The organism is Nonomuraea pusilla (assembly GCF_900109355.1).
Taxonomy (GTDB): domain Bacteria; phylum Actinomycetota; class Actinomycetes; order Streptosporangiales; family Streptosporangiaceae; genus Nonomuraea; species Nonomuraea pusilla.
The window spans coordinates 1-57,512 of sequence record NZ_FOBF01000035.1 but is presented as its reverse complement, the minus strand read 5'-3'; the positions used below and the strand labels follow the sequence as shown (position 1 = coordinate 57,512).

Annotated in this window: 44 protein-coding genes and 1 pseudogene (1 of these 45 running past the window's edge); 23 read left to right on the top strand and 22 right to left on the bottom strand. The window is 74.7% G+C overall.

The genetic code is table 11. The annotated features are described in order from the left end of the window. The 5 genes from BMX74_RS41080 to BMX74_RS41060 form a co-directional block, all read left to right on the top strand. On the top strand, positions 1-1,034 hold the 3' portion of the coding sequence (locus BMX74_RS41080; RefSeq protein ID WP_091105838.1) for a DUF6297 family protein. It extends 478 nt beyond the left edge of the window; 1,034 of the gene's 1,512 nt are visible here — the last part of the coding sequence; its start codon lies beyond the left edge, outside the window; its stop codon occupies positions 1,032-1,034. 309 nt (positions 1,035-1,343) lie between these two features. After that, a complete protein-coding gene (locus BMX74_RS41075; RefSeq protein ID WP_143078950.1) occupies positions 1,344-2,312 on the top strand; it encodes a hypothetical protein in 969 nt (322 codons plus the stop codon). A 479-nt stretch (positions 2,313-2,791) separates the two neighbouring features. Beyond that, positions 2,792-3,793: a nitroreductase family protein gene (locus BMX74_RS41070; protein ID WP_091105834.1), complete on the top strand. Its 1,002-nt coding sequence runs from the start codon at positions 2,792-2,794 to the stop codon at positions 3,791-3,793. A gap of 24 nt (positions 3,794-3,817) precedes the next feature. Then, positions 3,818-4,255 (top strand): RrF2 family transcriptional regulator, encoded by a 438-nt coding sequence (locus tag BMX74_RS41065; RefSeq protein WP_055501465.1) that lies wholly within the window; start codon positions 3,818-3,820, stop codon positions 4,253-4,255. Between the two features lie 83 nt (positions 4,256-4,338). After that, positions 4,339-5,529 (top strand): globin domain-containing protein, encoded by a 1,191-nt coding sequence (locus BMX74_RS41060; RefSeq protein WP_055501466.1) that lies wholly within the window; start codon positions 4,339-4,341, stop codon positions 5,527-5,529. A 76-nt stretch (positions 5,530-5,605) separates the two neighbouring features. Here BMX74_RS41060 and narI read toward each other — a convergent pair whose 3' ends face one another. From narI to BMX74_RS41040, 4 genes are read right to left on the bottom strand one after another with little or no spacing between them, the layout of a single operon-like run. Continuing rightward, a complete protein-coding gene (gene narI / locus BMX74_RS41055; protein WP_055501467.1) occupies positions 5,606-6,325 on the bottom strand; it encodes a respiratory nitrate reductase subunit gamma in 720 nt (239 codons plus the stop codon). Further along, positions 6,322-6,939 carry a nitrate reductase molybdenum cofactor assembly chaperone gene (gene narJ, locus BMX74_RS41050; RefSeq protein ID WP_055501468.1) on the bottom strand — a complete coding sequence of 206 codons (618 nt, stop codon included), beginning with the start codon at positions 6,937-6,939 and terminating at the stop codon, positions 6,322-6,324. The genes narI and narJ overlap by 4 nt, the downstream gene beginning before the upstream one ends. Next, positions 6,936-8,597 carry a nitrate reductase subunit beta gene (narH, locus tag BMX74_RS41045; RefSeq protein ID WP_055501469.1) on the bottom strand — a complete coding sequence of 554 codons (1,662 nt, stop codon included), beginning with the start codon at positions 8,595-8,597 and terminating at the stop codon, positions 6,936-6,938. The genes narJ and narH overlap by 4 nt, the downstream gene beginning before the upstream one ends. Further along, positions 8,597-12,223, bottom strand: coding sequence for a nitrate reductase subunit alpha (locus tag BMX74_RS41040; RefSeq protein WP_091105833.1), 3,627 nt, complete (start codon positions 12,221-12,223; stop codon positions 8,597-8,599). Before BMX74_RS41040 ends, narH begins: the two co-directional genes overlap by 1 nt. Positions 12,224-12,547: 324 nt before the next feature. On the opposite strand from BMX74_RS41040, the gene BMX74_RS41035 reads away from it, so the two are divergent. Both BMX74_RS41035 and BMX74_RS41030 read left to right on the top strand, forming a co-directional pair. Next, positions 12,548-13,648, top strand: coding sequence for a hypothetical protein (locus tag BMX74_RS41035; protein ID WP_091105831.1), 1,101 nt, complete (start codon positions 12,548-12,550; stop codon positions 13,646-13,648). Between the two features lie 9 nt (positions 13,649-13,657). Beyond that, positions 13,658-14,455, top strand: a complete 798-nt coding sequence (locus BMX74_RS41030) for a DUF2249 domain-containing protein (protein ID WP_091105829.1) — start codon at positions 13,658-13,660, stop codon at positions 14,453-14,455. A gap of 15 nt (positions 14,456-14,470) precedes the next feature. Here the strand turns inward: BMX74_RS41030 and BMX74_RS41025 are convergent, their stop codons facing one another. The 7 genes from BMX74_RS41025 to BMX74_RS40995 form a co-directional block, all read right to left on the bottom strand. After that, entirely contained in the window at positions 14,471-15,691 is a 1,221-nt protein-coding gene (locus BMX74_RS41025; protein ID WP_055501473.1) for a TIGR04053 family radical SAM/SPASM domain-containing protein, read from the bottom strand. Continuing rightward, positions 15,688-16,176, bottom strand: coding sequence for a hypothetical protein (locus BMX74_RS41020; RefSeq protein WP_055501474.1), 489 nt, complete (start codon positions 16,174-16,176; stop codon positions 15,688-15,690). Before BMX74_RS41020 ends, BMX74_RS41025 begins: the two co-directional genes overlap by 4 nt. A gap of 167 nt (positions 16,177-16,343) precedes the next feature. Next, the gene (locus BMX74_RS41015; RefSeq protein ID WP_201784415.1) at positions 16,344-17,624 is read right to left on the bottom strand and encodes a phenylacetate--CoA ligase family protein; all 1,281 of its coding nucleotides are present in this window, start codon (positions 17,622-17,624) and stop codon (positions 16,344-16,346) included. Next, on the bottom strand, positions 17,621-18,871 hold the full coding sequence (locus tag BMX74_RS41010) for a hypothetical protein (protein ID WP_091105827.1): 1,251 nt from the start codon (positions 18,869-18,871) through the stop codon (positions 17,621-17,623). The genes BMX74_RS41015 and BMX74_RS41010 overlap by 4 nt, the downstream gene beginning before the upstream one ends. After that, the gene (locus BMX74_RS41005) at positions 18,868-20,154 is read right to left on the bottom strand and encodes a phenylacetate--CoA ligase family protein (RefSeq protein WP_055501476.1); all 1,287 of its coding nucleotides are present in this window, start codon (positions 20,152-20,154) and stop codon (positions 18,868-18,870) included. Before BMX74_RS41005 ends, BMX74_RS41010 begins: the two co-directional genes overlap by 4 nt. Further along, positions 20,151-21,356, bottom strand: a complete 1,206-nt coding sequence (locus BMX74_RS41000) for an ATP-grasp domain-containing protein (RefSeq protein WP_055501477.1) — start codon at positions 21,354-21,356, stop codon at positions 20,151-20,153. The genes BMX74_RS41005 and BMX74_RS41000 overlap by 4 nt, the downstream gene beginning before the upstream one ends. Further along, positions 21,353-22,333 (bottom strand): glycosyltransferase family 2 protein, encoded by a 981-nt coding sequence (locus tag BMX74_RS40995; RefSeq protein ID WP_055503785.1) that lies wholly within the window; start codon positions 22,331-22,333, stop codon positions 21,353-21,355. Before BMX74_RS40995 ends, BMX74_RS41000 begins: the two co-directional genes overlap by 4 nt. Before the next feature lie 167 nt (positions 22,334-22,500). Here BMX74_RS40995 and BMX74_RS40990 point away from each other — a divergent pair, with 167 nt between their 5' ends. From BMX74_RS40990 to glf, 3 genes are read left to right on the top strand one after another with little or no spacing between them, the layout of a single operon-like run. Further along, a complete protein-coding gene (locus BMX74_RS40990) occupies positions 22,501-24,297 on the top strand; it encodes a carbamoyltransferase family protein (protein WP_055501478.1) in 1,797 nt (598 codons plus the stop codon). Next, complete coding sequence (locus BMX74_RS40985) at positions 24,294-24,992, top strand: hypothetical protein (protein ID WP_176573268.1); 699 nt, start codon at positions 24,294-24,296, stop codon at positions 24,990-24,992. Before BMX74_RS40990 ends, BMX74_RS40985 begins: the two co-directional genes overlap by 4 nt. Next, positions 24,989-26,131: a UDP-galactopyranose mutase gene (gene glf, locus BMX74_RS40980; protein ID WP_055501479.1), complete on the top strand. Its 1,143-nt coding sequence runs from the start codon at positions 24,989-24,991 to the stop codon at positions 26,129-26,131. Before BMX74_RS40985 ends, glf begins: the two co-directional genes overlap by 4 nt. Before the next feature lie 194 nt (positions 26,132-26,325). On the opposite strand, the gene BMX74_RS46205 is transcribed toward glf, so the two are convergent. Further along, positions 26,326-26,457, bottom strand: a complete 132-nt coding sequence (locus BMX74_RS46205) for a hypothetical protein (protein WP_256257602.1) — start codon at positions 26,455-26,457, stop codon at positions 26,326-26,328. Between the two features lie 535 nt (positions 26,458-26,992). On the opposite strand from BMX74_RS46205, the gene BMX74_RS40975 reads away from it, so the two are divergent. Continuing rightward, positions 26,993-27,988: a hypothetical protein gene (locus BMX74_RS40975; protein WP_055501480.1), complete on the top strand. Its 996-nt coding sequence runs from the start codon at positions 26,993-26,995 to the stop codon at positions 27,986-27,988. A 42-nt stretch (positions 27,989-28,030) separates the two neighbouring features. On the opposite strand, the gene BMX74_RS46445 is transcribed toward BMX74_RS40975, so the two are convergent. Both BMX74_RS46445 and BMX74_RS40965 read right to left on the bottom strand, forming a co-directional pair. Continuing rightward, positions 28,031-28,996 (bottom strand): GerMN domain-containing protein, encoded by a 966-nt coding sequence (locus BMX74_RS46445; protein ID WP_055501481.1) that lies wholly within the window; start codon positions 28,994-28,996, stop codon positions 28,031-28,033. Between the two features lie 106 nt (positions 28,997-29,102). Next, positions 29,103-30,062, bottom strand: coding sequence for an acyl-CoA thioester hydrolase/BAAT C-terminal domain-containing protein (locus tag BMX74_RS40965; protein ID WP_091105826.1), 960 nt, complete (start codon positions 30,060-30,062; stop codon positions 29,103-29,105). 323 nt (positions 30,063-30,385) lie between these two features. On the opposite strand from BMX74_RS40965, the gene BMX74_RS40960 reads away from it, so the two are divergent. Further along, a complete protein-coding gene (locus tag BMX74_RS40960) occupies positions 30,386-31,117 on the top strand; it encodes a dienelactone hydrolase family protein (RefSeq protein ID WP_091105824.1) in 732 nt (243 codons plus the stop codon). Positions 31,118-31,247: 130 nt separating this feature from the next. On the opposite strand, the gene BMX74_RS40955 is transcribed toward BMX74_RS40960, so the two are convergent. After that, on the bottom strand, positions 31,248-31,946 hold the full coding sequence (locus BMX74_RS40955) for a CBS domain-containing protein (RefSeq protein ID WP_055501484.1): 699 nt from the start codon (positions 31,944-31,946) through the stop codon (positions 31,248-31,250). 119 nt (positions 31,947-32,065) lie between these two features. On the opposite strand from BMX74_RS40955, the gene BMX74_RS40950 reads away from it, so the two are divergent. Beyond that, on the top strand, positions 32,066-32,530 hold the full coding sequence (locus tag BMX74_RS40950) for a hypothetical protein (protein WP_143078949.1): 465 nt from the start codon (positions 32,066-32,068) through the stop codon (positions 32,528-32,530). A gap of 74 nt (positions 32,531-32,604) precedes the next feature. Here BMX74_RS40950 and BMX74_RS40945 read toward each other — a convergent pair whose 3' ends face one another. Together BMX74_RS40945 and BMX74_RS40940 are read right to left on the bottom strand one after the other, a co-directional pair. Next, positions 32,605-35,631, bottom strand: a complete 3,027-nt coding sequence (locus tag BMX74_RS40945) for an FAD-binding and (Fe-S)-binding domain-containing protein (protein ID WP_091105843.1) — start codon at positions 35,629-35,631, stop codon at positions 32,605-32,607. A gap of 5 nt (positions 35,632-35,636) precedes the next feature. Then, the gene (locus BMX74_RS40940) at positions 35,637-37,403 is read right to left on the bottom strand and encodes a thiamine pyrophosphate-dependent enzyme (RefSeq protein WP_091105822.1); all 1,767 of its coding nucleotides are present in this window, start codon (positions 37,401-37,403) and stop codon (positions 35,637-35,639) included. 94 nt (positions 37,404-37,497) lie between these two features. Here BMX74_RS40940 and BMX74_RS40935 point away from each other — a divergent pair, with 94 nt between their 5' ends. Next, positions 37,498-38,595: an enolase C-terminal domain-like protein gene (locus BMX74_RS40935; protein WP_055501487.1), complete on the top strand. Its 1,098-nt coding sequence runs from the start codon at positions 37,498-37,500 to the stop codon at positions 38,593-38,595. Positions 38,596-38,632: 37 nt separating this feature from the next. Continuing rightward, positions 38,633-40,417, top strand: coding sequence for a glycoside hydrolase family 15 protein (locus BMX74_RS40930; protein ID WP_091105820.1), 1,785 nt, complete (start codon positions 38,633-38,635; stop codon positions 40,415-40,417). 20 nt (positions 40,418-40,437) lie between these two features. Here BMX74_RS40930 and BMX74_RS40925 read toward each other — a convergent pair whose 3' ends face one another. Then, positions 40,438-41,052: a TetR/AcrR family transcriptional regulator gene (locus BMX74_RS40925; RefSeq protein ID WP_055501489.1), complete on the bottom strand. Its 615-nt coding sequence runs from the start codon at positions 41,050-41,052 to the stop codon at positions 40,438-40,440. 135 nt (positions 41,053-41,187) lie between these two features. Here BMX74_RS40925 and BMX74_RS40920 point away from each other — a divergent pair, with 135 nt between their 5' ends. Beyond that, positions 41,188-41,985, top strand: a complete 798-nt coding sequence (locus BMX74_RS40920) for an SDR family NAD(P)-dependent oxidoreductase (RefSeq protein WP_091105819.1) — start codon at positions 41,188-41,190, stop codon at positions 41,983-41,985. Here the strand turns inward: BMX74_RS40920 and BMX74_RS40915 are convergent. Next, complete coding sequence (locus BMX74_RS40915; protein ID WP_055501491.1) at positions 41,945-42,709, bottom strand: HAD family hydrolase; 765 nt, start codon at positions 42,707-42,709, stop codon at positions 41,945-41,947. The genes BMX74_RS40920 and BMX74_RS40915 overlap by 41 nt on opposite strands. Before the next feature lie 178 nt (positions 42,710-42,887). On the opposite strand from BMX74_RS40915, the gene BMX74_RS40910 reads away from it, so the two are divergent. Then, complete coding sequence (locus tag BMX74_RS40910; RefSeq protein ID WP_218154240.1) at positions 42,888-44,441, top strand: bifunctional aminoglycoside phosphotransferase/ATP-binding protein; 1,554 nt, start codon at positions 42,888-42,890, stop codon at positions 44,439-44,441. Positions 44,442-44,545: 104 nt separating this feature from the next. Here the strand turns inward: BMX74_RS40910 and BMX74_RS40905 are convergent, their stop codons facing one another. Next, positions 44,546-45,934 (bottom strand): serine hydrolase, encoded by a 1,389-nt coding sequence (locus BMX74_RS40905; RefSeq protein ID WP_177227709.1) that lies wholly within the window; start codon positions 45,932-45,934, stop codon positions 44,546-44,548. A 187-nt stretch (positions 45,935-46,121) separates the two neighbouring features. Here BMX74_RS40905 and BMX74_RS40900 point away from each other — a divergent pair, with 187 nt between their 5' ends. From BMX74_RS40900 to BMX74_RS44665, 4 genes are all read left to right on the top strand, one after another. Further along, a complete protein-coding gene (locus BMX74_RS40900) occupies positions 46,122-47,918 on the top strand; it encodes a sensor histidine kinase (protein WP_091105816.1) in 1,797 nt (598 codons plus the stop codon). After that, positions 47,911-48,612: a response regulator transcription factor gene (locus BMX74_RS40895; protein ID WP_091105814.1), complete on the top strand. Its 702-nt coding sequence runs from the start codon at positions 47,911-47,913 to the stop codon at positions 48,610-48,612. The genes BMX74_RS40900 and BMX74_RS40895 overlap by 8 nt, the downstream gene beginning before the upstream one ends. A 130-nt stretch (positions 48,613-48,742) precedes the next feature. After that, the gene (locus BMX74_RS40890) at positions 48,743-49,183 is read left to right on the top strand and encodes a hypothetical protein (RefSeq protein ID WP_143078948.1); all 441 of its coding nucleotides are present in this window, start codon (positions 48,743-48,745) and stop codon (positions 49,181-49,183) included. 300 nt (positions 49,184-49,483) lie between these two features. After that, a complete protein-coding gene (locus BMX74_RS44665; RefSeq protein WP_055501496.1) occupies positions 49,484-50,095 on the top strand; it encodes a hypothetical protein in 612 nt (203 codons plus the stop codon). Between the two features lie 76 nt (positions 50,096-50,171). On the opposite strand, the gene BMX74_RS40880 is transcribed toward BMX74_RS44665, so the two are convergent. Both BMX74_RS40880 and BMX74_RS46195 read right to left on the bottom strand, forming a co-directional pair. Further along, positions 50,172-50,765, bottom strand: a complete 594-nt coding sequence (locus BMX74_RS40880) for an Rv1733c family protein (protein WP_055501497.1) — start codon at positions 50,763-50,765, stop codon at positions 50,172-50,174. A gap of 122 nt (positions 50,766-50,887) precedes the next feature. Then, positions 50,888-53,821: a glycoside hydrolase family 3 protein gene (locus BMX74_RS46195; protein ID WP_256257600.1), complete on the bottom strand. Its 2,934-nt coding sequence runs from the start codon at positions 53,819-53,821 to the stop codon at positions 50,888-50,890. A gap of 575 nt (positions 53,822-54,396) precedes the next feature. Here BMX74_RS46195 and BMX74_RS43590 point away from each other — a divergent pair. Then, positions 54,397-55,938, top strand: coding sequence for a DEAD/DEAH box helicase family protein (locus BMX74_RS43590; RefSeq protein WP_143078946.1), 1,542 nt, complete (start codon positions 54,397-54,399; stop codon positions 55,936-55,938). A 504-nt stretch (positions 55,939-56,442) separates the two neighbouring features. Beyond that, positions 56,443-57,512: pseudogene (locus tag BMX74_RS40860) on the top strand (DNA-directed RNA polymerase subunit beta); the annotation flags it as partial.

Genomic DNA, 57,512 nt, shown 5'->3' with positions numbered 1-57,512 from the left:
TGGGAGGGATGGCGCTGGCCGTGCTGGCGCAGGCGTCGGCGTCGTGGCAGTCCTGGGTGACGGCCGGGGTGGCCGTCCTGGTGGTGCTGGCGCTGGTCGCCGCGAGCGGGCAGGCGCGGCCGGCGCTCTCGGCCGCCGCGCACGCCCCGCCCGCCGTCCTGGGCGCCGCCGCCGGGGCCGCCGCGCTGGCCTGCGGTCTCCTCGTCCGCCGGGCCCTGGCGGCCCTCGGGCGGATACCGGCACGGGCGCTGCTCGCGGCGTCCACCCGGGCGGGCCACGTCGCGACGGCGGCGGTGCGGCTCGATCCCGGGGCGCTGACCTGGATCGCCGAGGACAACCATTGGCGGGCCAGGAGGCTGCGCTCCAGGCGCTGGCCGTCGCTCCCCGGGCCGCTCGCGCTGGCCTGGCAGGACTGGCTGCGCCTGGCCCGGCGTCCCGGCCGCCTCGCCCTCGTCGCGGGCGCCGCGGCGCTGCCCGCCGTGCTGGCCCAGGCGGGCGCCGTGTCCGCCACGGCCGCGCTGGGCATGGTGGGCGTGCTGGCGGGCGCGCTGGCCGCGGCCTCCTCCGGCACGGCGGGAGCGCGCAGGGACGGCGACAACCCGAGCCTGGCGCGCCTGACCGGAGTCGGGCGCGGCCCCGCGCTCGCCGCCCGCGCGCTGCTCCCCGCGCTGCTCGCGGCGGCGTGGGCGGCGGCCGCGTTCGCCGGGCTCGCCCTGACCGGGACGCTTCCCGCGACCTCCTGGCTGTGGGGGCCCGCGGTCGCCCCCGCGCTCGCCGCCGGGGCCCTGCGCATGGCGAGGAGGGGTCCCGTCGACCACTCGATGCCGATCATCGACACGCCGGGCGGCGCCATCCCGACCGGGCCGCTGTTCTGGGCGCTCACCGGGCTCGACGTCGCGCTGATCGGCTGCCTGCCCGCCGTCGCCGCCCTGCTGGGAGGCCGGATGGGCGACGGTTCGCTGATGGCGGCCCAGGCGCTCGCGGGCGTGGCCGTGCTCGCCGCGTACGTCCTGCGCGCCCGCCGCGCCCGATAGGCGCGCCCGCCGCGCCCGCCGCGCCCGCCGGGCCCGCCGGGCCCGCCCGGCGGGCCGGGGCTGCGCGTGCCGCCCGCGCCGCCGGGCGCGTCCGGGCGTGCCTGCGACGGCCTGGAGCGCCGACCTCTTCCCGCGCGTCCACTTCGTGACCCGGCGGGGGAGGTCGACGACCCGCGCGGGTCACGAGCGATCCAGGTCTCACAGGGAAGGAACCACGGCCAAGCCGACCTGCGGGGTCCCCGGGGACTTTTGCGGGCGATTCGGCAAGCCGGTGGTGACGCCGGGCGGGGCCGCCTACGGTCAGCGGACATGAGCACTCCATCCGAACCCGCCCCCCGGCCCCGCGACGTCGTGCTTCCACGTGCCGCCGCCGAGGCGTCCGTCCGCAGGTCCGCGGAGACGGCCGGGCGGGCCGTGGGAGGCGGCGTCGACCGGCTGGTCGCCGAGGTACGACGGGAGCTGGCGGGCGAGCTCAGGGCCCGGGTGCGCGTCCGCCTGCTCGGCCAGCCCGTCGAATGGCTCGTCGAGCAGCTCCTCGACCTGGCCCTGCCGTACGCGGAGGCCGCGAACCCCGCCCCGCACCCCGCACCGCTCGGCGACGCCGACACGACGGCGCCGATCCCCGCCCCCGTCCGGGAGGAGCACGGGGAGAGCGGCGCCGAGGAGAGCCGCATGCGGGGGAGCGGCGTCGAGGAGAGCGGCGTCGAGCAGGCCGGGGAGGAAGGTGACGGTGAGTGCGGCGTGCGTGCGGCCAGGACGCGCGAGCTGTGCCTCGACGAGCAGACCCTCGCCGCACTCGCCGAGCGCTACTCGGCGCTCGACCGAGCCGCGCTCCGCGAATGCGGCCTGCTCGTCGACCCGCCCGCCAAGGGCGGCCTGCTGCTCGGCCCCGCCCACCGCTCGCCCCAGGGCGAGGAACTGCTCGGCGAGGTCAAGGACGTCCTGCGCGCCCTGCTGTTCTGCGGCCCCGACGACGGCGTCATGCTGGATCGCGTGCAGCGCGAGCTGCTGACCCTCACCGTGCCGCGCGCCAAGGCGCACGCGGTGGCGTTCCTCACGCCCCCCGGCGCCGAGGGCACCTGGGGCGACCCCGGGCCGCGCGTCCACGACGACCGCGCGCCCGACGCGCTCCTCCAGGTCGAGTACGGGGAGACGGCGAACGGGCTGGTGGGCCACGGCCTGGTGGCGGCGCTCCGGCTGATCAACGAGCTGGAGATCAACGAGCAGGTGCTCCACGCCCGCATGGAGGACGCCGAACAGAGCACCCCCACCGACTGACCACGACGAAACAGAACACCGTCACGGGGCGACGGCGACGACGCGGAACACCGTCAAGGGGTGACGGCGACGGCCCGGAACACCGTCACGGGGTGACGGCGACGGCCCGGAACGCCCTCACGGGCTGACGGTGATGAAGTGGACGCCGCAGCCCGGTGCGAGCCGCTTGTGCGCGGGCTGATGGGCCCTGCCTGCGTGGCGGCGCGTGGCGGCGCGCTGCCGTCTGAGCCATCAGGCGCTGGGACGAGGCGGTCGCGCAGGCTTGAGAGTGCCGGCCGGCCACCGGGCCGCTCTCGGGCCCAGGTCGGCGCCGCTCCCGTCGATCACCCCGTACAGCAGCGGCCCGCGACCAGGCGGGAGCCTGACTGACGAACGGTCCGGCGATTCGGGACCAAAGACCTTTCTTCCTGCCCTGGTCGAGCGAGAGGCTCGATGACGCATGCCCGGACGGGGCACGACGGGGAAGACGAGGGACACCGATGCCGAAGCCGTTCGCCACGCGCGCCGGCCTCCGCACGCTGATGCGGTCGGTCACGGTGGCGCACGACGCGCTGCCGTGGCGCATCAGGCGGCTCGACGACGCGACGGTGGAACTGCGCGCCGACGCCGACAGGCGGCGCGCCTGCGCCGACCCGCGCGGCAGGCGGCTCGGCATCGCCTTCGGATCGGCCCTGTTCAACCTGCGGCTGGCGGTCAGGATGACGGGCCACGACGCCCGCGTCCTGCCCGCCCCGCACGCCGGGCCGGAGCGGGGGGTGACCGCCCTCGTACGGGCGGAGAAGAGCGCCCCGCCCTCCGAGGAGGAACGCAGGCTGTACGCGGTCCTCGGCCACGAGGCGCAGGCCGGGCGCGGTCGGGACGCCGCACCCGGCGGGATGCCGTCTGGCGGCGGCGCGGCCGGCACGCACGGTCCGGGCGCGAGCGACGGCAGGGCCGTGCTTGTGGAACTGGTCACCGCCGCCCACCTGGAGGGCGCCACGCTGCTCCTGGTGGGTGGGCGGGCGGCGCGCCGCGCGCTCGGCCGGGGCCCCGCGCCGGACGTCGTGGGGTGGAGCTCCGAGGGCGGTGTGCTGTTCACCAGGGGCGACGGGCCCCGGGACTGGCTGCGCGCGGGGCAGGCGCTCCAGCGCGTGCTCCTCACGGCGGCGGCCCACGGCGTGCTGCCGGCGCCCGCCGACCCCGGGGAGGGCCACGGCCCCCTCGGCTCCGGAGGCCGCTTCGGGCACGCCCAACTGCTCCTGCGCTTCGCCGACCCGGCCGAGGGACGGGGGCGGGAGGAGAACGCCACCCCGGCCGGCAGGGCCGATCGGGAGCCGGCAGAGGCCGCCGGCCCGGACGCCGGGTGTGGCGCCGGTCCTGGTCGTGAGGCGGGGCGTGGCGCCGGTTCCCACGTGGGGTGTGGCGCCGGTTCGGACGTGGGGTGTGGCGGCGGTCCTGAGGCGGGGCCGGCGGCGGGGTTCACGGGCGGGAACGGGTCATGACGGCGCAGCGCCTACCTTTGAAGCATGCGCCTGACCGCCTTCACCGACATCTCGCTGCGCATCGTGATGCGCCTGGCCGTGTCCGGCAGGGACGAGTTGCTGACCACCCGGGAGGTGGCGGAGGCGCTCGTCGTGCCGTACACGCACGCGGCCAAGGCGGTGGCCAGGCTGAGCGAGCTGGGCGTGGTGGAGGCCAGGCGGGGACGTGGCGGCGGGCTGCAGCTCACGGAGGCGGGCCGGTCGGCGTCGGTCGGCGTGCTGGCGCGGCAGCTGGAGTCGGCGGGGGACGTGGTGGGGTGCGACGACGCCCCGCCGTGCCCGCTGCGCGCCGCGTGCCGCCTGCGGTCGGCGCTCCGTCAGGCGCAGGAGGCGTTCTTCGCCTCGCTCGACACGGTGACGGTGGCGTCGCTGGTGGACTCTCCCACCGGCCCCGTGCTGCTGAATCTCCCCGTTCACCGCTGACAGGGGCACCCGCGCGTAGGACCACCCGATCCGCCGAATAATATGTATTTCAGATACCAATTTTACCTTGAGGGGGACTTGTCATGCTGTCCGCGGAAACCGCCGAGATCGTCCGCGCCACCCTGCCGGTCGTCGGCGCCTCGCTCGACACCATCACCACGAGGTTCTACGAGTCGATGTTCGCCGACCGGCCCGAGCTGCTGGACGGGCTGTTCAACCGCGGCAACCAGCGCAGCGGCGAGCAGCGCAAGGCCCTCGCGGGCTCCATCGCCGCGTTCGCCACCGCCCTCCTGGAGAACCCGGACGAGCGCCCCGACGCGCTGCTGTCGCGCATCGCCCACAAGCACACGGCGGTTGGCGTCACCGACGACCAGTACGTCATCGTCCACAAGTACCTGTTCGGCGCGATCGCCGAGGTGCTGGGCGAGGCCGTGACCCCCGAGGTGGCCGCCGCCTGGGACGAGGTGTACTGGCTCATGGCCGGCGCGCTGATCGCGATGGAGGCCCGCATCTACGCCGAGGCGGGCGCCCGCGACGGTGAGACCTGGCGGCAGTGGCGCGTCGTCGAGCGCCGCGAGGAGACGCCCGACGTGGTGTCGCTGGTGCTGGCGCCGCTCGGCGACGAGCCGGTGCCCCCGGCCCGCCCCGGCCAGTACGTCAGCGTCAAGGTGCGCATGCCCGACGGCGTCCACCAGCTCCGCCAGTACACGCTGTCCGGCTTCGGCGAGGACGGCCTGCGCCGCATCACGGTCAAGCGGGTACGCGAGGACGAGCTGCCCGAGGGCGAGGTGTCCACGCTGCTGCACGCCACCGTCAAGGAGGGCGACGAGCTGACCCTGTCGGCGCCGTTCGGCGACGTGGCGCTGGAGGACGGCGACGCGCCGCTCCTGCTCGTCTCCGCGGGCATCGGCTGCACCCCGATCACGGCGATGCTCCAGCACCTGGCGCTGTCCGGCTCCGGCAGGAAGGTGCTGCTCCTGCACGCCGACCGCGCCAAGGCGCACCACGCGCTGCGCGAGGACATGGAGCGCCTGGCCGACGCCCTGCCGGAGGCCGACCGGATCTTCTGGTACGAGGCCGGCGACTGCGGCTGCGCCCGTCCCGGCCGGCTGGACCTGACGGGCGTGGAGATCCCGCAGGGCGCGGTGGCGTACCTGTGCGGGCCGCTGCCGTTCATGCGGGACGCCCGCGCCCAGCTCATCGCGGCCGGCGTGGCTCCCCGCGACGTCCACTACGAGGTGTTCGGCCCCGACCTGTGGCTCGGCGCCGCCTGAGGCGGGCGGAGGAGGGGCGCGAGGCCCCTCCGGCACGCCGGGGCCGCCCGCTCGCGAGGGCGGCCCCCGGGCCCGGTCAGCGCGATGGTTCCCAGCCGCGCCGGGGCGCCCGCCGCTCGTCCCTGCTGCGGTAGACGATGTACGGGCGGGTGAGGTAGCCGAGCGGCGCCGTCAGCATGTGCACCAGCCGGGTGAACGGCCAGATCGCGAACAGCGCCATCGCGCTGATCGCGTGCAGCTGGAACAGCGGCGGCGCCCCCGCCATCAGGTCCGGGTCGGGACGCAGGTAGAAGATCGAGCGGAACCAGGGCGAGATCGTGGTGCGGTAGTCGTAGCCGCCGCCCGCGAGGTTCGCGACGACGGTCGCCGCCAGCCCGAGCACGATCGTCAGGGCCAGCAGGACGTACATCAGCTTGTCGTTCCTGGTGGTCGCGGAGAAGACGGGGCCGACGGTGCGACGCCGGTAGATGAGGATGGCCAGGCCGCCGAGCGTGGCCACGCCCGCGACGGTGCCCAGCGCCACGGCGGTGGCGTGGTAGGCGGTCTCGCTCACCCCGGCCGCCTCGGTCCAGCTCTTCGGGATCACCAGCCCGCCGATGTGGCCGAGCAGCACGACGAGGATGCCGAAGTGGAACAGCGGGCTGCCGATCCGCAGCAGCCGCGACTCGTACATCTGGGACGAGCGGGTCGTCCAGCCGAACTTGTCGTACCGGTACCTCCACACGTGGCCCAGCACGAACACGGCGATCGCCACGTACGGGACCGCCACCCACAGCACCACGTCGAGCGCGCTCACCGGTCACCTCCCTGCAACGCGTACGGCTCCAGCCCGACCTCCTCGGCCGGCGGCCCCTCGGCGGCGAGCCGCAGCGCGGCCTGCCTGTCGCGGTCGCCGAGCGGCGGCAGCGTGGCCAGCACGGCGGCGACGACGTGCCGGTACGGCGACCCCTCCGAGTCGAGGGCCCGCGCCAGCAGCTCCAGCCCGGCGCGGTGCTCGCGCAGCAGCCGCGTGGCCTGCCGGGTCGCGCCCCGGCCGGACAGCTCGCAGACGACGGCCAGGTGGTCGGGCAGCTCGCCGCTCTCCGGCTCGAAGCCCTCGGCGGCGAGCGCGTGCTTGAAGCGCAGCAGCGCGCCGCCGCGCCTGCGGGTGTCGCCGTAGGCGTAGTACGTCAGGTACAGGCAGCAGCGCCGCTTGAGGTCGAACGTCTCCACGTAGTGCGCCTGCAGCGCGGCGAGCGGCGTGGCGGCGGCGTGGGCGAGGAACGCGGCGAGCGGCCCTCGCACCTGTCCGGGCAGCCCCGCGACGGTCTCCTCCAGCAGGGGCAGGGCCCCGGTCAGCCGCTCGTCGGGGTAGCCGAGCAGGATCGAGGCCACCATGTGCGTGGTGCGGTCCCGCGTGGCCGTCGTCACTTCTCCTCACCGCCGTTCCGCCTCGGGGGGAACAGGCCCTCGGGCGTCCCCTTGCCGTCCCAGTTGAGCAGGTTGATCCGGCCGCGCAGGTCGGGCGCCTCCTCCAGCTCCTCGCCCGACTGCCGTTCCCTGAGCGCGTGGAAGCTCTCCACGGCGATCGGCGCGGCCCGTCCGGACGCCTCGCCGAACGGCCCGGCCATGCCGGGGCCGCCCTCGTAGTCGAGGCTGCACCCGGTGGCCAGCTCCTCCAGCTGCGCGCCCTGCTCGGCGTGCGCGCGGGGGATGACGTAGCGCTCGTCGTACGGCGCGAGGGCCAGCAGGCGGTGCATGTCCTCGACCTGCCGCCCGGACATGCCGACGGCCGCCGCGATCGACTCGTCGCGGTCCTGGCCGAGATTGATCCTGCGCATGTACGACCGCATCGCGGCCAGCCTGCGCAGCACCAGCCGCACCGGCTCGGGGTCGCCGGCGGTGAACAGCTCCGCCAGGTAGCCGATCGGGATGCGCAGCGAGTCGATCGCGCCGAACAGGTTGCCGGCGTCCTCGCCGTCGTTCCCGGTGCCGGTCAGGACGTCCACGACGGGCGACAGCGGCGGGATGTACCAGACCATCGGCATCGTCCGGTACTCCGGGTGCAGCGGCAGCGCCACCCCGTAGTCGAAGATCAGGCTGTACACGGGGGAGCGGCGGGCCGCCTCCAGCCAGTCCTCCTGGATGCCGGAGGCGCGGGCCGCGGCCTGCACCCGCGGGTCGTGCGGGTCGAGCAGCACGCTCTTCTGCGCCTCGTACAGGTCCTTCTCGTCGGGCGTCGCGGCGGCCTCGGCCACCCGGTCGGCGTCGTACAGCACCAGGCCGATGTAGCGCAGGCGGCCCACGCACGTCTCGGAGCAGACGGTCGGGATGCCGACCTCGACGCGCGGGAAGCAGAAGGTGCACTTCTCCGCCTTGCCGGTGCGGTGGTTGAAGTACACCTTCTTGTACGGGCAGCCGGTCACGCACATGCGCCAGCCGCGGCAGCGGTCCTGGTCCACCAGGACGATGCCGTCCTCGGTGCGCTTGTACAGCGCGCCCGACGGGCAGGAGGCCACGCACGACGGGTTGAGGCAGTGCTCGCAGATGCGCGGCAGGTAGAACATGAACGCCCGCTCGAACTCCAGCCGCACCTGGTCCGACACCTTGCGCAGCACCGGGTCGGACGGCGCCAGCTCGGGGCCGCCCGCCAGGTTGTCGTCCCAGTTCGCGCTCCAGCTGATCTTCGTGGGCTCGCCGCTGATGAGCGAGCGGGGCCGCGCCACCGGCGTGTCCTCGCCGACGGGCGCCGAGAACAGCCGGTCGTAGTCGTACGTCCAGGGCTCGTAGTAGTCCTGGATGGACGGCATGAGCGGGTTGGCGAAGATGGTGAGCAGCTTCTTCAGCCTGCCGCCGGCGCGCAGCCGCAGCCGCCCGCGCCGGTTCAGCTCCCAGCCGCCCTTCCACCGCTCCTGGTCCTGGTAGGTGCGCGGGTAGCCCTGGCCGGGCCGGGTCTCCACGTTGTTGAACCACACGTACTCGGTGCCGGCGCGGTTCGTCCACGCCTGCTTGCAGGTGACCGAGCAGGTGTGGCAGCCGATGCACTTGTCGAGGTTCATCACCATCGCGAGCTGCGCCATGACGCGCATCAGTACTCGACCTCCTGGGCGCGGCGGCGGATCACGGTGACCTCGTCGCGCTGGTTGCCGGTCGGTCCGAGGTAGTTGAACGCGAACGACAGCTGCGCGTATCCGCCGATGAGGTGGGTGGGTTTGACGAGCAGGCGGGTCAGCGAGTTGTGGATGCCGCCGCGCCGCCCGGTGGTCTCGCTCTTGGGCACGTCCACGACCCGCTCCTGCGCGTGGTACATGTACACCGTGCCCTGCGGCATGCGGTGGGAGACCACGGCGCGGGCCACGACCACGCCGTTGCGGTTGACGGCCTCCACCCAGTCGTTGTCGGCGATGCCGGCGCGGGCGGCGTCGCCGGGGCTCATCCAGATGGTCGGCCCGCCGCGCGACAGGGTCAGCATGAGCAGGTTGTCCTGGTACTCCGAGTGGATCGACCACTTGGAGTGCGGCGTGAGGTAGCGCACCACCACGCCCTCGCTCACCGACTCGGGCTCGCCGAACAGCGCCGCCATGTCGAGCGGCGGCCGGTAGACGGGCAGCGCCTCGCCGTACTCGTGCATCCAGTCGTGGTCGAGGTAGAAGTGCTGGCGGCCGGTGAGCGTGTGCCAGGGCTTGCCGTGCTCGACGTTGATGGTGAAGGCCGAGTAGCGCCGTCCTCCGCTCTCGCTGCCCGACCACTCGGGCGAGGTGGTCACCGGCACCGGCCTGGCCTGCGTGTCGGCGAAGGTGATCTGCTTGTGCGCGTCGGCCAGCCCGTCGAAGGTCGTCCCGGTGCGGCGGGCGAGCGTGGCGAAGCCCTGGGCCGCCAGGTGGCCGTTCGTGGTGCCGGACAGTGCGAGGATCGCCTCGCACAGGTGCGTGTCGCGGGCCAGCGACGGCCGCCCGTCGGCGACGCCGCCGCGGACCGTGCCGTTCAGGCGGGCGAGCCGGCCGATCTCGCCGGACACGTCGTACGTCAGCCCCTTGGTGGTGGCGCCGAGGCGGTCGAGCAGCGGCCCGAGCGCGGCCATCTTCTCGGCGACCGCGCCGTAGTCCCGCTCCACCGTGACGATCTTCGGGAACGTCCTGCCCGGCACGGGCTCCTCGCCCGTCTCCCGCCAGTCGCGCACGACGCCGCCCGGCGTGGCGAACTCGTCGGCCGTGTCGTGCAGCAGCGGCATCGCCACCAGGTCGGTACGGGTCCCGAGGTGCTCGCGGGCCAGCGCGCTGAACGCGGCGGCGATCGAGTGGAAGGCGGCGAAGTCGGTGCGGGTCTGCCAGGGCGGGTCGATCGCCGGGTTGAACGCGTGGACGAACGGGTGCATGTCCGTCGAGGACAGGTCGTGCTTCTCGTACCAGGTGGCGGCCGGCAGCACGATGTCGGAGAACAGCGTCGTGGACGTCATGCGGAAGTCGAGCGTGACCAGCAGGTCGAGCTTGCCGCGCGGCGCCTGCTCCGCCCAGCGCACCCCGGACGGGCGCAGGCCGGGTGGCGCCTCCTCGGCCCGTACGGACGACTCGACGCCGAGCAGGTGCCGCAGGAAGTACTCGTTGCCCTTCGCCGACGAGCCGAGCAGGTTGGCCCGCCACACCAGCAGCACGCGCGGCCAGTTCGCCGGGTCGTCGGGGTCCTCGCAGGCGAAGCCGAGCCGGCCCGCGGTCACCTCGCCGGCGACGTACGCGGCGGGGTCGCGGCCGGAGGCGGCCGCCTCGTCGGCCAGGTCGAGCGGGTTGCGGCCGAACGTCGGGTACGACGGCATCCAGCCCAGCCGCGCCGACTGCGCCAGCAGGTCCGCCGTCGCCCGTCCGGCGAACGCGCCCGAGCCGAGCGGCGACGACAGCGCGTCGGCGCCGTAGGTGTCGTAGCGCCACTGGTCGGTGTGGGTGTACCAGTACGCGGTGCCGATCATCTGCCGGGGCGGGCGCGACCAGTCCAGGCCGAAGGCGAGCTGCGACCAGCCGGTGATCGGCCGGCACTTCTCCTGGCCCACGTAGTGCGCCCAGCCGCCGCCGTTCACGCCCTGGCAGCCGGTGAGGGTGGTCAGCGCGAGGAACGCCCGGTAGATCGTGTCGGAGTGGAACCAGTGGTTCGCCCCCGCCCCCATGATGATCATGGATCGGCCGCCCGACTCCTCGGCGTTGCGGGCGAACTCGCGGGCGATCCTGGCCGCCGTCGCCGCCGGCACCCCGGTGATCGGCTCCTGCCACTCCGGGGTGCACGGGGTGTCCGGGCCGGGCGGGGCGGTGACGCCGTACTGGGCGAGCATCAGCTCGAACACGGTCGTGACCAGGCGGCCGCCCAGCCGCCGCGCCGGCACCTCGCGGCGGAGCACGCCGGGCGTGGGGGTGTCGAAGCGCGGCAGCAGCACGGTCACGGTCTCGGCCGCGCCCGGCGCGCCGCCGACGCGCAGCAGCGGGTCGATCTCGCCGAGGTCGAGGTTCCACCGGCCCTCGCCCTCGGCCGGGTAGCGGAAGCCGAGCGACCCGCCAGGCACGGCGGGGCCGCCGGTGCGGGCGTCGAGCAGCACGGTCTTGAACGCCGCCGCCTCGCCCTGCTCGCCCAGGTCGGCGGCCGTCAGGAACTTGCCGGGCACGAAGGCGCCGTCGCGCTCCTCCAGCCCCACGAGGAACGGCAGGTCGGTGAAGCGCTTGACGTAGTCGGTGAAGTACGGGACCTGCCGCTCGACGAAGAAGTCCTTGAGGATGACGTGGCCCATCGCCATCGCGAGCGCGCCGTCGGTGCCAGGACGGGGCGCCAGCCACTCGTCCGCGAACTTCGACGCGTCGCTGTAGTCGGGCGACAGCACGACGACCTTCTGTCCCCGGTAGCGGGCCTCCACCATGTAGTGGGCGTCCGGCGTGCGGGTGACGGGCACGTTCGAGCCCCACAGCATCAGGTACGCCGCGTCCCACCAGTCGGCGGACTCCGGCACGTCGGTCTGGTCGCCGAACACCTGCGGCGAGGCCACCGGCAGGTCGGCGTACCAGTCGTAGAACGACAGCATGGCGCCGCCGATCAGGGACACGAACCTGGCGCCGATCGCGTGCGAAGCCATGGACATCGCGGGGATCGGCGAGAACCCGGCGACGCGGTCGGGCCCGTACGTCTTGATCGTGTGGACGTGCGCGGCGGCGACGATCTCGGTGGCCTCGTCCCAGGTGATGCGCACCAGGCCGCCCCTGCCGCGCACCGACTGGTAGCGGTGGCGGCGCCCGGGGTCGGTGACGATCTCCGCCCAGGCCGCCACCGGGTCGCCCAGCCTGGCCTTGGCCTCGCGGTACATCTCGACGAGCACGCCCCGCGCGTACGGGTAGCGGACCCGCGTGGGGGAGTAGGTGTACCAGGAGAACGCGGCGCCGCGCGGGCAGCCCCTGGGCTCGTACTCGGGGCGGTCGCCGCCCACGCTCGGGTAGTCGGTCTGCTGTGCCTCCCAGGTGATGATGCCGTCCTTGACGTACACCTTCCAGGAGCACGAGCCGGTGCAGTTGACGCCGTGGGTCGAGCGGACCACCTTGTCGTGGCTCCACCTGTCGCGGTAGAAGACGTCACCCCGCCGTCCTCCCGCCTTGTAGAGGGCACGCAGGTCGGGTGAGACGTCGCCGGTCCGCAGGTGCCGGCCCAACTGCACCAGGGCGTCGCTCACCGGCCCGTCGATGTCCGACATGCGAACTCCTCACGATCGCGTCCGGATTTCGGCATGCCGCTTACATAGCCCCCCATAACGCACAGAAACCGGATTTTTGGATAAAAGGGGTGGCACGTGGGTCTGGCGCGGGCAACCGCCGTCTCCACGGAGGACTTTGGTCCCGCCGATCGCGGACTTTGCGCCCGTCCCCGCCGCCTGCCGCCGGGCCTACCGTTCGAAGAGCCGCCAGTCCGCCGTCCAGAGGAGAACGCGGTGCCAGGGAAGCCGGCGCCAGGCAAGCCGGCGCCAGGGAGATCGGTGTCAGGAAACGCGGTGTCAGGAACAGGGGAGCGCCGGCCAGGCGTGCGTGCCACGGCAGTCACACGGCGGCTCCCGTTCCTGGCGGGCGCGGGCCTGGCCGGGCTCGCCGGCCTCTACGGCGGACTGGCGCTCCTGTCCGGCGGCCTGCCCGCCGCCGGGCGCGCCGCCGAACGGCACGGCCCGCTCATGGCGCTCGGCTTCCTCGGCACCCTCATCGCCCTCGAACGCGCCGTCGCCCTGCGCCGCCGCTGGGGGTACCTGGCGCCCGCGCTCGGCGGGCTCGGCACGCTCGCCCTGCTGGCCGCGCCCGCCGGCTCGCCCGCCGAGCCGCTCGGCCCCCTCGCGCTCACCGCCGCCGGCGGCTGGCTCCTCGCCGTCTACGTCGTCCTGCTCCGCCGCCGGCCGGGCCCCGAGCTCGTCCTCCAGGCCGCCGGCGCGGCCGCCTGGTACGCGGCCGGGATGCTCTGGCTCGCCGGGCGGACCGTGCCCGACCTGGCGCCCTGGTTCGCCGCGTTCCTCGTGCCGACCGTCGCGGGCGAACGGCTGGAGCTGTCGCGCGTGGCCGCCCTGCCCGGACAGGCGGCGCGCGGGCTGTCCGCCGCCTGCGCCCTCCTCGGCGCGGGCGCCGTCGCCTCCCTGTGGGCGGCCGGGCCCGGCTGGCGCGCCTGCGGCGCCGGGATGCTCGCGACCGCCGCGTGGCTCGCCCTGCGCGACGTGGCCAGGCACACCGTACGCGGCTCCGGCCTGCCCAGGTACGCCGCCGCCTGCCTGCTCGCCGGGTACGGCTGGCTGGCCGTCGCCGGGGCGTTCTGGCTGGCCGCCGGGCTGCCCGCCTCGGTGCTGACCTACGACGCCGCGCTGCACACGCTGTTCCTCGGCTTCGTCATGTCCATGGTCTTCGGGCACGCGCCCGTCATCCTGCCGGCCGTGCTGCGCGTACGGCTGCCGTACCGGCCGGTGCTGTACGCGCCGCTCGCCGCGCTGCACGCCGGGCTGGCGCTGCGCGTCGCCGGCGACCTGACCGGCGGCGAGGCGGTGCGGGCGGCGGGCGGCTGGATCGGCGCCGCCGCCGTGCTCGCGTTCGCCGGCTGCGCCGCCTACCTGGCCCTCTCGTCCCCCCGCCGTACAACCGCGACACCGTAAGGAGCTCAGATGCCCACCCAGTCCGGCGCCACCCTCGCCGCGATCCGCGACCACCACGACCGCCTCACCCGTACGATGGACGACCACGTGCTGACCCTGCGCACCGCGTTCGACCGGCTGCTGTCACCCGTAGGGCGGCAGTCGACGCTCGTGGACTTCTGCGTGCGAGAGGTGCTGCCGCACGCCGAGGCCGAGGAGCGCACCCTGTACGCCGCCGCCGACGAGCTGCCCGAGACCCGGCTGCTGGCCGGGGCGATGCGCGCCGAGCACGCCACGCTGCGCGGCCTGGTGGAGGAGCTGCGGTCGGCCAGGACGGGCAGCGAGCTGGTCGCCGCGGCCTGCGGGCTGAACGCCCTGTTCCAGGCGCACGTGGTGAAGGAGAACGAGTTCCTGCTGCCCGCCCTGGCGGAGGCAGGAGTGGACCTCGCCGCGCTGCTGTCCGGCATGCACGACCTCCTGGGCGAGGGCGAGGGAGAGGGCGAGGGAGCGGGCGACCCCGGGCAGCGGGACGCGGACGGGCACGCCTGCGCCTGCGGCGGCCACGACGCCCCCTCCGCCTCCGAGCCCGTCCTGGAGGAGGAGGTGGAGGGAGAGCTCGACGTGCGGCGGCTCGCGCACGGGCAGCGGCACGAGCGGATCTTCGCCACGTTCGCGGCGCTGCCGCGCGGCACCGCCTTCGTCCTGGTGAACGACCACGACCCGATGCCGCTGCGCTACCAGTTCGCCGAGCGGCACGCGGGTGAGTTCACCTGGGACTACGTGGAGTCAGGGCCGCGCGTGTGGCGGGTCCGCATCGGGCGGCCCTGACCTCCAGGAGAACCGTCACAAGGAGGCGGCGAGGTCGTCCTGGTACGGGAAGCTCCCCGGCTCGTACCCGCACCAGGGCTCCTCGCCGAACACGTCGCCGTGCCAGGCGTACGCGCGTGACCGCGAGCCCCCGCAGATCGCGCGGAACTCGCACGCGCCGCAGCGCCCGCCCAGCCGGTCCGGGTCGCGCAGCGCCGTGAACAGCGGCGCGGACCGGTAGATCTCGGTGAGGGGCCGCTCCCTGACGTCGCCCGCCGGCAGCGGCAGGAACCCCGACGGGTGCACGGTCCCGGTGTGGGAGACGAACACGAACCCGCGCCCGGCGTTCACGTCCACGGGCGGGCGGCGGGCGCGGCGCGGCCCGGTCAGCCCGGCCCGCGTCGCCTTCCTGAGCAGCGTCCGGTACAGCGGGCCCAGCCCGAGCGCGGCCACGTGGTCGTCGCCCCGCTCGGCGAGGATCCGCCGCTGCACCGCCACCCGGCGGAAGTGGTGCGCCTCCGTCGTCTTGACGGGAACCACGGTGCCGACGTCGTAGACGAAGTTCAGGACGTCCTCCGTCTCCTGCGGCGTGAGCGCGGCCAGGTCGCGTCCACGGCCGGTCGGCACCAGGAAGAACACGCTCCACAGCAGCGCGCCCCGGTCGCGGACCAGCTTGGCGACGTCCGGCAGCTCGGCCAGGTTGTCGCGGGTGACGGTCGTGTTGACCTGCACCCTGAGCCCGGCCGCGCGCGCGTCCTGCCAGGCCGTCAGCGTGCGGGCGAACACGCCGTCGTAGCCGCGGAACTCGTCGTGGCCGGCGGCCGTGGCGCCGTCGAGGCTCAGCGAGATCGCCGCCGCGCCCGCCTCACGCAGGCGGGCCAGGTTGTCCGCGGTCAGCGCCGGCGTGGCCGACGGCGACACCGCAGGGGCGAGGCCCAGCTCGCGGCCCCTGCGCACCAGCTCGAACAGGTCGGGCCTGGCGAACGGGTCGCCGCCGGTGATCACGAACAGCGGGGCGGGGCGGCCGAACGCCGCCACCTGGCGCATCAGCCCGGTCGCCTCGTCCGTGGACAGCTCCAGCGGGTGACGGCCCGGCACCGCCTCGGCCCGGCAGTGCAGGCAGGCCAGCGGGCACGCCCGGGTGGCCTCCCAGATCACGATGAACGGACTGTCGGCGACGTCACGCCGCACCCGCCGCAGCGCCGCCGCCGGCTCCTTCTCCGTTCCCGGCCCGGCAGGCCGGGGCGGGGGCGTCATCGGTCCTGCGCCAGCACGGCGCCGGTCGCGAGCAGGGCGGCGCCCGCGCCCGTCAGCAGCCCGCCGAGGCCGATGACCAGCGACGTCACCTGCCAGGCCTGGTAGGCGTTGAGCAGGCCCGCGCGCAGCATCTGGCCGGTGAACGCGGTCTGCCGCAGCGCCGCCAGCTTCGGGTCGTCCTCGTCCGTGGCGAGCAGTTCGGCGCTCACCTCCGCGTACGTGCGCCCGCCCGTGGCCTGCGCCACGTTCCTGCCGATGACCTCGGCGAACATCCTGGCCTGCGGGCCGGTGAGCACCTGGCGTCCCGCCTGGGCGGCGAGCTCGCCGGGCAGGCCCTTGTCCGGGAAGGTGATCACCTGCCTGCGCAGCTCGGCCCGGATCTGCGCGCGGCCCTTCCCGCCCATGGCGGCCAGCACCGGGCCCGCCACCACCATCGCGGCGCCCGAGGCGCTCAGCAGCGCCGCCGCCGTCCCCCGCATGCTCATCCCACGTTCCCTTCCCAGCGAACACTCCGAGGCGAATACTCCGAGGTCGAGTGTCTGATCGCCGGGCGGGGCGAGGTGAGGGCCACTCGCCCCTGGAACGCCGTCCAAAGGTCCCGAAACCGTCAGCCGCGGGGGCGGGATCGGGCGGGCGCCGTCCCCCGCGTCGCTCACAGGGTCTTGACCAGCCGGACCTTCCCGTTGGGCTCGGCGTCGATGGCGTCCACGGTGCGCGCGGTCACCTCCAGGCCGTGCGCGGCCCCCGCGACCGCCCTGCGCACGGTCTCGGCCAGGTCGCCCGGCGCCGACGGCCCAGGAACCAGCAGGATCTCCACCGCGCCCGGCCGCCGCTGCACGATCTGGAAGCGGCGCACGCCCTCGGTCGGCAGGATGCGCGGGTTGGTGAGGAAGTCGGCGTGCAGGGCGCGGCCGTCGGCGGTGACGACGCGGTCCTCCGCTCTGCCCTGGATCCGCCGCACGATCGGCGTGCGCAGGACGCCGCAGCCGCAGTCGTCCGGCTCGATGAGGACGCGGTCGCCGAGCCGGTAGCGGACCAGCGGCATCGCCTCGGCGTGCAGCCGGGTCACCAGGATCTCGCCCTCGCCGTCCGCGAGCGACGACGTGCCGTCGTCGTGCAGCACCTCCACCACCACGTCCGCCGAACGCAGGTGCAGCGAGCCGCGCGGGCAGGACCGCGCGATCGTGTACGCCTCCACGGAGGCGTACACCTCGTGCCCGCGCGCGCCGAAGTAGCCGAGCACGTGCTCGCGGGCGGCGGGCGTGGTGGCCTCGCCGGCGAAGACGACGGTGTGGACGCCCCGGTAGGCGACGCCGCGGCGGAGGAGCTCGTCCACGAGGGTGGCGATGGCGCCGGGGAAGCCCCACAGGAACGTCGGCCGTCCCGCGAGGAACGCCTCGGCCTGCTCGTCCAGGCCGAGCCCGGTGTTGACGTGGACGTTGCGGGCCAGGCCGAGCCGTTCGAGCCGGTGGCGGCGGAAGCCTCCGACGCGGAAGTAGCCGATGCGGTCCCACGGGCGCAGGCCGGAGGCGAGCAGGTCGTGCAGGTAGGTGGCGCGCAGGTAGCCGAGGTCGCGTTCGGAGTAGCGCAGCCGCACGGGCACGCCTGACGAGCCGCTGGTGGGCGCCTCCCGCGTGTTGCCGGGGGTGAACCCTTCGGCGAGCAGCTCGCCGGCGGGCAGGTCGCGCAGGGTGGCGCGGTCGAGCACGGGCAGGGCGGCCAGGCCGCCGGCGCCCCGCAGCGTGGCGACCGCGGCGGCGGGCAGCGTGCGCCGGTAGTACGGCACGCGGGCGTGGGCGTGGCGTACCAGGCGGGTGAGCAGGCGGTCCTGGACGGCGCGCAGCCGCGCGGGCGGCAGCCGCTCCCTCGCGCGGGCCAGGCCCAGGTTCCACAGCACCGGGACCACGGGGATCGTGGCGGGGAGCCCGCTCACCTGGCGCCCCGGAGCGACAGCAGCATGACGCCTCCTTTGACGACCTCGCCCGCGCAGTACGCGAGCAGCGCGCCGAACGACTCGGCGGCCGGGACCAGGAACCAGCCGGCGGCGGCGGTCACCGCGAGCTGGAGGCACGCGGCGAGCGCGGCCCGCCTGCGCCCGCCGTCGTCGGTGTTCTCCACCAGCAGGAACGCCGGCAGCACGGCGGCGACCAGCGCGGCCTCGGCCAGCAGCGCGCAACCGGTGGCGACGGGCCCGCGCTGCCCGGCCGCGGCGGCGGCGGCCAGCGCGGCCGTGAGCGCCGCGCCGCCGGCGACGGCGGGGACGAGGATCCTGCGGGCGGCGCTGCGGGCGCTGCCGCTGCCCGCGCCCTCGATCCACACCGCCACCCTCGGCTGGACGATCCGCAGCAGGTAGCCGGCCCCCATCGTGACCACCGACAGCGCCACCGACCAGACGTAGAAGACGCTGGTGGCGTGGGCGTCGCCGAGGTGCGCGAAGTAGCCGAACATCACCGAGCTCGCGGCCACGCTCGTCACCTCGCCGGCGCTGAGCAGCGCGGCGGCGCGCAGCGCGGGGCCGGGCGACCCGCCGGGCACGGCCGGGGCAGGGCCCTTGAACGGGCCCTTGAGCAGGCCCTTGATCAGGTCCCCCAGCCGCCCGCCCGCCAGGCGCGCGGCCAGCGTCACGTCGAGCACGACCAGCACGCCCACGTGCACGGCGAGCAGGGCGTGCGCGCCCAGCCCGGTCCAGGCCACCAGCAGCACGCCGCCCGCCTGGGCGCAGGCCAGCGTCAGGTACGCCAGCACGTCCACGCGGGGCCGCCCCGCCACCCGGTTCAGCCCGGCCATGACGGCGCAGCAGCCGAGGCCGCAGGCGAGCGCGGCGGCGGCCGCGTACCGCGCGGGCGCGCCCGACGGGTCGGCGGCGGCCAGCGCCAGCCAGCCGAGCAGTACCAGCGCGAACGGCGCCGCCGCCAGCAGCGCGAACAGCGGGATCAGCCCGCCGCCGCCCCTGCGCGGCACGAGCGCGAGCGCCGCCTTCTCGATGCCGCTGGACGTCAGCGCGAGCAGCCACCCCGACACGCCGGTGGCGGTGGCGTACAGGGCGAACTCGCGCGGCCCCCACAGGCCGAGCAGGACCAGGTTGGACGTCCACAGCGCCGCCCGGTAGGCGCCGCGCCCGGCGAACAGCGCGGCGATCGCCGCCGGTCTGGGCAGGGCCGGGCTCTGGCGGGCCGTCACGGCTCGGGACGGTAGGCCGACTCGACGAAGCGGCCCTTGCCGCCCGGGGTGAGCGTCACCCGGTCGGCCCGTTCGAAGCGCACGTCCGCCGGGGCGCCGAGCTGGGCGGACAGCCGGCGCCGGTACTCGGCGGCGACGGCGTCGAAGTCGTGGCCGGGGTCGGTGACGAGCCGCACGGTGATCGTGCCGCCGGCGTCCTGCCTGACCATGCTCTCGGCGACGCCCGGCGTGTACATCGCGAGCGACAGGAACGTGGCCGTGTAGACGCGGTGGCCGCCGGGGAAGGTGACGTAGTCGTCGGAGCGGCCGGCGGTCAGCCGCATCCTGGCGAACCGGTTGCCGCAGCGGCACGGGCCCGGCACGATCGCCGCCCGGTCGCCGAGCCGGTAGCGGATCAGCGGCATCGCCCGCTCCCTGAAGTGCGTGACGACCACCGACCCCTCGTCGCCGTCGGGCACGGGGACGCCGTCGTCGCCGACGATCTCCAGCCGCACCCGGTCCTCGTCCACGTGCATGGCGCCGGCGCGGCACTGGGTGGAGACCGTCAGCACCTCGTACGCCGAGTACTCGTCGAGGACGGGCGCGCCGAACCCGGTGGCGAGCAGGTCGCGCACCTCGTCGGTCAGCAGCTCCGAGTCGGTCATGACCATGCGCAGGGTGCGCCGCAGCCGGGCCAGGTCGGCGGGCGAGGCGACGCGCAGCAGGCCGCGCAGCACCACCGGGTAGCCCATGACGAGGTGGGGGCGCACCTCCAGGACGTCCCGCAGGATCTTCTCGTCGCCCTGCCCGGCGCCGACGACCACGCGGGGGAACAGCCCGAGCCGCTGGAACCAGCGCAGCGGGCGCGGGAAGGGCTTGATGTGCGCGATGCGCCACCACGGCCGGTACCCGGACAGGAGGAACCGGCGGAACACGGTCGCGCCGTGGTAGCCGTAGGCCGCCACGTCGTGGCGCACCTCCAGAACCTGGCCGGTCGTGCCGCTGGTGCGGTCGACGCGGTAGTCGCTCTCGCGCAGGCCGGGCGCGTGGAAGCGGGTCACCCCGGCCGCCAGCACGGTCCGCTTGTCCAGGATCGGGAACGCGGCCAGGTCGGCGAGCCGGTCCAGCGGCAGGTCGTAGCGGAAGCCGGCGTAGTAGGGGACGTCCGCCCTGGCGAGGGCCAGCATCGCGCGCAGCCCCGCCAGGGTGCGCCGGTCGGTCTCGGCGCGGGGGCGGCGGATCGCCGCGAAGGCGCCGGCGACGTGCCGCAGCTCGCGCAGCGCGACGCCCAGGCCGTGGCTCATGGTGCTTCTCCGATGTCGAACCGCAGGAGGCGGGCGGCCTCGTCCAGGACGCGGGACAGCGCGGCCCTGTCGGGGGCGGCGGCGGTGAGGTAGCCCAGCTTAGCGCCCGCCCGCGTGTAGCGTTCGACGTGGTCGCCGGGGGAGGCGGCGAGCACGAGGTCCACGACGCCGGGCAGCGCGCGCACCGCGTCCTCGCCCTCGACCCTGACGAGCTTGCCCTCGCGCCCGGCCCCCAGCACCCGCACCGCCGCATGCCTGCTCGACGACGGGGTCAGGCGCGGCGGCAGTCCGACGGCGGCGCGCACGTACTCCTCGACGACGTCCACGCCGTGGACCAGCCCGAGCAGCTCGGCCAGCCCGTTGCCGCCGAGCCTGGCGCCCATCTCGACGAGCACGATCTCGCCGCCCGGCCGCACGAGCAGGTCGGCGTTGAGCGGTCCCTCGCGCAGCCCCACCTCGGCGCACACCCGGTCGAGCAGGCCGCGCACGGCCTCGGTCAGGCCGGGGGGGCCGGGCATGACGTGCTGGACCGTGATGAACAGCGGCGGCGGGGTCAGCTCGCGCTCGGACACGCCGATGAGCGCGACCGCGCCGCCGACGACGAACGCCTCGGCCGTGTAGTGCCCGCCCTCCAGGTACTCCTCGGCGACGATCATGCCCGACAGCGACCACTCGCGGGCCAGCTCGACGGCGCCGGGCAGGTCGCCGGGCTCCGGGCAGAGGGAGACGCCGCGGCTGCCGGAGGAGTCCACCGGCTTGACCATCAGCGGGAACGTCAGGGCGGGCGCCGCCCGCAGGACGTGCGCGGGCTCCCCGTGGACGTACCGGGGGCCGGGCAGGCCGAGCCGGTCGCACACCGCGCGGAAGTGGCCCTTGTCGGTCGAGGCGCGCACGGCGCCGTCCGACAGGCCGCACGGCAGCCCGAGCCGGCGGGCGACGGCGAGCTGCGACGGCAGGTTCACGTCGCTGGCGGGCGAGACCACCCCGGCCAGGTCGCCCCTCGCGGCCAGCGCCCGCACCAGGCGGGGCAGGTCGCGGGTGCTGACGTTGAGGAACTCGTCGGCGTGCGCCACGGCCGGGGCGTCCGCCCGCAGGTCCACGCAGATCGTGCGCACGCCGAGCCTGGACGCCGCCTGGCAGGTGCTGATCGCGCCGTCCGCGCCTCCGAGCACCGCGAGGGCGGCCCCGCCCCGGGGCGTCACCGCCCGCCTCCGACGCGGGCGGCGGAGCCCTCCAGCAGGTCGGCGGCTTCCACGGGCACGTTGGCCTCCCTGACGAGGAACAGCGGCGGCCTGGTCTGGCCCCGCGAGAGGTGCACCAGCGCCCGCCCCATGAGGGCGAGCGCGAGCAGCGCGGCGGCCAGCGCGAGGCCGAACAGCGCCGAGCTGCCGGTGAGACCGGCGGCCAGCGCCACCGGCAGTCCGGCCAGCCCCGCCCACACGGCGGCCGCCATCGGGCGCGGGGAGAAGCCGAAGAACAGGTCGAGCGAGTGCTTGGCCAGGCCGCGCACGGTCACCTTGGACGACCCGTGCGCCCTCGGCCGGTGCGCCGTCGGCACGGTCGTCCACGCCCTGGTCAGCCGCGGCAGCGTGGCCAGGAAGTACGGCGTGCCCAGGCGCAGGTCCACGACGCGGCGGGCGATCTCGGTGCGCACCAGGCGGAACGTGGTGGCCTTCGGCGGGATCTCGATGCCGAGCAGGCGGCGGGCGATCCAGTCGTGCACGAGCGAGGCGGCGCGGCGCGGCCACGGGTCCTTGCGGTCCACCCGGATGCCGAACACCGCGTCGTACCCCTCGGCGGCGCGGGCGATGAGCTGCTTGGCCTCGGCCGGAGGGAACTGCAGGTCGGCGTCGAGATGCAGCACCCAGGGATAACGGGCATAACGATATCCGGCCGAAAAGGCCGCCTCAATTCCGAAATTTCTGGATAACGAGAGGTAGGACACTCGGTCGTCACGGTCGGCGACCGACCGGATTCGCGCGAGAGTTTCGTCGGAACTGCCGTCGTCGACGAAAAGGATTTCCAGATTTACCCGATCACCGAGTGCCTCCGCTATTTCCCGGTAAGTGTCGTGGATGTTGTCGGCCTCGTTCAGGCACGGGACCACGACGGTCAAGGCGAAGTCGTCGAGAGGCAGGGGAGCCTGCGCGTCCCCGTCCACGGCGTCCACGTCCGGCATCTTCTGCAAACCCCCCACAACGCGCCGTACTGGCTGTCAGGGCGCCCACCCGGCTAGCGGAATATATACATGCGCGGCGTAATGCGGCTAGATATTGATTTCGTTTCACTGGCTCTGTTAGGAAGAGCTCCCGGGCGGCCGTCGTCATTAGCTGGGGGGCCCACACGATGTACGTACTCGGCATCAGCCAGGTCCACGATTCCTCCGCGGCGCTCGTCGCCGACGGCAGGATCGTGGCGTTCGCCGAGGAGGAGCGCTTCACGCGGGTGAAGCACGACGGCCGGTTCCCGGCCGAGGCGGTGCGGTACTGCCTGCGGGAGGCCGGCATCACGCTGGGCGACGTCGACCACGTCGCCTACTACTGGCAGGCCCCGCGCGAGACGCTGCACGCGCTGCGGCACTTCGTCGGCCACCTGCCCGACACGCTCGCCGTCCTGCGCAACGACGCCGGCGGGTACGGCCCCAGGGCCAGCAGCCTGCTGCGCACCCTCGCCGACCGCGACCGGCAGAAGCACCCTGACGACTACAACGTGGGCGGCGCCCTGCTGCTGCACCTCAAGCGCGGCTTCACCCTCGGCCGCATCCTGCGCGCGGCCGTCGGCCACCACGGGCCGACCAGGTTCAAGGTCCACCTCATGGACCACCACCGCGCCCACGCCGCGAGCGCCTACTTCATCTCGCCGTTCACCGAGGCCGCCATCATCACCTGGGACGGCATCGGCAGCGACGGCACCTCCACCTACCTCGGGCTGGGCAAGGGCGGCCGCATCCACGACATCAGGCGGGTAAGGTTCCCGCACTCGCTCGGCGCGATGTACGCGGGCGTCACCGGCTACCTCGGCTTCAACCCCACCCGCGACGAGGGCAAGGTCATGGGCCTGGCCGCGTACGGCACCGACCGGTACGTGGACGACTTCGCCGACCTCGTGCTCCTCGGCCCCGACGGCCGCTACGAGCTCGACCTGAGCTGGTTCCGCCACCACGCCACCGGCAAGCACCAGATGTCGGCCAAGTTCATGGAGCGCTTCGGGCCGCCCAGGCGGCGCGGCGGCGCCCCCGTCCCGCAGCACTACGCCGACGTGGCGTACGCGCTGCAGGCCACGCTGGAGCGCACCGGCCTGCACGTCGCCCGCTGGCTGCAGGCGAGGACCGGGCAGACCCGCCTGGCCACGGCCGGCGGCGTCGCGCTCAACAGCGTGATGAACGGCCGCATCCTGCTGGAGACGCCGTTCGAGGACTTCTTCGCCCAGCCCGCCGCCGCCGACGACGGCTCCGCGCTCGGCGCCGCCCTGCTCCTCGCCGTCGAGAAGCTGGGGCAGCGCAGGCCGCGCGGCCAGGACTACGTCTTCCTCGGCCCCTCCTTCCCCGAGGCGGAGATGGAGAAGGCGCTCGCCGCCGCCGGCGTGGCCTACACCCGGCCCGACGACATCGACGACACGACGGCGCGGGCGCTCGCCGACGGGAAGATCGTCGGCTGGTTCCAGGGACGCATGGAGTGCGGGCCGCGCGCCCTCGGCAACCGCTCGATCCTCGCCGACCCGCGCCGCGCCGACGCCAAGGACCGGCTCAACGAGAAGGTCAAGCACCGCGAGCCGTTCCGGCCGTTCGCGCCGTCGTGCCTGGCCGAGCGGTCCGGCGAGTACTTCGCGAGCGGCTACCCGTCGCCCGTCATGCTGCTCGTCTTCGACGTGCTGGAGCACCGGCGCGACCAGGTGCCGGCCATCACGCACGCCGACGGCACCGCGCGCGTCCAGACCGTCTCGGCGGAGGACAACCCCCGCTACCACGCCATGATCTCCCGCTTCGCCGAGCTGACCGGCGTGCCCATGGTGGTCAACACCTCGTTCAACGACAACGAGGAGCCGATCGTGCGCTCGCCCGAGGACGCCGTGCGCTGCTACCTGAAGACCGGCATGGACGCGCTCGCGCTCGGCCCGTTCTGGACCGAGAAAGAGGCCCGTTGACCCGCTGGCTCTGGCTGGCGCCCGCCGTGCTGGGCGCCGCGATCGCCACCCTCATCATGGCGGTGCTGCCGCCCGACCGCCACGTCGGCAGCCTCGCCGAGGTGCTGTACAAGGTCAGCCCGCTGGTGTGCGCGGTGCTCGCGGTGGCGGGCTTCCCGCGCCGGCCCGGGCTCGGGCTGGGGCTGCTGTGCGCGCTCGTCGTCGGCTACATGGGCGTGATCGACACGGTGAACGTGCTGCACGTCTTCGCCTACGCCGAGGCCGCCGACCGCACGGCCGCCTTCCCCGAGCTCTACCAGTTCATGATCTTCATGAACGCGTTCACCGTGCTGGCCGCGCTGTTCGCGTACCGGCTGGGCGGGGCCGACGCCGCCAGGGTGCTCAAGGCCGGGTTCGCCGGGATCCTGGTGATGATCTCCGGGCTGAACGACCTGTCGATGTGGGTGCTGGGGGACTGGCCGGACGGGCGGCCCGAGGTGCTGACCTGGGCCTCGCACATCGCGGTGTTCGTCGGCGGGCCGCCCACCGTGCCCGTCGCCGTCGCCTTCTGCGCCGTCCACCTCCTGCTCGCCGCCGTCGTGCTCGCGCTGCCCGTCCGGAGATGGCTCGACCGGCTCGGCGCGCGGCTGGAACGGGGCGCCGGGGGCGCGGGGCGGGCGGGCGGCGGCCCAGGCCGGGTCCGTCCCGCGCCATGAACGCCGACCTGGTCGTCGTCGGCGCCGGGTTCTTCGGGCTCACCGTCGCCGAACGGTGCGCCGCCGACCTCGGCGTCCGCGTCCTCGTCCTCGAACGCAGGAACCACATCGGCGGCAACGCCTACAGCGAGCCCGAGCCCGCCACCGGCATCGAGGTGCACCGGTACGGCTCCCACCTGTTCCACACCTCTAACGAGCGCGTGTGGGCGTACGCCAACCGGTTCACCTCCTTCACCCCGTACCAGCACCGCGTCTTCACCGTGCACAAGGGGCAGGTCTATCCGATGCCCATCAACCTGGGCACGATCTGCGCGTTCTTCGGCCGCGTCTTCACCCCCGACGAGGCACGGGCGCTCGTCGCCGCGCAGGCCGGCGAGGACGCCGGCGGGACGCCGCGGAACCTGGAGGAGAAGGCCGTCGCCCTCGTCGGCCGCCCCCTGTACGAGGCGTTCGTCCGCGGATACACGGCCAAGCAGTGGCAGACCGACCCGGCCGAGCTGCCGCCGGAGACCATCGGCCGCCTCCCCGTGCGCTACACCTTCGACAGCCGCTACTTCGACGACACCCACCAGGGGCTGCCGGCCGACGGCTACACCGCCTGGCTGGAGCGCATGGCCGACCACCCGGGCATCGAGGTCAGGCTCGGCGTCGACTTCTTCGACCTGCGGCCCGCCGTCGTCGGGGCCGTCCCCGTCGTCTACACCGGGCCGCTCGACCGGTACTTCGGCTACACCGAGGGCGACCTCGGCTGGCGCACCCTCGACTTCGAGACCCGGGTCCTGCCCACCGGCGACTTCCAGGGCACCCCCGTCATGAACTACGCCGACGAGGACCTGCCCTGGACCCGCGTCCACGAGTTCCGCCACCTCCACCCCGAGCGCACCTGGTACCCGGGCGACGCCACGGTGATCACGAAGGAGTACTCCCGCTTCGCCGGGCGGGACGACGAGCCGTACTACCCGATCAACACGCCGGAGGACCGCGCCCGGCTCGCCCGCTACCGCGAGCTGGCCAGGCGGGAGCCGGGGGTGCTGTTCGGCGGGCGGCTCGGGACGTACCGGTACCTCGACATGCACATGGCCATCGCCGCCGCCCTCACCCTGGTCGACAACCACCTCCGCCCCCGTTTCACCCCCTGACCGGCCTCCGCCGCGGTGGGGCAGAGGTGATGTCCGGAGGGGGAGGGCTCCTACCGTTTGGCACAACTCACCACCCGGGGTCCGCGGGCGCGGGTCCGGATGATCTCGGCCGGCGCGTGACGGCCTAGGCTGGACGATCGCGGGCCTCCTACCGGCACGGGCGATGGCACCCAGGTAGGAGGCCCGTCCGCCTGTCAGTCGGCGGAACGATCGGACAGCGTCCAGGCCAGCCACGCCAGCCATCCGGCGAACCTCACGGCCGCCAGAGCGGTGCGCAGCCGCCGGTGCCGGCGACGCCGATCGTCGTCGGGACAGCGCTCCTCCATGCGAGCTCACCTCCTTCCCCGCCGCCGGCCCGGTGGACGGCCGTCCGGCGGTACCGTCTGGACGCCCGCCACCGGCAGGGTGGGAGCAGGAGGTGTCGCTGCCCGAGGCTTGACCGTAGGGCATCCGGGAAGATCGCGGAGGGCGGTGCATTCGGCGGGAGATGTTTGCCTCTGCCTCGGTTGTAGGCCTCTACCACTTTGGTGGCCTTCACCCCACCCGTACCCCTTGACCGGAGCGACCGGCGGGTCCGGAGGCCCGCGGCCGCGCGGAGGGCGGTCGCGGACGCGAGGAGCGTCCCCGGGAGCGTGAGAAGATCGAGATCATGAGTGGTCTCCCAGGCTCAGGCCGCCGCCGCTCCCAGCCCTTCGCGGCGGCCACCGTCACCCGCGCGATCCCCGCCGGTCGGCCGCGGGCGCTCGCCCGCCCCCATACGACCATCCCTCCGACCTGCGCACCCGCGCGGTTACCCGCCCATCGGCGGGGCCGCCTCGCCGCGTCCGCCCCCGGGGGCGAGCGGCACGGCGAGCCGGGCGCGTGGTGAGCGCGTACGGCGCGGCAGGCGCGCCCGCGGTGCCGCCGCTGGAGCAGGACGTGGCGAGCGTCGGGGAGATCGAGGGGCTGCGCCCGCGCCGGAGGCCCCGCGACGGCGGCGACGTCCCCGGGGCCGACGTCGACCTCGTCGACGCCCTCGACCCGCAGACGTGGCGCGCCGCCGCCGCCTGGCTGCAGGAGAAGGCCGCCACGGCGACCCGGCAGGGGCGGCTGCAGGCCCTGGCCGGGTTCCTGCGCTGGCTCGGCGCCGCCGAGCCCGGCCTCGACCCGCTCGCCGTCACCGGCGCCCACGTCGACGCCTACTGCGACGCCGTGCTGACCGGGGCCGCACCCGGCGGCGTACGAGCCCCGGGCAAGCCGCCGTCCGACGCGACCGTGGCGAGGAAGCGCACGACCCTGCTCGCCTTCTACGCGTACGCCTGGCGGTGGGGCCTGGTCAGGCAGAACCGGGGCCACGGGCACCACCAGGCCAGGCCGGCGCCGCGCCCCGACACCGTCACCAGGGAGGAGCGGCGGATGCTGCGCCGGGGCGTCGCCAGGCTGGCGGCCGACGGCCGGCCGGCCGAGGCCGCCGCCGTGGCGCTGCTCGAAGGAACGGGCGCCCCCGCCGCCGCGCTGGCCGCGCTGACCATCGAGAACATCAAGACGGTCCCCGACGGCCACGGCGGCGAGCAGACCCTCATCGCCTTCCACGACGGCCGCGGCGACCTGGTGGCCTTCCCCGTGCCGCCGCCGGCCCGCCCGCTGCTGCACGCGCTGCGCTACGGCAGGCCCGCGGGCGAGCCGCTGATCAGGCGCGACGACGGCCGTCCGGTGGACCTGGAGTGGCTCAGCTCGGCGCTCACCAGGGCCGCGCTGGCAGGAGGCGTCCCCGAGGAGCGGGCGCGGGCGCTCGACCCGCACCTGATGCGGGCGGGCGTCGTCGCCGAGCTCCTGCACGGCTGCTGCTGCCGGACGGGGGGCGTCCACAGCGGGTAGGACGGCGCGTCCCGGCGGCGGGCGCCGCCGGGACGCGTCCCGCTACGGCTCCAGGCACTGGGGGACGGAGTCGCCGGGGCCGGTGGGACGCTCGGTCCTGCCGGCCGCGTCGTAGATCTTCACCCACCTGATCGACGGGAACTGCTTGAGCGTCGGCATGATCTGGTCGGCCACCGTGAACGTGGACCCGCCGCTGGAGCAGCGGCCCGTCAGATGGACACGGGCGACGCCGTCCCTGACGGTCAGCTTGCCGAAGCCGGTCGCCCCGGACGCGGCGAACCGCAGCCCCCGCGCCCGCTCGGCCTGCGTGGGCCCGGCGAACAGCCGCTGCAGCGCGCCGTACGCCGTGTCGGGCGGGACGACCGGCCTGCTCACGGGCGTGGTGTAGGGGGCGCGGCCGGCGGCGTACCTGCCGGTGTCGAGGAAGTAGGCGCGCACCGGGACGGTGCGGTACGGCGTGGCGACGTCCACGACGACCCGGCTCGGCGAGGCCAGCGTGTACACGCGGTACGCGGCCCGCCTGGCCAGACCGACGCCGAACGACAGGGTCGCCTCGAAGTCGCCGGTGTTGACGACCTGGACGACGCCGGGGAGCGCGTACGTCCTGCGGGCCGGGCCGTAGGTGACCCTGCCCGTACGGTCGTGGCCGTCGGCCCGCTGGAAGCGCACCTGCAGCACGGCGGACCCCGCGACGCTCACGGGACGGCCGGAGGCGTCGGCGACGAGGGAGGACACGTACCGCACGTCGCGTTCGGCCGGGACCCGGCCGCGGAACTCGAACACCAGCCGGTCCAGGCCCGGGTGGTGGGAGGCGCGGACGTCGACCAGCACGGGCGTGGCGGGGGCGCGCCAGGAGGACGCCGGGGTGGCGGTGCCGGCGCGGGCCTGGGCGGCGGCTTGTCCGGTGGCTTGTCCGGTGGCCTGCGCCGGGGCGGCGATCAGCGCCGTTGCGGCGGTGGTGGCCAGCGCGGCGGCGAGGAGGGGGCGGATCGGGAGCATGATGATCATCTCTTTCCCGTTGGTGCTCCTGCCCTCCAGCGTGGATCACCGGGGGAGCGGGCACCAGCGCCGAACGTCCCCCAATATCGGGTCTTCAGCAACAAACCCGACATGTCTATGGCTCGGGGGTCGTGGAGACGGCGAGGGCGGCCCGGAGGAACGCCACGACGCGGGGCCAGGCGTCGGCGGCGGCCGCCGCGTTCGCCTCCGGCGTCCCGCCCGCCGCGAACCCGCGGGCCCGCGGCGGGCACGGCCCGGCGAGATGCCCGGCCCCCTCGTACACCAGGTGCTCGACCCGCCGCCGGTCAGGGCGCGCCGCGTCCGACCGACCGCCGAGGCGCCGTACCGCGATCTCCGCCAGCTCCCGGGACGGCCACACCTGGTCGTCGGCGCCGCTGACGAGCAGGACCGGCCCCGGGAAGCGCTCCACCGGGATCGTCGCCCGCTCGACGGCGGCCGCGTCGCCGAGAGCGCGCTCGTAGAAGGGCCTGGACGGGGGCGGCCGGCCCACCAGGTAGCCCAGCAGCGACAGGACCTGCCCCGGCGTCGGCCTGGCGAACGGCAGGAACGGCACCGCCGCGCCGCCCAGCGTCCACGACGGCCTCGCGGGCCGCCGGTACGCCCCCGGGCCGCGGTCGATGCCCTGCCAGCCGACACCGCTGCCCGAGTACGCCACGACGGCGGCCACGAGCTCCGGGTACGCGGACGCCACCAGCAGCGCCAGCTCCCCGCCCTTCGACCGCCCCACCACCGCGACCGGCCGGGAGGCTCCCCCGAGGAGACCGCCGGCGCGTACCCGCCGGGCTGCTCCAGGGCCGCGAGGCAGGGCCGCGAGCCACCGCAGGCGTTCCCCGAAGCGCTCCAGCGGGACCTCCACCAGCTGAGCGGGCAACCCGGCACCGCCGAAACACGGCGAGGCGAGCGCCAGGAACCCCGCGCGCGCCAGCGCGGCCCCGACGTCGTCGGGCGTCCCGCCCTCGGAGCCGCCCAGCACGAGGACGGCCGGAGCCGGCCCCGCCCCCGGCGGCAGCCACAGCGTGCCGTACTCCACGGCCCTGCTCGCGATCTCTTCCACACCCCGATGCGATCACCGCCGCCGCGTCGTGCACAGAGCCCAAAGTCCCGCCCTTCGCCACCGCCGGACCACCGCCGGACCACCGCCGGACCACCGCCGGACCACGGCCTGAGGACGGCCTGAGGACGGCTCGCCGGGGCACACGGCCTCCGCGTCACGGGCGATCATCGCCTGGCCGGTTCCGTGTGATATCTTCATCGCCGCCATGCAGTCGCCACGAACCGAGGAGGTGAGACCGATCAACGCTGTGACACGTCGGGCCTCCCTCCCTCGCATGGTCTAGGGAGCGCCCGCAGAAGGCATCCCGAAAGGCACGAAACGCTTTGCGCTTCATCTCCCAGACGTCTCTCGACGGCGTCACCCAACGGCTGTTCACCCTCGGCGAGGTACCCGGCGTGCTGTGGACGCCGGAAGGCGCCCACGAACCTCGCCCCCTGATCCTGATGGGCCACGGCGGCGGGCAGCACAAGACCGCACCGGGCGTCGTGGCCCGCGCGCGCCGCTTCGTCACCGAGGGCGGCTTCGCGGTGGTCGCCCTCGACGCGCCCGACCACGGCGACCGGCCGAAGACCGAGGAGTTCGCCCGGATCGCGGCGGACCTGCGAGGCGGCATGGCCGCCGGTGAGGACGTCACCGCGCGGCTCGGCGCGATGCACGCCCACCTGTCCGGCCGGGCCGTCCCCGAATGGCGGGCGGTCCTGACCGCGGTTCAGGAACTCGACGACGTCGGCGCCGGCCCGGTGGGCTACTGGGGCATGTCGATGGGCTGCGGGCTCGGCATCCCGTTCGTCGCCGCGGAACCGCGGGTCCGCGCGGCGGTGCTCGGCCTGCTCGGCGCACACGGGCTGACCGGGAGCGCCGCCCTGGTCACCGTCCCGGTGCGGTTCCTGCTGCAGTGGGACGACGACCTGGTTCCGCGGGCCGAGGGCCTGGCGCTGTTCGACGCGCTGGCGTCGGCCGACAAGACCCTGCACGCCAACCCGGGCGGGCACGGGGAGATCCCCGAGTCCGAGACCGGCAGCGCGCTGCGGTTCTTCGCGCGGCACCTCGGCTGACCGCCGCCGCCCCCGCGCCTACCCGGTGCGCGACGACCTGATCGGCCGCGTTTGACTTCCTGAGCGACCATCCGGCCTTCTCCGGTCCGCCCGCCGCGAGGATGCCCCCCACGGGGGCGTCGTCGCGGCGCTAGCGGGCCGGGCCGGGGGTGTCGTCGCGGGTCCAGGTCAGGTCGTCGACGACGTCCACGACGCCGTCCACGCGGCCCGCCATGCGGACGGCCACCGCGCAGTCGCTCCTGCGCTCCATCGTGCCGGCGAGCGTGACGATGCCGTGCCGCACCGACACGCGGACGTCACCGGTGTCCGCCCACAGGGACCGGCCCAGGACGTCCTCGCGGATCTCGTCGGCGATGTCGGCGTCGGGGCGTACGAAGATCCGCAGCAGGTCGTGCCTGCTCACCACGCCCTCCAGCGTGCCGTCCTCGGCCACGACGACCAGGCGTTTGACGCCGTGCTCGTCCATGGCGCGGGCAGCGGCGACGACCGAGGCGTCGGGCGGCACCGTCACGGCCGGCGCCGTCATCAGGGCGGCGGCCGTGTCGCCCGCGGCCTTCCGCCTGGCCTTGCCGCCGTCCTCCGCCATGCGCTGACGCAGCCGGGCCCGCAGCGGCGGCCGGTACCCCTCCTCGTAGTACTGGTCGCGGAACTCCTGCTTGCGCAGCAGGTCGGCCTCGGACACCACGCCGATGACGTGGTTGTCGCCGTCCACGACGGGGACGGCGCTGACGCCGTGGGCGATGAGCACCTCGGCGATGTCCTTGAACGGCGTGCTGCCGTTGACGGAGGCGACCTCCCTGGTCATGACGTCCTTGACGGTGGTTCGCATCACGAAGCTCCTTCTCGTACCCCTCACTCCAGCACCCCACCCGCCACCCGGCCGGGCGGGGCCGTTCGTCGTGCCCGGTTCCTGGCGCGCGGCGGCCCGGGGCGGCTAAGGTCAAGATCATGAAAACGGCGGTCAAAGCGGTGCTGGGGGCGACCGCGCTGCTCGTGGCGACGGGCGTCGCGGTCACCTGGCCGGTGCTCGCCGAGGTCATGGAGGACCGGAGCAGGTGCGCGGAGGGGTACGACCTGGTCGCCGAGGCACTGGAGCCGTTCGACGTGCTGGAGGCCCGCCCGCCCGGCGCCGTCGCGGCCGGGGGCCGGGAGTCCTCGTGCGACGGCGACGACCACGCCGTCTCCGTCGGGCAGTCCTACCGGCCGGGCCCGGCCTACGACGAGCAGGGGGAGATCGAGCCCTTCTACCGCGCCCTCGCCCTGCGGCGGGGCTGGCGGGTGGAGCCCGCCCCGGACGGCGCCGAGGAGGAGCCCTGCCTGGTGAGGGACGTCGGGAAGCGCCAGGTCACCCTGGCGCTCTGGTTCCCGCCCGGCGGCGACTACCACGTCAGCGTCTCCACCTGGCCCTGCTGACGGTCGTGCCGTCCCCAGGCGGCTCCGCCAGGCCCCGGCCGTGGCGTTCCGCGGTGCTCCGTGCGGGGCGGTGCTCACCCCGCGTGCGTCCAGGTCCGCGGTCGGGACGCGGTCCCCGCCGACGTGGTCAGGCGTTGGGGCTCGCGGGTGTGGCCCGGGAGGTGCTCCGGGTCGTCCAGGAGGCCGTGGCGGGCGGCGGCGAGGAGTTCGGCCAGGTGCAGGGCCCGCCGCCCCGCCGCGTGCTCGATCTGGGTCCTGCAGCTGAAGCCGTCGGCGAGCACGAGCGTGTCCGGCCCGGCCGCGCGCAGCGCGGGCAGCAGCTCGTGCTCGGCGCAGGCCAGCGACACGTCCAGGTGACCGGCGGTGAAGCCGAAGTCGCCCGCGAGGCCGCAGCAGCCGCCGACGGCCCGCAGCCGGACGCCGGCGGCGGTCAGCAGGTCGCGGTCGGTGTCGTAGCCGAGCACGGCGTGCTGGTGGCAGTGCGGCTGCGCCACGGCGTCCGCGGCGACGAGCGGCGGGTCCCAGCCGGTCGTCGCGGCCAGCAGCTCGGCCAGGGTGGTGGTCTGCTCGGCGAGCCGCTTGGCGTCCCGGTCGTGCGGCAGGACGTCGCGCGCGTCGTCGCGGAAGACGGCCGCGCAGCTCGGTTCGAGCACGAGGACGGGCGTGCCGCTGCGCAGGTGGGGCGCGAGCACGCGCAGCGTGCGGCGCAGCACCCGGCGCGCGACCCCGAGCTGCCCGGTGGAGATCCAGGTCAGGCCGCAGCAGAGCGTCGAGGGCGGGACGACGACCCGGTAGCCGGCGTCCTCCAGCACCTCGACGGCCGCCGCCGCGATGCGCGGCGCCAGGTTGTCGGTGAACGTGTCGGGCCACAGCAGCACCTCGCCCCGCTCGCCGCCGCCGCGCGGCCCCCGCCTGCGGTAGGAGTCGCTGAACCGTACGGGCGCGAAACGCGGCAGGGGCCGCGCAGGCTCGACGCCGCCGAGCCGTTTGAGCGCGTCGGAGACGACGGGCGCGTGCGCGAGCAGGTTGACCGCGCCGGGCGCGAGCGCGGCGAGCCTCGCCCACACCGGCAGCCACCCCATGCTGTAGTGCGCGGCGGGCCGCACCCTGCCGGCGTAGTGGTGGGCGAGGAACTCCGCCTTGTACGTCGCCATGTCCACGCTCATCGGGCAGTCGTGCTTGCAGCCCTTGCAGGCCAGGCACAGATCGAGCGCGTCGCGCACGGCCGGTGAGCGCCAGCCCCCGGTGACGGGCGAGTCGTCGTGCCCGTTCAGCATCTCGAACAGCAGCCTGGCCCGGCCGCGCGTGGAGTGCTCCTCCTCGCCGGTCGCCCGGTAGGACGGGCACATGACGCCGCCGGTGTGGCTGCGGCACTGGCCGACGCCGACGCACCGCATCACGGCCCGCTGGAAGCTGCCCTCGTCCTGCGGGTAGCCGAAGCGGACCTCGGGCTCGTCGGGCGTCCACCCGGGCCCGAGCCGCAGGTTCGACGTGATCGGGTACGGCGACACGATCTTGCCGGGGTTCATCCGGTCGTCCGGGTCGAAGACGGCCTTGACCTGGCGGAAGGCGTCCATCACCTCGGGGCCGAACATGGCGGGCAGCAGCTCGGCCCTGGACTGCCCGTCGCCGTGCTCGCCGCTGAGCGAGCCGCCGTAGGAGACGACCAGCTCGCAGGCGCGGTCGAGGAAGGAGCGGAAGGCGGCCACCCCTTCTGCGGTGACCAGGTCGAACGGGATGCGCGTGTGCACGCAGCCCTGGCCGAAGTGGCCGTAGAGGGCAGCGTCGTCGTAGCCGTACTGGTGGAACAGGCGGCGCAGGTCGCGCAGGTAGCCGCCGAGCCGTTCCGGCGGGACGGCGGAGTCCTCCCAGCCCTCCCACGTCTCCCGCATGCCGGGGACGCGGGCGGTGGCGCCGAGCCCGGACTCGCGCAGCTCCCACAGCTCCTTCTCCACCTTGGAGTCGTCGATGAACGCCATGTGGGGCTCGTGCTCGCCGCCGCGCAGGTCGTCCATGAGGGCGTGGGCGCGCCGGTCGGCCTCCTCCTGCGTGTCGCCGGGGAAGGACACCATGAGCCAGCCGCCACCCTCGGGCAGCTGGGCCAGCGCCTCGGGGTGCATGTGCTTGCGGCGCTCGTAGCCGACGAGCTTGTCGTCCACGCCTTCGAGCTGGAGCGGGCGGTGGGCGGCGATGCGCGGCACGGCGTCGGCGGCGGCCACGATGTCGTGGTAGCCGAGCATGAGCAGCGTCTCGGCCTTCGGCACGGGCACGAGGCCGAGTTCGGCGCGCAGCACGACGACGAGCGTCCCCTCGCTGCCGACGAGCGCCCTGGCCAGGTCGAACGGGCCGCCGGGCAGGAGCTGGTCGATGTTGTAGCCGGAGACGCGGCGCGGGATGTCGGGGAAGCGGCGCCGGATCTCCTCGGCGTGGCCCGCGACGATGCCGCGCAGCGCCCGGTGGATCTCGGCCGGCCGGCCGCCCTCGGCGTCGAGGAGCCGCCACTCCTCCTCGCCGGTGGGCCCCACCCACATGCGGGTGCCGTCGTACGTCAGGATCTCCAGCCGCCGCACGTTGTCGGCCGTCTTGCCGTACAGCTGGGCGGTGGAGCCGCACGAGTTGTTGCCGATCATGCCGCCGAGCGTGCACTGCGCGTGCGTCGAGGGCCGCGGCCCGAACATCAGGCCGGTGGCCGCGAGCCGGCGGTTGAGCTCGTCCAGGACGATGCCGGGTTCGACGACGCAGGCGCCGGCCTGCTCGTCCACCGACACCAGCCGGTTGCAGTACTTCGACCAGTCGATGACGACGGCGGTGTTGCAGGTCTGCCCGGCCAGGCTGGTGCCGCCGCCGCGCGAGGTGACGGGGGCGCGGTGCTCGCGGCACACCGCCACCGCCTCGGCGGCGGCGTCCACGGTGCGCGGCACGACGACGCCGAGCGGCACCTGACGGTAGTTGGACCCGTCGGTGGAGTACGCGCCGCGGCTGCCCGGGTCGAAGCGGACCTCCCCGTCCACCCGGGCGGCCAGGTCGCGTTCGAGGTCGCGCACCCGGACGTACGGCTCCGCGCGGCGCGGGGGCGCGGGCCGCGAGACGACGTGCCCCATGCGGATCACCTGCCCAACTTCGAGATCTTGTCCTTGAACAGGGTGGTGGCGATCGACACCCGGTGCGGCTGCCCCTTCATGAACGCCTCGGCGAACTTCTTCGCCTGCTCGTACGACACCTTGCCCGGCATGGGCGGCTCGTTCGGGTTGACGTCCACGTCCACCAGGGCGGGCCCGTCGTGGGCGAGCGCCTGCGCGACGGCCTCGGCGACGTCGGCCGGGTCGTCCACCTTGCGGCCGTAGCCGCCGCAGGAGCGGGCCCAGGCGGAGAAGTCGGAGGCGGGACGGCCGAAGCGCACCCCGTGCTCGGGGTACCCGAGCACCATCTGCTCCCACAGGATCTGCCCCAGCGAGTTGTTGTTGTTGATCACGACCTTGATCGGCAGGCCGTGCTGGGCGGCCGTGAGGAACTCGGCCATCAGCATCGAGAACCCGCCGTCGCCGACGTAGGCGATGACCTGCCGCCCCGGGAAGGCGTGCTGCATGGCGACCGCGTACGGCAGGCCGGGCGCCATCGTGGCGAGGTTGCCCGACAGGTAGAACCCGCGCTCCCCCCTGATCGTCCAGTGCCGGGCGGCCCAGGTGGCGATCGTGCCGGAGTCGCAGGTGAGGATCGCGTCGTCGGACGCGGCCCGGTCGATGCAGGAGATCACGTACTGGGGGGCGACGGGCCGCCGGTCGGCCGTCTCCAGCGCGTGCATCTCGGAGCGCCACCGCCGCATCGCCTCGGCATACGCCGCCAGGTGCGAGCGGTCGTCGTTGTGCTTGAGCAGCGGCAGCAGCGCCGCCAGCCCCTCCTTGACGTCGCCGATCATCGGCACCTCGGTGGGCAGCCGCACGCCCGCCCTGGTCGGGTCGGCCTCGATCTGCACCACGCGCGCCTGCCCGGGGCTCGGCAGGTGCTTGGTGTAGGGGAAGTTGGTGCCCGCCATGAGGAGCGTGTCGCACTCCTCCATGAGGTCCTCGCCGGGCCGGGTGCCGAGCAGGCCGATGCCGCCGACCGCGAACGGGGAGTCGTCCGGGATGACCGCCTTGCCGGGCAGCGTCTTGACGACGGGCGCGCCGAGCGCCTCGGCGACGGCCAGCACCTCGGCGCGCGCGTGCAGCGCGCCCGCACCGACCAGGACGGCCGGCTTGGACGCGGAGTTCAGCACGTCGGCGGCCGCGTGCAGGTCCTCCTCGCGGGGCACGCCGGGAGGGCTCAGGTAGATGGGGGCCGTCGCCGGCGGGCGGGCGGGCGCGACGTGCTGGTACGGGTCGGCGTCGGCGGGCGCCACCTGCACGTCGTTGGGCATGGTCAGGTGGGCGACGCCGCGTCGGGCGTACGCCGTGCGGATCGCGATGTCGACGACGCCGGGCAGCTGCGCCGGGTTGTCGATGAGCAGGTTGTACTCGGTGACGTCGTCGTAGAGCCGCTCCAGGTGCACTTCCTGCTGGTAGCCGGTGCCGAGGACGCTCGTCTCCTGCATGCCCGTGATGGCGAGCACCGGCTGGTGGTCGAGCTTGGCGTCGTACAGGCCGTTGAGCAGGTGGATGCCGCCAGGGCCCGACGTGGCGAGGCAGACGCCGAGCCGGCCGGTGGCCTTGGCGTGCGCGGTGGCCATGAAGGCAGCCGCCTCCTCGTGGTGGACGAGCACGAAGCGCACCTTGTCCTGGTGTCGGCGCAGGCCCTCCATGATCCCGTTGATGCCGTCTCCTGGCAGGCCGTAGACCGTGTCGACGCCCCAGGCGGCCAGCCGTTCTATGAGCACTTCAGCGGCGATGTCCGTCATACCTGCCGCCATGCCCGTGACCGCCGCGATAAACATGGGCGGCCGTTTGGGCGGGGCGCAGCGGGTAGGACTCTCCGGCGAGGAGCCGGGAGCCATGGAGATCGTCGACCGTGTCGAAGCCGCCGCCTACCGGGTGCCCACGGAGGTGCCCGAGGCCGACGGGACGCTGGCCTGGGACGCGACCACGCTCGTCGTGGCCACGGTCGCGGCGGGCGGGGTCACGGGCACCGGCTGGACGTACGCCCCGGCCGCCGCGGCCGGCGTCGTGCGCGACGTCCTCGCCGGGGTGGTGACGGGCACGCCCGCCGCGGACGTCCCCGCCGCGGCGGCGGCGATGGCCCGTCAGGTGCGCAACGCCGGACGGCCGGGCGTCGCCGGGTACGCGCTGTCCGCCGTGGACGTCGCCCTCTGGGACCTCAAGGCGAAGCTGTTCGGCGTGCCGCTGACCCGGCTGTTCGGCGCGGCGCTCGACCGCGTCCCCCTGTACGGCTCAGGCGGCTTCACCACCTACGACGACGACAGGACCGTCGCCCAGCTCACCCGCTGGGTGCACGAGCAGGGCATCGGCCGCGTCAAGATCAAGATCGGCGAGTCGGACGGCGCCAGGCCGGAACGCGACCTGCACCGCGTCGCCCTGGCCAGGAAGGTCATCGGCGAGGACGCCGAGCTGTACGTGGACGCCAACGGCGGCTACGGCGCGGGGCAGGCCGTCCGCCAGGCCGAGCGGATGCGCGAGCACGACGTGCGCTGGTTCGAGGAGCCGGTCTCCTCGGACGACCTGCCGGGGCTGCGCCTGGTCCGCGAACGCGTCCGGCCGGACGTGGCGGCCGGCGAGTACGGCTGCGACGCCGGGTACTTCGCCCGCATGTGCGCCGCGGGGGCCGTGGACTGCCTGCAGATCGACGCGACCCGCTGCGGCGGCTACACCGGCTGGTTCGCCGGGGCCGCCGTCGCCGCCGGGCACCACCTGCAGGTGTCGGCGCACTGCGCGCCCAACCTGCACCTGCCCGCCGCCGCCGCGACCCCCCACCTGCGGCACATCGAGTGGTTCCACGACCACCAGCGGATCGAGGGCGAGCTGTTCGACGGCGCCGCCGACCCGGCAGGGGGCTCGGCCCGGCCGCGCGACGACGTCCCCGGACACGGCCTGACCCTGCGCGCCGCCGCCGCCGAACCGTACCGCGTGGCCTAGCGACGCCTGGCCGCGCCCGCCCCTCCAGGAGGTGAGCATGCGCATCGAGGACTACGCGCTGATCGGCGACATGCAGACAGCGGCGCTCGTCGGCCGCGACGGCTCCGTCGACTGGCTGTGCCTGCCGCGCTTCGACTCGCCCGCCTGCTTCGCCGCCCTGCTCGACGCGCCTGAGGCGGGCCGCTGGCTGCTGGCGCCCGCCGGGGGAGGGGCGTGCACGTCCCGCCGCTACCGCCCCGACACGCTCATCCTGGAGACCGTCTGGGAGCGCGACGGCGGCGCGGTGCGCGTCCTCGACCTCATGCCGCCGCGCGGCGAGGCGCCGGACGTGGTGCGGATCGTCCAGGGCCTGCGCGGGCGCGTCGAGATGCGCACCGAGCTGCTGCTGCGCTTCGGGTACGGCCACGACGTCCCCTGGCTGCGCCACGACGGCGGCGAGCTCGCCGCGATCGCCGGGCCCGACGCCGCCTGGCTGCGCACCCCCGTCGAGCTGCGGCCCGACGAGGACGCCCACCGCACCACCGGCGCCTTCACCGTCACGGAGGGCGAGGAGGTGCCGTTCGTCCTGACCTGGCAGCAGTCCTGGCTGCCGCGCCCCGCGCCGGTCGACGCCCGCGCCTCGCTGAAGGACGCCGAGCGGGCCTGGAAGGACTGGATGCGCCGCTGCCGCTACGGCGGCGGCTACGCCGACGCCGTCCGCACCAGCCTCGTCACGCTCAAGGCGCTGACGTACGCGCCGACCGGCGGCCTCGTCGCCGCCGCCACCACGTCGCTGCCCGAGGACCTCGGCGGCTCACGCAACTGGGACTACCGCTACTGCTGGCTGCGCGACGCCAGCTTCACCCTGCAGGCGCTGATGTCCGCCGGGTACGACGCCGAGGCCCGCGCCTGGCGTGACTGGCTGCTGCGCGCCGCCGCCGGGCACCCCGCCGACCTGCAGATCATGTACACGGTCGAGGGGGCGCGCCGCATCCCCGAGTGGACGGCGGACTGGCTGTCCGGCTACGAGGACTCGCCCCCGGTCAGGGTCGGCAACGCCGCCACCGGCCAGCTCCAGCTCGACGTCTACGGCGAGACCCTCGACTGCCTGCACCTGGCGCGCCGCTGCGGCCTGGCCGTGGACGAGGAGGCGTGGGACCTGCAGAACGGCCTCATGAGCTACCTGGAGGGCGCCTGGCGCAGCCCCGACAACGGGCTGTGGGAGACGCGCGGGCCGCGCAGGAACTTCGTCCACTCGAAGGTGCTGGCCTGGGTGGCGGCCGACCGCATGATCCAGGCGGTGGAGACGCTGTCGCTGGAGGGCCCGGCCGACCGCTGGCGCGCGCTGCGCGACGAGATCCACGACGACGTCTGCGCCCACGGCTACGACCAGGACCGCAACACCTTCACCCAGTACTACGGCTCCGCCGGGCTCGACGCGTCGCTGCTGCTCATCCCGCGCCTGGGCTTCCTCCCGGCGGGCGACCCGCGCGTGAAGGGCACCGTCGAGGCGGTCCGCCGCGAACTCGTCGAGGACGGCCTCGTCCTGCGTTACCGGCCGGAGAAGGAGCGCGTGGACGGCCTGCCGGGGCGCGAGGGCACCTTCCTCGCCTGCTCGTTCTGGCTGGCCGACGCGCTGGCGATGGAGGGCCGCGAGGACGAGGCGCGCGAGCTGTTCGAGCGCCTGCTGTCGCTGCGCAACGACGTGGGACTGCTGGCGGAGGAGTACGACACGTCGAGGAGCCGCCAGGTCGGCAACTTCCCCCAGGCGTTCAGCCACGTGTCGGTGGTCAACACCGCGGGCGCGCTCGCCGGCCGCCACCCCGGCACCCGCACCCCCTGACCGGGCCCCTGGCCGTGCCGTCAGCTCCGCGACGGTTCGCCTGCCGCGGCGCGCAGGTGCTCGATGCCGGTGTCGAGCGCCGCCCTGAGGTGGGCCGAGTCGCCCGTGGACATCATGATGGCCACGCCGCCCTGGATGCCGGCCAGCAGCGCGGCGGCGGTCCTGTCCACGTCGAGGGCCGGCGACACCAGGCCGTTCGCCTGGAGGGCGCGCATGCCGCGGGCGAGTTCCCGCTGCCACTGGCTCATCAGCTCGGTCACGATCGCCCGTGCGCCGGGGCTGGACCGCCCGACCTGCAGGAAGAGCGATCCCAAGGGGCAGTGCTCGCCCTGCCGTTCGTAGCGTTCGACCACCGCGTCCCGCCACTGGCGCCAGGACTCCCACGAGTCCAGCCGCCCCAGGTGCGGCTGCTGGTCCTGCAGGACGCGGTCCGCCTCGAACCGGGCCACCGCCAGCAGCAGTTCGTCCTTGCCGCCGGGGAAGTAGTGGAAGAGCTGGCTCTTGCTCGTGCCGGTGCGGCCGCGGACGTCGTCGAGCGTGGTGAAGGCGACACCCTGCTCGCGCAGCACCTCGGCCGCCCCCTCGACGATGCGGGCCCGCGTGGCGCGGCCCTTCGCGGTCGGCGCGTCGGGCATGCGGCTCCCCTTCCACACCGTATGGACTGACTGGTCCACTTTATCGGCCGCTGGACCCTCCTAGGTTTGGACTTGCCGGTCCATTTTCTGCGGCGCACAGTTGACCGCACACCGCGAGGCAGAGGAGATCACGTCATGAGCGAGCGGCTGCGTGGAAAGACGGCACTGGTCACCGGATCGACCGGCAACATCGGGAAGGCGATCGCCGAGGCGTTCGCCGCCGAGGGGGCCCACGTCGTCGTGTCCGGCCGCAACCGGGAACGGGGCGAACAGGTGGTCGAAGGGATCCGCGCGTCAGGCGGCCGGGCCGACTTCCTGGTGGCCGACCTCGACGGCGGCGCGGACGCCTCCCGGGACCTCGCCGACCGGGCCCGCGAGACCCTGGGCGGACGGATCGACATCCTGGTGAACAACGCCGGCGTCTACCCCGCCCCCGGCACCGCCGCCACCGACGAGAAGACGTTCGACCAGGTCTACGGAGTGAACGTGAAAGCCCCCTTCTTCCTCACCGCCGCCGTCGTCCCCGGCATGACGGAGTCCGGCGGCGGCGTGATCGTCAACCTGGGCTCGTGGATCGCGCGCCTGGGCGTTCCTCTCGGCGCGCTCTACAGCTCCACCAAGGGGGCCATGGAGACGCTCACCCGGGCGTGGGCCGCCGAGTTCGGACCGATGGGCGTGCGGGTGAACGCCGTCTCGCCGGGGGTGATCCTGCCCCCGGCGCCGGAAGGCGGCGAGCCGCACCCGGGCGAGATCATGATGAAGGGCACCCCGGCGGGCGGCGTCGGCACGCCGGACGCGATCGCGCACGCGGTCGTCTGGCTGGCCAGCGACGAAGCGGCCTTCGTCCACGGCACCGTGGTGGACGTCGACGGGGGCAGGACGGGCGTCGCCGTCATCGCGCAGCCCGTGCCGCCAGCGGGACCTGCCCGCTGACCTGGACGGCGGCCAGGTCCGGCACCACGTGATCGGCGGGCGGCGGCGGCCCGGCGTGCTCCCGCCCGGGCGAGCGCACCGCCACCACCAGCCCGAAGTGCCCCGCGCGGGCGGCCCGCAGCGCGGGCTCCGTCTCCGCCACCACGGCCGTCTCGTGCGGGGCCGTCCCCAGCCGCCCGGCGGCCTCCGCCAGCATCGCCGGGTCGGGCATCGCGGGCAGCCCGGCGGACGCCGCGTCCACGCCGTCCACGCGCGCGTCCACCAGCCTGGCCAGGCCCGCCCGCGCCAGCACCTCGGCGCAGTTGCGGCTCGGCGAGACCGCGCCCACCCGGGCGCCGTGGCGGCGCAGGTCGCGCAGCAGCACCACCGCCGCCGGGAAGGGCGCCACCCCGTAGTGCCTGATCTCGGCGAGGAACAGCCCCTCCTTCAGGCAGGCGAGACCGGCCAGGACGTTCCCGCCCTCCTCGCCCGCGGGCAGGCGGACGCCCCTGGAGGCCAGGAAGTCGCGGGCCCCGTCGAGCCTCGGCTTGCCGTCCACGTACCGCAGGTAGTCCTCCCGGACGTCGAACGGCCGCCACGGCTCGCCCGTCTCGGCGGCCCGGCGGCGCAGGTACGCGTCCATGACGCGCTTCCACACGGCCGCGTGCACGCGCGCCGTGTCGGTGATCACTCCGTCGGTCTCGAAGAGCACCGCGGCGATGCGGCGCAGGTCGATCACGGCCATGTCAGCCCCCCGGGGTCGTGGTGCCCAGCTCCGATGGTGCGCCGGGGCGGCGTCCTGGGTAAGGGCCGAACGACCCTGGTCGCAGGGCCGTTCGTCGCCCACCGAGGGGGAAGGGCGAGGCCCTTCGCCCCTGGCGCGGCGACGCCGCCCGATCTGCACTGGTAAGGGGAGGTGGCCCATGCCGACCACGATGAAGGAGACGCACGCGGCCGTGGTGTTCCTGTACGGCGACCGCGCGTACAAGGTGAAGAAGCCCGTCGCCCTCGGCTTCCTCGACTTCACGACGCTGCGCGCCCGCCTCGCGGCCTGCGAGCGCGAGGTGGAGCTGAACCGCAGGCTCGCACCCGACGTGTACGAGGGCGTGGCCACCGTCGTCGGCCCCGGCGGCGAGGCCTGCGAGCACATGGTGGTCATGCGGCGCATGCCGGACGAGCGGCGGCTCGCCCACCTCGTCCGCACCGGCAAGCCCGTCGAGGAGCACCTGCGCGCCATCGCCAGGCAGCTCGCCGGGCTGCACGCCAAGGGCCGCCACGGCCCGGACGTCGACCGCGAGGGCGGGCTGGAGGCGCTGCGCTCCCGCTGGACCGCCGGCTTCGCCCAGGTGCGCGGCCTGCCCGCCGCCCCCGTCGAGCCCGCAACGCTGGACGAGATCGAGCGGCTCACGCTGCGCTTCCTCGACGGCAGGGCGCCCCTGTTCGGCTCGCGCGTCGCCGAGGGCCGCGTCGTCGACGGGCACGGCGACCTGCTGGCCGAGGACGTCTTCTGCCTCGACGACGGGCCGCGGATCCTCGACTGCCTGGAGTTCGACGACCGGCTGCGGTTCGTCGACGGCCTCGACGACGCCGCGTTCCTCGCCATGGACCTGGAACGGCTCGGCGCGCCCCGGCTCGCGGACCTGTTCCTCAGCTGGTACGTCGAGTTCTCCGGCGACCCCGCGCCGCCCGCGCTGTGGCACCACTACGTCGCCTACCGGGCGTTCGTCCGCGCCAAGGTGGCCTGCCTGCGCCACTGGCAGGGCGGCGCCGAGGCTGGCGGCGGTTCCGGCGGTTCCGGCGGTTCCGCGGCCCGCGAGGCGCGCGACCTGGCCGAGCTCGCGCTGCGCCACCTGCGCGCCGGCGAGGTGACGCTCACGCTGGTGGGCGGCGCGCCGGCCACCGGCAAGTCCACGCTGGGCGGCGCGCTCGCCGACCGGCTCGGTCACACGCTGCTACGCAGCGACCGCGTCCGCAAGGAACTGGCCGGGATCGACCCGGCCCGCGCCGCCGCCGCGCCCTACCTGGAGGGGATCTACCGGCCTGAGCACACCGAGCGCACCTACGCCGAGCTGCTGGCCCGCGCCGACCGGCTGCTCGGCATGGGGGAGTCCGTCATCCTGGACGCGTCCTGGCTCGACCCCCGGCAGCGGGCAGCGGCGGGCGAGACGGCCCGCCGCACCTCCGCCAGGCTGGTGACGCTGCGGTGCGCGGTCGTGCCGCAGGTCGCCGCGGAGCGGCTGGCCGAGCGCGCGGCGGGGCGGCCGGCCGGGGGCGCCGCGGAGCCGTCCGACGCCGACGCGGCCATCGCGCGGGCCATGACGTCCGAGCCCTGGGCGCGGGAGCCCTGGCCGGACGCCGTCGAGATCGACACCGGCGTGCCGCAGGAGCAGTCGCTGCGGCGCGCGCTGGCGGCCGTCCACCCGCCGGAGCGGGAGGTGTCCTGGCGCTTCCGCCGCCCCAGCATCGAGCCCGACTGACGCCGAGCGGGACTCCGGGGGCGCGTGCTCGCTCAGCCCTTCGCGGGCCGCCCCGGCCTGCTCGCTCAACCCTTCGCGGGCCGCCCCGGGAGACGCCTGCTCGCTCAGCCCTTCGCGAGCAGCGCGAAGGAGCCGCGGACCAGCGACAGCAGCTCGCCGCCCGCCTTCGCCTCGTCGTAGGCGCGGCCCGGGTCGGACGTCAGCGCGGTGACGACGTACGTCTTGCCCGCGGCCGAGCGGGCGAGGAAGCTCATCGTCAGCAGGCCCACCTCGGAGCCGCCCTTGTACCAGGTCGCCGTCCAGGTCTTCCCGTCCAGGCCGAGCCCCGCGTCGTTGGCGGACATCACCCTGCCGAGCTCCTCGCCGCCCACCCTGGACAGCCGGGCGAAGGCGCGGCACACGTCCTCGGGCGAGCCGAACCACTCCACGGTGCCGACGTGCCGGGGTTCGCTCCAGTCCTTCAGCCCGTCGAGGGACAGCGCCGCGACCGTCTTCTCCAGGTAGCTCCGCCGCTGCCGCTCGCCCTTCAGCGCGGCGTACGCGTCGGCCAGCTCCGGGTAGCGCGCCGCCTTCAGCAGCACGAACTCGCGCGTCGTCAGGAACGGCACGTTCAGCTCGCCGTGTCCGGACCACCTGAGCACCTGCGACTCCACGGCGCGCCGGTCGACCGTGTCCATGAGGAGGTCCGTGGCGGCGTTGTCGCTGATGGAGATCATCAGCTTGGCCGCCTCGCGCACCGTCACCTTGCTGCCCACCGGCCTCTGGTAGAGCTCGCCCGGCGGGATGAGCACCTTCGACGTGAGCGTGAGCGGCGTGTCCCAGGTCAGCCGGCCCCGGCGGATCTGCTCGGCGACGGCGCCGAGGACGTACAGCTTGAAGATCGAGCCGAGGGGCCGGGGCGCGGTGGGCGCCACGGCGTGCACGGGACGGCAGGCGCCGTCGCCGGTGACCTCGGCCGCCAGGAAGCCGACGTCCGGGGCGACGGCGCGCAGCCGCCTGTCCACCTCGTCCCACGTGGCCGGGGCGGGCGCGGCCGACGGCTGGTCGGCCTGTGACAGCCGGAGCACGTTGATCTTCCCGTCCGCGTCGACGCCCAGGGCGAGCCGCAGCGACTGGCCGCCCGCCCGCACCTGGGCGGTGAGCGCGGCCGGCGTCGACTCCGTCACCCGCTCCAGCCGCAGACCGGCGAGCTGTCCGAGCAGCTCGTTCAGCTTGGCCGGCGGGACGTCGGCGAGGAAGTCCGCGCTCAGGTGCGCGGTCAGGTCGGCGTCGGCGACGGGCGGCTTCGCGGCGGCGTCCAGGAACCACCGCAGCTGCCTGCCCGCCTGCGTGCCTGGCACGCCCGCCACCCCGGCGGGCGCGGCCGTGCCCGATGCCGTGCCCGACGGCGTGCCCGACGACTCCCCGGGGTCCGGCCGCGAGCAGGCCGTCAGGGTGAGGGCCACGGCCAGGAACGGGATCAGGACGCGCGTCGATCTCGACGGCAGATGCACCAGAACTCCTCGGAGGACTCGGAAGCGATCACGGAGGCCAGTCACGCTAGGCGGCGCGTCGTGGCCGCCGGTAGCCGGCGATCCTCCGTCCTCCCGGGTGCGGAATACTGCATCGAATGTGCGGACAACCTCATGGACGCCGTGGTCCGCGCTCGATCAGGATGCTCCCCATGAGTGGGGGCTCTCCATGAGCGGGACACGGGCGGCGCGGCCGCTGGCGGCGGGCGCGGCGCTCACGGCCGCCGCCGCGACCGTCGCAGGGGCGGTGCTGGAGACCGGCCTGCCTCTGCCGACGTCGCAGTGGGCGTTCATCTCGGTGAGCCTGATCCTGCCCGCCGTCGGCTGGCTGCTGGCGGTGCGCCGCCCGCGCAACGCCTACGGCTGGCTGCTGCTGGCCGTCGCCCTGTGCGTGGCGCTCGGCGGCCTCGGCATCGCCCTGCTGCCGTTCCTCGGGGAGGAACAGTCCGTCGCGCCCGCCTCCGTGCCCGCCTCCGTGCTGGCCTCCGTGCTGGCCTCCGTGCTGACCTCGCTGATGAGCGTCTCCTACGGGCTGTCCTGGGTGTTCGTCCCGCTGCTGTTCCCCGAGGGCCGGCTGCCGTCGCCGCGCTGGCGTCCCGTCGCCGTGGCCGCCGCCGTCGCCATCGGCGTGGAGTGGACCGGCGTGCTCCTGCACCCCGGCCGCGTGCACCAGGACGTGCCGCTGGACAACCCCCTCGCGCCGCCCGGCGAGTGGCCGCGCCTGGCCGCCGCGCTGGCCGGAGGCGTCGGCGAGCTCGCGGTCTTCCTCCTCGCCCTCGTCGTGCTGGGCGGCCTCGTCATACGGCTGCGGCGGCCGGGGCCGCGCGGCCCGCTCGCCTGGATCGTCGCCGGCACCGCCGCCGCCCTGGCCGGCTACGCCCTGCTCACCGTCTACGGCTTCAGCCACAGCCCGGTGCCCGCGCAGTGGATCGGCGGGCTGACGGTGACCGGCGCCCTGCCCGCCGCCATCGGCGTGGCCGTGGTCCGCCACAACCTGTTCGACCTGCGGGTGGGGGTGCGCGGCTCGCTGCTGTACCTCGTCTTCGACGCCCGCCCCAGCGTGGGCGACCTGCTGACCGAGCTGGGCGCGTCCCTGGAGGAGGTGGAGCCCGTCGAGCAGCTGGGCCGGCTCGCCGACGCCGTACGCGCCGGGCTGGACGCGCGGTGGGCCGCCGTCGAGCTGGCCGACGGCACGCGGGTGGTCGCCGGCGAGGAGAGCGGCCCGGCCGCGCTCAGCGTCCCGGCCGGCATGGGGCGGATCAGCTGCGGCCCGAAGGTCGCCGGGCGCGTCACCAGGGAGGACCAGCGGCTGCTCGCCGCGCTCGCCGTCCCCGTGGGGCTGGCGATCCAGAGCGCCGCGCTCGCGGCCCGGCTGGTCAACGCCCAGGAGGCGGAGCGGCGGCGCATCGAGCGCAACATCCACGACGGCGTCCAGCAGCAGCTCGTCGCCCTGATCGCGGGGCTGGAGCTGGCGAGGGCCACCGGCGGCGGCGCGAGCGCCCTCGCCCTGCTGCGGGAGCAGGCCCGCCAGGCGCTCGCCGACCTGCGGGAACTCGCCGCGGGCATCCATCCGTCGGTCCTGGAGCAGGGCGGGCTGGTGGAGGCGGTGGAGGAACGCTGCGCCGGGCTGCCGGTGCCGACCACGGTGACCGCCGACCCCGGCCTGCGCACCCGGAGGTTCTCCGACGAGATCGAGGGAGCGATGTACTTCACGGTGAGCGAGGCGATCGCCAACGCGCTCAAGCACGCGGGGGCGTCCAGGATCGAGGTGCGGCTCTCCCAGGACGGGGGCCGGCTCCGCGTGTCCGTCACCGACGACGGGTCCGGCTTCGACGAGCGGGGCGTGGCCCGGCGCGGCCTCGGCACGCTCGCGGACCGGATGGCGGCGCTGGGCGGAGGGTTCGAGCTGCGGACCGCCCCGGGCGAGGGCGCCACCGTGCGGGCCTGGGTGAGCGCCCATGCCTGAGCCGGGACCCGGCGGAGAGGACGCCGCCCGCCGCCTGCGCGCCGTCGTGGCCGACGACCACTACCTCGTCCGTGAGGGCACCCGCCAGCTGCTGGAGAGCTCAGGCGAGGTCGCCGTCGCCGGGACGGTCGGCACCCCGGCCGAGCTGGTCGACGCGGTCAGGCGGCTCGCCCCCGACGTGGTCGTGACCGACATCCGCATGCCCGGCGAGGGATGGCGGCCCGGGTTCGAGGGCATCGACGCCGCCCACCGCATCCGGCAGGAGCACCCCGGGGTCGGGGTGGTCGTGCTGTCGCAGTTCGCCGACTCGCTGTACGCGTTCGAGCTGTTCAGGCAGGGGACCGAGGGCTTCGCGTACCTGCTGAAGGACCGCGTGGGCGACCTCGGCGAGCTGCTCGGGGCGATCAGGTCGGTCGCGAGGGGCGGCTCCGTGATCGACGCGAAGGTGGTGGAGGGGCTGCTCGCCCGCCGCGCCGTACGAGGAGAGCAGGAGGCGCTGACGCCGCGCGAGCGCGACGTGCTGCGTGAGATGGCGTTCGGCCGCTCCAACGGGGGCATCGCCAGGTCGCTCGCCCTGTCGGTGTCCGCCGTGGAGAAGAACGTGAACTCCATCTTCCTCAAGCTCGGCCTGGAGAGCAGCCCCGACACCCACCGCCGCGTCGCGGCGGTCCTCGCCTACCTCGGCGCGTCGTGACGCACGGCGAGGGCGTCACCCCTGTTCCGAGGGGCCGGTCCCGCCCCCGGAGCCGGGAAGGCCGCCCGCCAGGTCTCGTCCTCGGGTCCCGCCTGAGAACCAACCCGCGAAACTGATCATCACACCACGCATGAGGTCGTTCCAACGAGCGAGCGCGTGGCTTGCCGCGTTCGTCATGGGCCTGCCCGCGCTGGGGCTGGTCGCGGTGATCGTCGCGTTACGGGGGCGGTCGTGGGGGTATTTCGCGCTGCCGTACCTGGGGCTGTTCATGCTGGCCTACCTCGCGGGCCTGATCCTGCTCGCCCTGCTGCGCTTCGGCCCGGACCGGCTGCGCGCGCTGGTGGCGGCGGTGGCCGTGTACGCGATCACGCCGTTCACACCGCTGACCGGCCCGCTGGTCCGGTATCCGTACCACGTGGTCAGATGCGGCGACCTGCCCGTCGTCGCCTCCCGCTTCAGCGGGAGCTACAGCGTCCCCGGCGACGAGTACTACTCCGTGACGCCGTTCGACGACGGGTTCTTCTGCGAGGAGAAGGAGGCCGAGGCCGCTCGCTACCACCGCTTCGTCTGACCGGGCGACGTCCGGGGAGATCGCGTCGCCGTCCCGCGATCCGCGGAGCCTCACGCCTGCCGGCCTCCAGGCCGTGGCGGGACGAGCGGGCGGCGGGCGAGGTGTCCGGGCCGGTCCCGGCTTGCCGATCGTTTGCGGTCACTGGGGCGAAGCTCTACGTGCCAGTCCCGGCCGCGGGACCGCCCCGAGGTGAGAATGATCGCGGTCGCCACCATGATCGCCGGCCGGTCATGAGCGGGCCCGCGTCCACGCGGCCCGGCGGCCACCCGTCAGCCTCGACACCATCAGGGGGAGCCCAGCATGTTCGCCACGTGCCGCAGAGCCGTCAGCAGGAACGCGTACTCTCTCAGCCTCGGCCTCGCCGCGCTCGCGCTCGGCGGTGCGGCAATGACGCCCGCCTCCGTGTCCGCCTCCGTGTCCGCACCCGTTGCGGGCTCCGCCGCCCCCGCCCAGGCCGTCGCCTGGCCGTGGCCCCAGCCCTCGGACATCGCCTACCTGCCCGGCTACCTCGACCTCCAGGCCGCCCCCAGCGGGGCCTGGCGCGACAGCAGGCTGGAGGTCACACTGCCGCGGGCCGGCACGTACGCGCTCGACCTCGACGTCCGCTCGCGGCTGTCGGGGCTCACGCCGGTCAACTCGTTCATCGTGGCGCGGCTCTGGAACGTCACCGACGGCACGTCGGTGCCGGACAGCGAGCGGCTGCTCAACCAGATCATCGACCTGGGCGGCACCGGCGGCAGGCTCATCGGTCAGAACACGACCGTGCCGATCAGCGAACGCATCACGGTGAAGGAGCCGACGACGATCCGCCTGCAGGCCCGGCGCGACAACACGGCCGGCGCGTCGAACACCGCGGGGATCATCTCCGACCTGCAGGGCCGGACGTCCTTCCGCTACGTACGGATCTCCTGACCCGAGCCGCAGAGGAGCGCCGCAGCAGGGCGGTGTCGCGGGCCGGTCCCGTGGCGCCGCCCTCCGCGCTGTCCGGCTACGCCTGGCGGCGCCTGCGCCAGCGGGCGTCGGCGCGCCTCCAGTCCGCCTCCCACTCGCGGTAGCGGACGCGGTCCACGGCCGACCGGAACCCGGCGAACACCCCCAGCGTCAGCGCGACGGCCCCCGACAGCACCAGCACGCCCGTCGCGGCGCCGCGCAGCACCGCCTCCACCTCGTCAGGGGGCGAGGCGACGGGCCTGCCCCGCTCGTTCACCCAGATCGGCACCAGCGTCCCGGCCTTCGACAGCGGCGGCACCCGCGCCTCGCCGGTCCTCGTCGTGCCGGAGGGGTCGGTCCAGCGGACCGGCGCCCGCAGGTCGGACACCGGCGCGTCCCCGTAGGCGACGGGAGCGGCGGGCACGTCCCGCAGCACCGTCGCCTGCACCTGGCGGTCGTGGGCCGCGGCGTACACGGCGCGGTCGTGGGCCGCCCGCCCGGCGAGGACCGCGGGCAGGACGCTGAGCAGGATCACGAGCATGACGGCCAGGACGGCGGCGGACTCGATCCGGTCGGTGCGGCGGCGCAGCGGATTGCGGTCGAGCCGGTACCTGCGCACACAGGACTTCACCACGGTGACGAAGCTCTCCATTCGCGGCACCTCCCTCCTTCCTCACACACTGCGCCGAACGCGCCCGAGTATGCAGTGCCGTAGGCACCGGTCCGCAGGGACCTTCGGCCCTGCCCGGCAGGCCCAAAGACCCGCCTGCCGGACTACCGCGTTCCGGCGGCTGATCCGGCGTCCACCGTGACGTCCCGGCTGAGCCGCAGGTCACGGGACGACGCCCCCACCAGCACGGTCCGCCGCCCCGCCGCGACCACCCAGCCGCGCCCCGCCGCCCAGTACTCCAGCGCCCGCCGCGCCACGGCCAGCGTCACCCTGCGGCGCTCGCCCGGCTCCAGCCGCACCCTGGCGAACGCGGCCAGCCGGCGCGGCGGCATCGGCACGGGCGGGTCAGGGGGAGCGGACAGGTAGACCTGCGCCACCTCGTAGCCGGCCCTGCGGCCGGCGTTGGCGAGGGTGAAGGACACGGCGAGGCCGTCACCGGAACGGCGCACCGACAGGCCGGAGTAGGCGAACCGGGTGTAGGACAGGCCGTGCCCGAAGGGGAAGAGCGGCTCGATCCCGTGGGCGTCGTAGTGGCGGTAGCCGACGAGGACGCCCTCCCCGTACACCGCGCGGCCCCCGACCCCCGGGTAGCGTTCGGGGCTCGCGGTGGGCGCGTCGCCCGGCCGGCGGGGGAACGTGACGGGGAGCCTGCCGCCCGGGTTCTCGGCGCCGAGGAGCAGCGCGGCCGTGGCGTCGCCGCCCTCCTGCCCCGGATACCACATCTGCAGCACCGTGGGCACCTCGTCGAGCCACGGCATGAGCACGGGGCCGCCCGTGTTCAGGACGACGACGGTGCGCGGGTTCGCGGCGGCGACCGCGCGTACCAGGTCGTCCTGGTCGTGGGGGAGCGCCAGCGAGGCGCGGTCCGAGCCCTCGGTGCCCTCGTCGAAGGCGAACACGAGCGCCGTACGCGCCTCCCGGGCGAGCGCCACCGCCTCGCGCAGCGCCGCGCAGCGGGCGGAAGGCGTGACCCACGCCAGCCTGACCTGCAGCGGCGTGCCGGGGGCGCCGACCGCGGTGACGGTGATCGGCACGGGACGGCCCGCCCTGAGCCTGACCCTGGCGCCCGCGCCGAGCAGCCCGCCGGACGTCGCGACCGGGCTGCCGTTGCCGCCGAACAGCGCGCCCGCCGCGGCGATCCGCTCGCCGTCGAGGGTGAGCGTGATCGAGCCGTGGAACGCGGGCGCGCCGCCGGCGCCCTGGACACGCAGGTCGTAGTCGCCGGTCTCCGGCGCGGTGATGGCGCCCGTCCAGGTCCAGGACGTGCCAGGGGGCAGGGCGCGGGCCCCCGTGTGATCGATCGGCGCGGCCGGCCCGCCCGGTTCGCCCGGTTCACCTGGTCCGCCCGGTTCCCCGGGTTCGGCAGCTTCAGCGGATCCGGTGGGATCGCCCGGTTCGCGAGGTCCCGTGGCTTCGGCGGATCCGGTCGGCCCTGCGGTTCCCGCGCCGGGTGAACGGCGCAGCGACAGCGCCGAGGCGGGCACCGGGACGCCCTCCAGGTCGACCCCGGTGGCGTACCGGATGTCCGCGCCCTGCCCGGCCCGGCGCCGCAGCGCCCGCAACGGGCTCTCGACCCCGCCACCGAGCACGCTTCCGACCACGCCGCCGAGCGGGCTCCCGACTGCAGTGACGAGCGCAGTGCCGACCGCGCTGCCGGACGTGCTGCGGAGCGCGCTCTCGATCGTGCTCCCTGCCGCCGCCTCGGCCGCGCTGCCCGCGATCGCCTCGGCCGCGCGCCCTGCCGTCCCTTCGGCCGGGCTCGCTGCCACGCTTCCCACCGTCCCCGCCGGGCTTCCCGCTGTCCCCGTCACGCTTCCCGCTGCTGAGCTTCCGGCGGTCCCCGGCGGGCTGCCCGGCGGGCCTTCTTCGGTACGTCCAGTTCCGGCGGGGACGACGCGGGCGCTGCCGCCCCCGCCCACCAGCAGGCTCGCCGCCGTGGGGCCGATGACGGCGAGCGAGGCCAGGTCGGCGGGGCCCAGCGGCAGCACCTCATCCCGGTTGCGCAGCAGGACGGCCCCGGCCACCGCCACCTCCCTGGCCGTCCGCGCCTGCGCCGCCGGGTCGCGCCGCGGACGTGGACGCCCGCCGCCCACCAGCCCGAACCGGTCGAGCTGCCCCAGGACGCGCCGCACCGCCGCGTCCACCGCCCGCTCCGGGACGCGGCCCGCGGCGACCTCCGCCGGCAGCCGGGCGAAGTGCTCGCCCGACGGCATCTCCATGTCCAGCCCCGCGGCCAGCGCGGCGGCGGCGCTGTGAGTGGCGTGCCAGTCGGACATGACCCAGCCCTCGAACCCCCACTCACCGCGCAGGATCTCGGTCAGCAGCATGCGGTGCTCGGCGGCGTGTACGCCGTTGACGCGCGGGTACGCCGCCATGACGGCGCCCACCCCGGCCCGTACGGCGGCCTCGAACGCCGGCAGGTGGATCTCGCGCAGCGTGCGCTCGTCCACGCGGACGTCCACGGTGCGGCGGCCCGCCTCGAACTCGTTGGCGGCGTAGTGCTTCACCGTGGCGATCAGCCCCTCGCCCTGGATGCCGCGTACCTCGGCCGCGACCAGCTCGGCGGCGAGCAGCGGATCCTCGCCGAGCGTCTCGAAGTTCCTGCCCGCCTGCGGCACCCGGACGATGTTGGCCATCGGGGCCAGCAGCACGTCCATGCCGAGCGCGCGGCCCTCCCGCCCGAGCGCCGCGCCGAACCGCCGGGCCAGACCCGGGTCGAACGCGGCGGCGAGCGCCACGGGCGCGGGCAGCGCGGTGGAGGGCGCGGCCAGCCGCACCCCGGCGGGGCCGTCGGCGAGGCGCAGCTCAGGGACGCCGAGACGGGGGACACCCGGCAGGTACCCGGCCTGCCCCCTGGGGGCGGGGTCGTCGGCGCCGTACAGGAGGGAGACCTTCTCGGCGAGGGTGAGCCGCCGCAGCAGCGCGTCGACCCGGCGGCCCGCGGGCGGCAGGACGGGCGTGCGCGCGGGCGCGGCGGACGCGACACCGGCGAGCGCCGCGACGCCCCCCACGAGCGTCCCGGCGATCACCCGCACCACTTCACGACGGGACAGCGGCCGAGCGGACGCGAGGCGGCGCGGCGGAGCGGGCGGCAGGGCGGGCGGCCGTTCAGATGGCATGGCGGCTGGTAGGGCGGGCGGCCGTTCGGATGGCATGGCGGGCGGCGGGTCGGGCGGCCGTTCGGGCGGCGGGGCGGGTGGCACGGTGGGCGGCAGGGCTGATGATGGTTCGGGTGGCATGTCGGGCGGTGGGGCTGGTGATCGTGCGGGCGGCATGTCGGGCGGCGGGGGTGGTCATCGTTCGGGTGGCGGGGCGGGCGGTTCTGCCATGGGCGGCTCCTCGACGGCGTTCCTGCGCGCCCCCATCCTGTCCGCGCACCCGCCCGCCCGTCCCCGCCTTTGCGAACACCCCTGATCAGCACGCCCCCGTCTTTACCCGCACCCCTCCCGACGAGGAGCCCCGACCCCGGCGATCGTCATGGTCACGCTTCTTCGAGCCGGCTCGCGGCTCCGTGGCCGGAATCCGCTGATCTACTTTGTAAAGGCATCAGGCTGGATGCATGGAACGGAAAACCCTTCGCCGCCCCGGATGGGGCGGCGGTAGCGTTCCGCGGGTGAGCGACGCAGCCCTGCCCCTGCTCTGGCTGTACGGTCCGTCGGGCGTCGGCAAGTCGTCCGCCGGCTGGGAGGTGTTCAGGCAGCTGGCCCGCGAAGGCGTCAGGACGGCGTTCGCCGACACCGACCAGCTCGCCCTCTGCCTGCCGGAGCCGTACGGAGGCACGCACGCGCTGCGGGCCCGCAACCTCGCGGCCCTGTGGCCCGGCCTGCGCCGGGCGGGCGTGCGGTGCGTCGTGCTGACCGGCGTCGTCGGGCGGCGCGAGGAGGTGGACGCGTACACCCGCCTGCTCCCCGGCGCCCGGGTGACGCTGTGCCGCCTGCACGCGCGCCCGGACGAGCTGCGTGAACGCTTCCTCGGGCGCGGGTGGCTGCCCGATCTGATGGAGGCGGCGCTGGCCGACGCGGAGGCGCTGGAACGCGACGACTTCGCGGACGTCCGCCTGGACACGACGGGACGCACGGTCGAACAGGTGGCCGTGTCGATACGGGACCTGCTCCCGCCTGCGCCTCCCGGACGCGTGGGCGGCTTTGACGAGCCGCAGGAGCCGCACGAGCCGCAGGAGCCACACGAGCGGCACGAGCAGCAACAGCCGCACCAGCCCCAGGGGCCGCATGAGCCGGAGCCGCACGAGCCGTACGAGCCACACAGGCGGGACCGGGATGCGCTGCCGGGTGAGGGGGAGCGGGCCGGGGAGCCGCGTGAAGGGGATTCGGCTGGGCCGCCGGGCGAGGGGGTGTGGGTCGGGGTGCCGGTGCTGTGGTTCTCGGGGGCGACGGCGGTGGGCAAGTCCACCGTCGGCTACGAGGTGTTCCGCCGCCTGGCGCGGGCGGGGACGCGCGTGGCGTACGTGGACGTGCGGCAGGTCGCGGCGGTGCGTCCCGACCCTGACGGCGACCCGGGCGGCATGCTGCTGAGGGCGCGCAACCTGGCGGCTGTCTGGGCGGGCCACCGCGCGGCGGGCGCGCGCTGCCTGGTGGTGTCGGGCGAGGGCGGCGGCGACGCGGCGGTCCTCGGCTCACTGGCGGGAGCGGCCCTGACGGTGTGCCGACTGCACGCCGGGCCGGCGACGCTGGCGGGGCGCGTGGCACTGAGAGCGGCGGGCGGCGGCCCAGTGGTGCCCGGCGACGAACTCCGCGGCCTCACCCCGGACGCGGTGCGGGCGGTCGCGGCCCGAGCGGCCCAGGAGGCCGAGGCGCTGGAGAGGCTGGAGAGAGCGGCCCTGGAGCGCGTGGCGCCTGAGAGCAGGACGCCGGAGAACGGGGCCCTGGAGAGTGGGGCGCCCGAGAGCGCCGTCCCGGAGCGCGTGGCGCCTGAGAGCGGGACGCCCGAGATCGGGGTCCTGGAGAGTGGGACGCGGGAGAACGTGGTCCTGGAGTGCGGGGCTCCGGAGAGCAGGGTCCTGGAGAGTGGGGTGCCGGTGGGCGGTGGGTTTGTGAGCGTGCGCGTGGAGACCGACGGCAGGACATCGGATGAGGTGGCGGACGAGGTGATGGAACGGGCCGCCCACCGCCTACTGGCTCCACCTGCGTCCAGGTAGCGTCGGGACGCCTGATCGAAGGCGCGAGCGATGACGCGATCGCCGGCCCTCCCGCCGTCCGCGCTGCAGCCGGGGCGAGGGCGTCAGAGCAGGGTGAAGCCGGGCCATGGCGTGCGGCAGGTCGCGCAGCGTGGTCGTCCACGGCGGTGGCCGGCCGGCCGTGCCGCCCGCTGTGCCCGGTCGGCCCGTGCCCGGTCGGCCCGTGCCCGGTCGGCTCGTGCCGGGCGGCCGGAGGGCGTCGGTGGCTTTGCCGCGTCTCGCCTTGAGTGCCTGGTCCGGCGGGTCCGCCGGCTTTCCGGGCGCCCGGCTTGACGCCCGCCGCCCCGGCATGCGATCCTGATTGCGGGATCGAGGTTGACACTGTATATATGAGTGGACAGTCGTCTGCATTCTGCTCTATGCTGCCCTTCCACGCGTGCCCTCGGCATCCCGTTCCCGTGTTGGCTGTGATGTCGTCCGGCGTGCGTGCCGTCAGTCCGCCGCGAGCCCTCGGAAGGACATCTGTTGGCAGCCTCGCGCAACGCCTCCGCCGTACCCGCTGGTCCCCGTCGCGTCTCTTTTTGGCGCATCGAGGAGCCTCTCGAAGTTCCTGACCTTCTCGCCCTGCAGACCGAGTCCTTCGACTGGCTGGTCGGCAACGAGAGGTGGAAGGCCCGCGTGGAGGCGGCTCGCCAGGCCGGGCGCAAGGACGTCCCGACCCAGTCGGGCCTCGAAGAGATCTTCGAAGAGATCAGTCCCATCGAGGACTTCTCGGGGACCATGTCCTTGTCGTTCCGCGACCACCGGTTCGAGCCGCCCAAGTACTCCGTGGACGAGTGCAAAGACAAGGACATGACCTACTCCGCCCCGATGTTCGTCACGGCGGAGTTCATCAATAACACCACTGGTGAGATCAAGAGCCAGACGGTGTTCATGGGCGACTTCCCGCTCATGACGCCGAAGGGCACGTTCATCGTCAACGGCACCGAGCGTGTGGTGGTGTCCCAGTTGGTCCGCTCGCCGGGCGTGTATCTCGAACGCAGTGTCGACAAGACCTCCGACAAGGACCTGTACGGCTGCAAGGTCATCCCGTCCAGGGGCGCCTGGCTGGAGTTCGAGATCGACAAGCGCGACAGCGTCGGCGTGCGCATCGACCGCAAGCGCAAGCAGGCTGTCACGGTGCTGCTCAAGGCGCTCGGCTGGACCAACGACCAGATCCTCGAGCGGTTCGGCCAGTACGAGTCGATGCGGGCCACCCTGGAGAAGGACCACACGGCCGGCCAGGACGACGCGCTGCTGGACATCTACCGCAAGCTGCGCCCGGGCGAGCCGCCGACGAAGGAGTCGGCGCAGACCCTGCTGGAGAACCTCTACTTCAACCCCAAGCGGTACGACCTGGCCAAGGTGGGTCGCTACAAGATCAACAAGAAGCTCGGGGTCGACGCCGAGATCACGCAGGGCACGCTGACCGAGGACGACATCGTCGCCACGATCGAGTACATCGTGCGCCTGCACGCCGGCGAGGAGTCCATGCCGGGCGCGGGCCGCGAGGTCATCGTCGAGGTCGACGACATCGACCACTTCGGCAACCGCCG

Bases quoted from the DNA above. Each gene is read 5' to 3' on its own strand.
- BMX74_RS41075 (WP_143078950.1), top strand. From the start codon at position 1,344: ATGAGCACTCCATCCGAACCCGCCCCCCGGCCCCGCGACGTCGTGCTT.
- BMX74_RS41070 (WP_091105834.1), top strand. From the start codon at position 2,792: ATGCCGAAGCCGTTCGCCACGCGCGCCGGCCTCCGCACGCTGATGCGG.
- BMX74_RS41065 (WP_055501465.1), top strand. From the start codon at position 3,818: ATGCGCCTGACCGCCTTCACCGACATCTCGCTGCGCATCGTGATGCGC.
- BMX74_RS41060 (WP_055501466.1), top strand. From the start codon at position 4,339: ATGCTGTCCGCGGAAACCGCCGAGATCGTCCGCGCCACCCTGCCGGTC.
- narH (WP_055501469.1), bottom strand. From the start codon at position 8,597: ATGCGCGTCATGGCGCAGCTCGCGATGGTGATGAACCTCGACAAGTGC.
- BMX74_RS41040 (WP_091105833.1), bottom strand. From the start codon at position 12,223: ATGTCGGACATCGACGGGCCGGTGAGCGACGCCCTGGTGCAGTTGGGC.
- BMX74_RS41030 (WP_091105829.1), top strand. From the start codon at position 13,658: ATGCCCACCCAGTCCGGCGCCACCCTCGCCGCGATCCGCGACCACCAC.
- BMX74_RS41025 (WP_055501473.1), bottom strand. From the start codon at position 15,691: ATGACGCCCCCGCCCCGGCCTGCCGGGCCGGGAACGGAGAAGGAGCCG.
- BMX74_RS41020 (WP_055501474.1), bottom strand. From the start codon at position 16,176: ATGAGCATGCGGGGGACGGCGGCGGCGCTGCTGAGCGCCTCGGGCGCC.
- BMX74_RS41005 (WP_055501476.1), bottom strand. From the start codon at position 20,154: ATGAGCCACGGCCTGGGCGTCGCGCTGCGCGAGCTGCGGCACGTCGCC.
- BMX74_RS40995 (WP_055503785.1), bottom strand. From the start codon at position 22,333: ATGCCGGACGTGGACGCCGTGGACGGGGACGCGCAGGCTCCCCTGCCT.
- BMX74_RS40990 (WP_055501478.1), top strand. From the start codon at position 22,501: ATGTACGTACTCGGCATCAGCCAGGTCCACGATTCCTCCGCGGCGCTC.
- glf (WP_055501479.1), top strand. From the start codon at position 24,989: ATGAACGCCGACCTGGTCGTCGTCGGCGCCGGGTTCTTCGGGCTCACC.
- BMX74_RS46205 (WP_256257602.1), bottom strand. From the start codon at position 26,457: ATGGAGGAGCGCTGTCCCGACGACGATCGGCGTCGCCGGCACCGGCGG.
- BMX74_RS46445 (WP_055501481.1), bottom strand. From the start codon at position 28,996: ATGATCATCATGCTCCCGATCCGCCCCCTCCTCGCCGCCGCGCTGGCC.
- BMX74_RS40955 (WP_055501484.1), bottom strand. From the start codon at position 31,946: ATGCGAACCACCGTCAAGGACGTCATGACCAGGGAGGTCGCCTCCGTC.
- BMX74_RS40950 (WP_143078949.1), top strand. From the start codon at position 32,066: ATGAAAACGGCGGTCAAAGCGGTGCTGGGGGCGACCGCGCTGCTCGTG.
- BMX74_RS40945 (WP_091105843.1), bottom strand. From the start codon at position 35,631: ATGGGGCACGTCGTCTCGCGGCCCGCGCCCCCGCGCCGCGCGGAGCCG.
- BMX74_RS40940 (WP_091105822.1), bottom strand. From the start codon at position 37,403: ATGACGGACATCGCCGCTGAAGTGCTCATAGAACGGCTGGCCGCCTGG.
- BMX74_RS40935 (WP_055501487.1), top strand. From the start codon at position 37,498: ATGGAGATCGTCGACCGTGTCGAAGCCGCCGCCTACCGGGTGCCCACG.
- BMX74_RS40930 (WP_091105820.1), top strand. From the start codon at position 38,633: ATGCGCATCGAGGACTACGCGCTGATCGGCGACATGCAGACAGCGGCG.
- BMX74_RS40925 (WP_055501489.1), bottom strand. From the start codon at position 41,052: ATGCCCGACGCGCCGACCGCGAAGGGCCGCGCCACGCGGGCCCGCATC.
- BMX74_RS40920 (WP_091105819.1), top strand. From the start codon at position 41,188: ATGAGCGAGCGGCTGCGTGGAAAGACGGCACTGGTCACCGGATCGACC.
- BMX74_RS40915 (WP_055501491.1), bottom strand. From the start codon at position 42,709: ATGGCCGTGATCGACCTGCGCCGCATCGCCGCGGTGCTCTTCGAGACC.
- BMX74_RS40910 (WP_218154240.1), top strand. From the start codon at position 42,888: ATGCCGACCACGATGAAGGAGACGCACGCGGCCGTGGTGTTCCTGTAC.
- BMX74_RS40900 (WP_091105816.1), top strand. From the start codon at position 46,122: ATGAGCGGGACACGGGCGGCGCGGCCGCTGGCGGCGGGCGCGGCGCTC.
- BMX74_RS40895 (WP_091105814.1), top strand. From the start codon at position 47,911: ATGCCTGAGCCGGGACCCGGCGGAGAGGACGCCGCCCGCCGCCTGCGC.
- BMX74_RS40890 (WP_143078948.1), top strand. From the start codon at position 48,743: ATGAGGTCGTTCCAACGAGCGAGCGCGTGGCTTGCCGCGTTCGTCATG.
- BMX74_RS44665 (WP_055501496.1), top strand. From the start codon at position 49,484: ATGTTCGCCACGTGCCGCAGAGCCGTCAGCAGGAACGCGTACTCTCTC.
- BMX74_RS40880 (WP_055501497.1), bottom strand. From the start codon at position 50,765: ATGGAGAGCTTCGTCACCGTGGTGAAGTCCTGTGTGCGCAGGTACCGG.